Genomic DNA, 57,671 nt, shown 5'->3' with positions numbered 1-57,671 from the left:
GGCGATGGGCTCGATCGCCGCCGCCGGCCCGGCGATCCAGCCGAGGCGCAGCGCGGGCGCCACGATCTTGGAGAAGCTGCCGCACTGGATGACGCGCTCGTCGGTGTCGAGGCTGAGCAACGTCGGCAGTTCCTCGCCGGCAAAGCGCAGGTCGCCATAGACGTTGTCCTCGATGACGAGGAAGTCATGCTCCTTGGCGAGCTTCAAGAGCTGGTGGCGGCGCGGCACCGACATTTCGGTGCAGGTCGGCGTCTGGAAGGTCGGGATGGTGTAGACGACCTTGACCTTCTTGCCTTCGGCCTTGACCTTCCTGAGCAGGGCATCGAGCGCGTCGATGTCCATGCCGTGATCGTCGACCGGAACGGTGCGCAGGTCGCCGCCGGCCATCTGCATGAAACGCAGCGCATAGGGGAAGGACGCGGCCTCGGCGACGACGACATCGCCCGGATTGACGTAGCCATTGGCGGCAAGTGCGATGCCCTGCACCGAGCCCGAGGTCAGGATGACGCCGAGCGCGCCAAGCTTCTTGCCCTGGGTACGCTCGATGCGGTCGGCGATCTCCTTGCGCAGCCCCTTGAAGCCGAAGACCAGCTCCTCGTAGCCGGTGGCCGGGTCGAAATAGTCGAGCACCTTGGCGCCATGCTCGTCCAGCGCCTTGCGGGCGAGACGCACGAGATCCTCGGTCGGGAAGGTTTCGGGCGCGGCAAGGCCCTGGTCGAAGTTGAAGATCGCCGGAACTTCCGGGTCCGGGAAAAACAGGGCCGGGCCGGAACCGGAGAGCCTGGCGCGGAGATGGTCGACTGACATTGCTTCCTCCTGATGACTGTTTTCAGCTGATTGTCGTTGCGTCCGGGGCGAAGGTGCCGGACGTGACCGGGCTCTCGCGGTTGCGGCGCTTGAGCGACCGGACGAGCGTGCCGCGGAAGGCGGTCCAGCGCTCTCGCCAACCGGCGGCAAGGCCGGCCTGAACGACCCGGAGCGCGCCGTGGTCGGGAAACGGCTGGCCGGTCAGCGCGAGGCCGGCGAGCCGCCACAGGACGGAGCGCTTCTTGGTGCCATGGTCGTCGTGCATCGCCTCGAGCTCGGCGACGCTGAACGGCTCCTCGTGGATGTAGCCGGCGACCACCGCATCCTCGATCAGCTGCCTGCCGCGCTCGGTGCGGGCGATGTGCATGTTCCAGCCGTCGCCGGCCTCGCGGTGGCTCGGCTTGCCGTCCTCCATGACCCAGCAATCGCCGGCGACGACGTCGGCATGCTCGCCCACGCCGTCGGCGCAGATCTTGCAGCGGAACATCAGCTCGTAGGTGAGGTTCGAGAACCAGGTCTCGTCATAGGTCTGGCGGTGCTCCCTGCCCTGCCGCGTGCGCAGATAGGTGGGGCCCGGCCAGCCGTGGCCGCGATAGCGGAACTCGTCCACGTCGCGGTGGTCCTCGCCGAAGCGCCTGACGATGTTGTAGGTGGCGGCGATGCTGGGATTGCCGCCGCAGAACATCGCCAGCATGTAGGGGATCTGCCTGTCGACACGCGGATCGACGCGCGCGAGGTTGCGCAGCGTCGCCACATCGCAGGGCTTGCCGACGAAGGCGAAGCGCCGGCCGCCGTCGAGCGCCGCATGCACGTCCTTGAGCGGCGCGGTCGGACCGTAGCGCGAGCCGGCGCAAGCCACGATCCCGGCGCGGGTGGTGTTGAAGCGGACCTCGTTCTCCAGCGGGTTGCCGGCCGAGACGCCGACCTGGAGGACGGCGTCGACCTCGCCGCTTTCGAGAAGGTAGACCGCGAGCGCGGTCAGGATGCCGCCGGTGGCGCTTTTGAAGCGTATCTCCCGATCGGTCGCGTGGCCCTTGGCCAGATGCAGCATGGTGCCGAAGATGCGGTGGGGAGTTGCCTCGGACGGAGCCGGACCGGGCTGGCTGCGCCCCGCGCAGACCTGCATCACCGCCCGCTGTTCGGAGGCCTTCAAGGGACGCCGGCGGCGCGGGCGCATGAAGCCTTCGGGGGACAGCGCCATGCCGAGCACGTCCTTGCCCAGCAGGCTTTCGCAGGCGCCGCAGCCGGTGCAGAGCCCGCGCTCGACAATGTCCTCCACCCGCTCGGCAACACGCATGCGCCCTCCTCCAGGCGACGAGCCTTCCGGGCTCCGCCGCAGCGGGCCTGTTCCCGATGCGCGACGTTGGCCACAGTCTAGGGCGCGGGGATTTGCCGGGACAAATTGCCATTCGGAATGAACGACATCAGCCGCGGTGATCCTGCGCGCGGGCTGCCTCCTGCGGCGGGAAACAGCCTTCGAGCAGCTGCCTAACCCATTTGTGGGCGGGGCTGCTCTCGGAAGCCGGGTGCCAGTAGAGCCAGGTCTGCAGCGGCGGCATGCGGAACGGGCGTTCGACGACGGCGAAGCGCTCGGCCGGCAGGAAATGCCGGACGAAGGACGTCGGGATGGTGAGGCAGAGGTCGCTCTGCGCCAGGATCGCGCCGGCGGCCAGGCAATGCTCGACATGGACGGCGACATGCCGCTTGCGCCTGAGCCGCGCCAGGGCGCCGTCGACGAGGTTGGCAATGCGCGGGCGGTTGGAGATGTGCAGGTGCCTGAGGTCGAGATAGCGCTCGAAGCCGAAGGGTTCGGCCAGCGCCGGATGGCCCTTGCGCATGACGCAGACGAACTCGTCCCTGAACAGCAGCCGGTTGCCGAGGTCGGGATCGCCGAGGGGGTGCGACTCGACGGCGAAGTCGATCTCGCCGGAGGCCAGGCCCGAATAGAGATCGCGCTCGGCGACGAAATGGTTCCGCACCGTGACCTTCGAGCCCAGGCGGTTGATCTCGCCGATCAGCGGGGCGAGCACGACCGCCTCGGCGAAGTCGCTCATGCTGAAGCACAGGATGCGCTCGGAGGTGAGCGGATCGAAACGCTCGTGGGTGGCGAGCGTGCGGTCGAGCGCGACCAGCGCGCCCCTGATCGGCTCGATCAGGCTCCGGGCCAGCGGAGTGGGCGCGATGCCCTGGCCGGCGCGGACGAACAGCTGGTCGCCGAAGACGTCGCGCAGGCGCGACAGGCTGTTGGAGACCGCCGGCTGGGTAACGTTGAGCGTCTCGGCGGCACGGGTGAAGCTCGCCTCGCTGTAGACGGCCGCAAAGACGTGCAACAGGTTGAGGTCGAGCTTCGCCAGGTTGCGCAGGACCATCGCGTCACGCCTTTCGAGCTTCGACCGGCAACTCTTTCCTCCCCGCCCTGCAGCCCCGGTGCTCCGGGCCGGCGCGCAGCAGGCATTAGGTTTCTTCGCCGCCGGCTTGGCCTCGTCCGAAGGGACTAGAGGCTCGCGCCCGGCACGTCGGTGGTGATGAGCGTCCTGCGAAAACAAAGAGAGCGCCGAAACGGCGCCCTCTTCATGCAAGGCACGGGGAGATTCATGCCCTGCGGTAGGTCGGATAGCTCGACGAAAAGATCTCCTCGACCGGCGGGTGGCCGAAGGTGCGCAGCGGGTATTTGGCGATCACGCCCTCGAACTGCCGCTGCGCCCGCCTGCGGTATTCGCGGTCGTCGACGCCGGGGATGACGCCATCCTCCATGACGAAACGGCCGTTGATCATCACCGTCTTCACCGACTGCGCCGAGGCGTTCTGCATCAGCGTCTGGATCGGGTCGATGGTCTGGCCCATGAACGGATCGTCGAAGTCGACCACGATCAGGTCGGCCATGGCACCGGCCTGGAGGCGGCCGAGGTCGGGCCGGTTGAGCGCGTCGGCGCCGCCCAGGGTCGCGGCATCATAGAAGTCCTCGGAGCGGCAGCCGTCGGTGCCGCCTTCCTCGATGCGGCAGAGCATCATGCCGACCTGCATGTTGAGGAACATGTCCGGCGGATAGGTGTCGGTGCCGAGGCCGATGCGGATGCCCATGTCGCGATACTTGCGGAACGACTGGAGCGCATTGCCGTGGCGGGCCGAGACCAGCGGGCAGTGGGCGATGGTGCCGCCGCCGTCGCGCAGGATCTCGAGGTCCCGGCCCGGGCGGTCGATGCCGTTGCGGCCGCTGACATGGGTGCCGTGCGGCAGGATCGCGCGCGGCGACAGGAAGCCGAGGCTTTCGAGCCATTCGGCGGGGCTCATGCCGCGCAGCTTGAGCACGCTCTGGTACTCGAAGGGCGACTGGCAGCAATGCAGGCGGATCGGCACGTCGAGCTCTTCGGCGGCCGCGGCCGAACGCTTCAAGAGGTCGGGCGTGCAGGTCTCGATGCGGTCGGGCGCGAACATGGTGTGGATCAGGCCGCCGGCCTCGCCCTCGAACCTGTGGCAGAAGGCGATCGCGTCGGCGAGGCCCTTGAAGCCGCGTTCCTCGTCGAAATGGTAGTCGATGGTGCCGTCGTGGCGGACGAAGGAGTTGCCGGAGCGATAGGCCGGCCCGAGATAGACGCGCAGCCCGAGGTCGCGCGCGGCCTCGGCCGCCGCGGTGAACTCGCCCACCGTCTCGCCCCATTCGCGGTAGAACAGCGAGGCGATGGGCAGTGCCGTGGTGATGCCGGAGCGGATCAGGCGCGAGAAGGCGTAGCGCTTCTGGAAGGCCAGCTCCTCCTCCGAATACATCTCGAAGGGGCCGCTCTCCATGTAGGTCTCGGGCCAGATGCGGCCCTTCTTCCACGACGGCTGGTTGTCGTAGCCGAGCACGGTGGTGTCGAGATCGGAAAGCGCGTCGAGGTCGACGAAGCCGGGGCCGATCAGGGCGTTGCCGTAGTCGATGCGGCGCGCGACCGGCCCTTCGTAGCCGTGGCCGACGAAGACGACACGGTCGCCGGACACGACGATTTCGCCGTTCGGATAGAGGCAGTGGCGGCCGTCGACGTGGCCGACCACCCAGCGGGCGGTGAGAAGCAATGGTCCGGTCATTTCAAAATGCTCATTCGACGGTGAAAAGGGGCTGGCCGTAGCGCGCGACCGGCTTGCCGCGCTTGAGCACCAGCTTGCGCCTCGGGCGGGCGGCGACCGCCTCGGGGACGGTCTCGGCCTCGACCAGGACGATGTCGGCGAAGGCGCCCTCGCGCAGGCCGTAGTCCTTCAGCTCCATGACGTCGGCGCCGCCCTGGGTGCAGACTTGGAGGGCGTATTCGACGTCGGAATCGTTGCGGAAGTTGTTGCGCAGGCCGATGAACAGCGCGCGTTCCAGCATGTCGAGATTGCCGTAGGGACCCCAGGTGTCGCGGATGCCGTCGGAGCCGGCGCACAGCCGCACGCCAGCGCGGCGCAGCTCGGCCGCGGCCGGCACGGGACGCGAGGCGGGCGCTGTGGTGGCGATGGCGATGTCATGGCGGGCAAGCTGCTCGGTGAGGGCCGCGGCGCGGGCGCGGTCGGGCATGCCGAGGCAGAAGGCGTGGCTGACGGTGACCTTGCCGTGCATGCCGAGTGCTGCGGTGCGCTCGATGATCATCTCCAGCGAGAAGGCGCCGAGCTCGTCGGCCTCGTGAAGGTGGATATCGATCGGCTTGCCGTGCTTCTGGGCGAGACCGAAGATCGCGTCGAGCTGTCCCTTGGGGTCGCGGTCGATGCCGCAGGGGTCGAGGCCGCCGACGACGTCGGCGCCGTTGGCAAGGGCCGCGTCCATCAGCTCCAGCGTGCCGGGACGGATCATCAGGCCCGACTGCGGAAAGGCGACGATCTCGATGTCCACGACGTCGTGGAAACGCTCGCGCGTCGCGGCCACGCCCTCGAAGCACCAGAGCTTCTGGTCGGTGTCGACGTCGACATGGCTGCGGATGGCGGTGGTGCCGTGCGAGGCGGCGAGCGCCACCTGGCGCGCCGACTGGCGCCTCGGATCGATGTCGAGCTCGCGGCGCAGGCGGCGCTCGGTCGAGATCTTGTCCTCGAGCGAGGGGCCGGCCTGGTGGACGTGCCAGCCCATGCCCCACAGCGACTTGTCGAGATGGGCGTGCGCCTCGACCAGGCCGGGGATGGCGATCGCGCCGCAGCCTTCCTCGACCGCAGCCGCGCCCACCTCGCCCGCGCCGATGCGCGCGATGCGTCCGTCGCGGATGAGGATGTCGGTCGCGGCCCCACCGAAGGGCCTGACGTTCTTGAGGAGGAGTTCAGTCATTTCGGTACCGCTGCAGGTTCGGATTTCGGCTCGCCGGGCACGACGCCCGGCAAGTGGAGGGCGCTCAGCCGGGGACCTTCTCCGGCTTCGGCTCGGCGTAGCCCGCGGCTTCCTCGTGGTGGAGCAATTCTGCCGGCTTCTTCAGCACGAACTGGTTGTCGGCGACGATGTAGTTGTCGGCATGCAGCCGCGCGATCGGCTGGTAGACTTCGGGGCGGACATAGTGGCCACGCTCGTCGAGGCACTCGTCGCGGACATACATCTGCACGACCTCGCCGACGACGATGGTGCGACGGCCGTAGTCGAGGATTTGCGACACCCGGCATTCCATGGCGCAGGGCGATTCCTCGATGCGCGGCGCGGCGACCTTCTTCGACGGCGTGCTGGTGAGGCCGGCGAACTCGATCTCGTCGACATCACTGGGGAAGTTGATGCCGGTGACAATCATTTCCCTGGCGATCGCCATGTCGACCATGTGGACGACGAACTCGCCGGAGCGGCGGATGTTGGCGACGGTGTCCTTGGCGGTGCCGTCGGGCCTGGTCTGCATGCCAAGGATCAAGAGCGGCGGCTCGTGCGAGAACACGTTGAAGAAGCTCATCGGCGCGGCATTGTTGCAGCCATGCTCGTCGATGGTGGTGACGAGCGCGATCGGCCGCGGCCCGACGAAGCTGCACAGCAGCCGGTAGCGGTCCTTCTCGGGCAGTTCGGCGAAATCGAAATCCATGGTCTTTTCCCTCAGACTGCGGCCTGGAGCGGCCGGGCCGCCGGCACCTCGGCGGCAATGGCCGTCGCGTCGCGCCCCTCCTCCGCCGCGTGGCAGGAAGCGCGGGCGTTGCCATCATACACGCGAAGCGCGGGCGCCTCACGCCGGCAGCGATCGTTGGCGAGCGGGCAGCGCGGATGGAAGTGGCAGCCCGAGGGCGGATTGATCGGGTTCGGCACCTCGCCAGCGACCGGCTGGCGGTCGCGCTTGGACATGTCGAGGTCCGGGATCGTGTCGAGCAGCAGCCGGGTGTAAGGATGACGCGGGTTGGCGAACAGCTCGGCCGCCGGCGACACCTCGACCAGGCGGCCGAGATACATGACGCCGATCCAGTCGGACATGAAGTTGACCACCGCCAGGTCGTGGCTGATGAACAGGTAGGTCAGACCGAGTTCGCGCTGCATCTCGCGCATCAAATTGAGGATCTGCGCCTGGACCGAGACGTCGAGCGCCGAGGTCGGCTCGTCGCAGACGAGGAATTCCGGCCTGGTCGAGATGGCGCGCGCGATCGAGATGCGCTGGCGCTGACCACCGGAGAATTCGTGCGGAAACTTGTCGCCGTCCTTGGCGTTGAGCCCGACGAATTCGAGCAGGCGGTCGACCTCGCGGCGCTCGGCCTCGCGCGTTGCGCAGAGACCGTAGGTGCGCAGCGGCTCGGCGATGATGTCCTTGACGCGCCAGCGCGGATTGAGGCTGGCGTAGGGGTCCTGGAAGATCATCTGCATGCGGCGGCGGATGGCGGCCGGCTGGCCCGCCGGCGCCCGCGAAACATCCGTGCCATCGAACACGATGCTGCCGCCGGTCGGGTTCGACAGGCCCATGATGAGGCGGGCGACGGTCGACTTGCCGCAGCCGGATTCTCCGACCAGGCTCAGCGTCTTGCCGCGCGGGATCTCGAGGTCGAGGCCGTCGACGGCCTTGACCGTCTGCGTCTCCCCACCTTCGAGCAGGCGGTTGAGGAAGGGCTTCGACATGGCGAAGTGCTTCTTCAGGCCCTTGACCTGAAGCAGCGGCGCGCCGGTCGTGGCAATCGGTGCGTCGGTCATTGCGTCACTCCATCATAGAGCAGGCAGGCGGCGGCGCCATCGGCGACGGGGCGCAGCTCCGGCCGAACCCGGTGGCACTGAGCGAAGGCCTTGGGGCAGCGCGGGTTGAAGGCGCAGCCGCCGGGGATGTCGGTCAGGCGCGGCATCGAACCCTCGATCTGGATCAGCCGGTCGGGGCGCGGGCCGACGCGCGGGATCGAGCCCATGAGGCCGGCGGTGTAAGGATGGCTCGGGTTCTGCAGGACGCGGGCGACGGGGCCGATCTCGGCGAGGCGGCCGGCATACATGACGGCGACGCGGTCCGCCGTCTCGGCGATGACGCCCATGTCGTGGGTGACCAGGATCGCGGCCGCATTGCGCTCGCGGCAGATGCGCTTGAGCAGCCCGATGATCTGCGCCTGCACCGACACGTCGAGCGCAGTGGTCGGCTCGTCGGCGATGATCAGCCGCGGTTCGGCGCAGAGCGCGAGCGCGATGACGACGCGCTGGCGCATGCCGCCCGAGAACTGGTGCGGATACTGGTCGATGCGCCGGTCGGGCGCCGGGATGCCGACCTCGGCGAGCCATTCGATGGCCCGCTTGCGGGCCTCGGCGGCCGACATCGGCAGGTGGGTGCGGATGGTCTCGACCAGCTGTTCGCCGACGGTGAAGAGCGGATTGAGGCTGGTGAGCGGATCCTGGAAGACGGCGCCGATGTGACGGCCGCGGATCCGCCGCATCTCGTCGGGCGACAGATTGTCGATGCGCTTGCCGTCGAGGCGTATCTGGCCGCCGCCGATGCGGCCGGGCGGCTCGAGCAGGCCGATGACGGCGGCTCCGGTCATCGACTTGCCGGCGCCGGATTCGCCGACCACGCCGAGGATCTCGCCCTGTTCGACCGAGAAGGAGACGTTGTCGACGGCGGTGAGCACGCCGCGGCGGGTGGGGAATTCGACCTTGAGGTTTTCGACTTCGAGCAGGGCCATGGCCTTACCTCAGCTTCGGGTTGAGCGCGTCGCGCAGCCAGTCGCCGATCAGGTTTACGGCGAGCACGAGCACGGCGAGCGTGGCCGACGGGAAGATCACCACCCACCAGATGCCGGAGAACAGGTACTCGTTGCCGACGCGGATCAGCGTGCCGAGCGAGGGCTGGGTTGCCGGCATGCCGACGCCGAGGAAGGACAGCGTCGCCTCGGTAAGCACGGCCATGCCGAGGTTGATGGTGCCGATGACCAGAACCGGCCCGAGCACGTTGGGCAGGATATGGGTGAGCATGATGCGCAGGCGGCCGACGCCGATGGTGCGCGCGGCCTGGACATATTCGCGCTGGCGCTCGACCAGGGTCGAACCGCGCACGGTGCGGGCATACTGCACCCAATTGGTGAGCCCGATGGCCAGCACGAGAACGAGGATGGCCGCGCTCTCGTGCTGGTTGGCGGGGAGGATGCCACGCATGACACCGTTGATGAGCAGTGCGACGAGGATCGCCGGGAAGCTGAGCAGCACGTCGGCGACGCGCATGATGACGGCGTCGACGATGCCGCCGACGAAGCCGCCGAGCAGGCCGAGGAAGACGCCGAGCACGGCGGCCAGGATGACGCTGGCGAAGCCGACGAAAAGCGAGATGCGCAGGCCATAGAGGATCGACGACAGCACGTCGCGCGCCTGGGTGTCGGTGCCGAGCCAGTAGGCCGGGTTGCCGCCTTCGAGCCAGGACGGCGGCAGCTCGCTGTCGAGCAGGTTGAGGTTGGCGATGTCGAAGGGGTTGTGCGGGGCGATCAGCGGGGCGAAGACCGCGCCGATGAACAACAGCGCCAGCGCGACCGCGGCGATGACCGTCGTCCTGGAGCGGCGGAAGCTGTAGAACAGGTCGCTGTCTGCGAAGCTGCGCAGGCGCCCGGTGAAGGAAGTGTCGCTCATGACTTGGGCTCCCGTCAGGCGCCGCGGCCGGTCGCACGCGTGGGGTCGGTGCGAAGGCGCGGATCGATGACGTTGTAGAGAAGGTCTACGCTGGTGTTGATGATGACGAAGATCAGCGAGACCATGACGAGATAGGCGGCCATGACCGGCACGTCGGTGAAGTTGACGGCCTGGATGAACAGCGCGCCCATGCCCGGCCACTGGAACACCGTCTCGGTGATGATGGCGAAGGCGATGAGGCCGCCGAGCTGGAGCCCGAAGATGGTGACGACCGGGATCAGCGTGTTCTTGAGGGCATGGCGGAAGTGGATGGCGCGGTTCTTCAGGCCGCGGGCCTTGGCGAACTTGATGTAGTCGGCGCGCAGCACCTCCAGCATCTCGGCGCGCACCAGGCGCATGATCAGCGTGAGCTGGAACAGGCAGAGCATGAAGGACGGCAGGACCAGCGCCTTGAGACCCGAGGCGGTGAGGAAGCCGGTCGACCACCAGCCGATGTCGACGACGTCGCCGCGGCCGAAGGACGGCAGCCAGCCGAGCCAGACGGAAAAGACCAGGATCAGCAGGATGCCGGTGACGAAGGTGGGCAGCGAGATGCCGATGAGCGACATGATCTGCAGGCCCTGGCTGAGGACGCCGCGCGGCCTGAGCGCGGTGTAGATGCCGAGCGGAATGCCGAGGACCAGCGACAGCACGGCTGCGACGAGCACGAGTTCGGCGGTTGCCGGCAGGCGCTCGGCGAGCAGCGCGCTGACGGGGCGGCTGTTGCGGTAGGAGATACCGAAATCGCCCCTGGCGGCGTTGACGACGAAGCGGCCGTACTGGATCACCAGCGGGTCGTCGAGGCGCAGGCGCTGGCGCACTTCCTCGCGCTGGGCCTGGGTGGCATCCTGGCTGACGATGTTGTTCACCGGATCGCCGAGGAAACGGAACATCAGGAAGGCGATGAATGCGACCGCCAGCATGACCATGACGGCCTGCAGCAGGCGGCGTACGAGGAACACGAACATCGTCCCAACTCCCTAGAGGTAGGCCCGCGTCGAGGCGGCGGGCTTGCCGGCAGCGAAAGGCCCCCGCCCTCGCGGGACAGGGGCCCGGTTCGACTTACTTGACCTTGACGTACCAGAGGCGGAGCAGATCGTCGGCTGTCTGGACCACTTCGACGTTGTCGCGCACCGCCCACGACAGCGGCTGCTGGTGCAGCGGCAGCCAGGCGACCTCGTCCTTGGCGATGGCAAAGGCCTCGACCATCATCGCGCGGCGCTTGGTCTCGTCGAGCTCGACGTCGATCTTCTTGACCAGCTCGTCGACCTTGGCGTTCGAATAGCCACCGGGGTTCCAGGTGCCGAGCTTCTCCTCGGGCGAGTGCAGCATGGCCGACAGCACCGAGAAGCCGTCGAGCATCGGCAGCGTCGCCCAGCCGATCATGAACATGTCGGTCTGCTTTTCCTGCGCCTTCTTGAAGTGCAGCGTGCGGGCCTCGGTGACGAGCTTCGGGGTGAGGCCGACCTGGGCCAGCATCGCGGTGATCGCCTGGCAGACTTCCTCGTCGTTGACGTAGGCGTCGTTCGGGCAGTTCATGTTGAACTGGAAGCCGTTCGGATAGCCGGCTTCGGCGAGCAGGGCCTTGGCGGCCGCCGGATCATAGGGGAACCGCTCGTTGAGCTTGGCGTCGAAGCCGGGCACTTCCGGGGCGATCTGCAGGCCGGCGTTGCGTGACTTGCCGCGCATGATCTTGTCGCGCACCAGATCCATGTTGATGGCCTGGTAGACGGCCTTGCGGACACGCACGTCCTTGAACGGATTACCCTCGACGTTTCCGTCGACGAGCTTATCGCGCATGTTGAAGTTCATCATGATGGTGCGCAGGCCGGGGTTCTCCAGCACCTTGGTGCCCGGATTGCCGGCGATGCGCTTGGCGTCCTGCAGCGGCGACGGCGTGATGATGTCGACCTCGCCCGACAGAAGCGCCGCGACGCGGGTGGCGTCGGAGGCGATCGGCGTGAAGATGATCTTGGTCAGGTTGTGCTCGGGCTTGTCCCACCAGCCTTCGTTGACGACCAGCACGGTCTGGGCGTCGGGGCGGCGGCTCTCGAGCTTGAACGGGCCGGTGCCGTTGGCGTTGGTCGAGGTGTAGCCTTCCTGGCCGAGCTCGGCGTTGATCGGCTTGACGGCGTTGTTCTTCTCGAGCCAGCCGGAATCGAAGATCGCGATGTTGGTGAGATAGTTGTTGAGCAGCGGCGTCGGGCCGGTGAGGTGCAGGTCGACGGTGAAGTCGTCGATCTTCTCGACCGACTTGAGCGCCGGCAGGTTGCCCTTGATCGGCGAGTTCTCGTCGACGGCGCGCATCAAGGACATGACCACGTCGTCGGCGCCGAAGTCGGCGCCGTCATGGAACTTGACGCCCTGGCGCAGCTTGTAGCGGACGACGTCGGGCTTGACGAGTTCCCAGGACAGGGCCAGCGCCGGCTCGATCTTGAGCTCCTTGTTGTAGCGGACCAGCGGCTCGTAGATGTTCTGCAGGAAATTGTTGGAGAAGCTGTCGGTCATCGAATCCGGGTCGAGCCCGTAGATGTCGCCGGCAGCGGCGTAGCGCAACGTGTTGGCGCCAGCAGCACCCATCAGGCCAAGCTGGACCACGGCCGCGGCAGTGGCCGCGAGCAGGAATTTCCTCATCTCAATCCTCCCGTTTCAGGACACGAACCCGGGTCGTTCTCCTCGACCCACCGGGCTCTCCCGGATATTGCTGACATTGTCGTTTCAGATTGTCAACAATCTTTGTCGACAAATTTGTTGACTTGTGCGACGAATGGGATTGAATAGGTTGCAGGTCGTCATCTTGGCCTGCGGGAGGAGGATTGGATGGACGCTGAAGCCGCCAAGCGGCCGGTCACCGATCAGGAGATCTACGAGAAGATCTGGGACGCGATCGCCGAGCGGCAGATCGGACCGGGCACGCGCCTCAAGGAGGAGCAGCTCTCCGACATCTTCTCGGTCAGCCGGGCGCGCGTGCGCCAGGTGCTGCAGAACCTTGCCCGCGACGGGCTGATCACGCTGGTGCCGAATCGCGGCGCCTTCGTCGCCAAGCCCTCCATCGAGGAAGCGCGCGACGTGTTCTTCGCCCGCCGCACGATCGAGGAACGGCTGGTGGAGCGGCTGTGCTCGACCATCGGCGCCGCGGGCATCGAGCGGCTGCGCAGCCATGTCGACGACGAGCGCAAGGCGCATTCGGGCGGCGAGGTCGCCACCGCGATCCGCCTCTCGGGCGCTTTCCACCTGCTGATCGCGGACCTGGCGCAGTCGCAGATACTTGCGGGCCTGCTGCGCGACCTGATTTCGCGGACCTCGCTGATCATGGCGATGTACCAGCAGAAGGAGGTGCTCAGCTGCGGCCCCGACGAGCACGCGGCGATCGTCGAGAGCATCACCGCGCGCGACGCCAAGCAGGCGCTCGCCGTCATGCACCACCACCTCGCCCATATCGAGAACCAGCTCGACCTCGAAAGCGAGCGGGTGGTGGCGCGCGACCTCGAGGACATTCTCGGCCTCTAGGCGAACGACAGCCCGGAAGGCCCCATTTCGAAAGGCAAAGACCGACATGGCGCAGCCTGACATCCTCGTGCGCAACGTGACCGCCGTGACGGTCGATCCCGACCGGCGGGTGCTCGACCGCGCCTGGCTGGCGATCACCGGCGACCGCATCAGCGCCATCGGCAAGGAGAACGACCCCGAGCCGGCCGGTGCGAAGCAGGTGATCGACGGCGCCGGCATGGTGGCCATGCCCGGCCTGATCGACAACCATTCGCATGCCGGCCACGGGCTGGTGCGCAACGCGGGCGCCGGCGTCGACACCTGGTTCCAGGCCTGCGAGGAAATCTATGCGCGCGGCTCGACGCCGGCGTTCTGGCGCGCCGAGGCGCGCATGGTGCAGCTCGAAAGGCTGCGCGGCGGCGTGACCACGGCGATGACGCTGCTGGGCGGCGGCGCCGACATCTACCGCACCGACGACCCTGCCTCGGGCGACGCCCATTGCGCGGCGACGATCGAAGCGGGCCTGCGCACCTTCCTGGCCGTCGGACCTGGCCGACCGCCCTTCCCCCGCCGCTACCGCACGTTCGGCGGCGACGGCGCCTGGCACGACACGGAGGTATCGTTCGAAAGGCAGCTCGAGGTCAGCGAGACGCTGATCGACCGCTGGAACGACGTGCTCGGCCGCGGCACCGGCATCTGCCTGGTGATGCCGGTCTATTACGCCCATCACGTGGCCGAGGCGGAAGACCGCCGGCAGGTCGTGGCGATGGGCGAAGCGGTCATGGATATGCGCCGTCGCAAGGGCGTCCTGTTCACCCAGGACGGCCACCGCGACGGCTCGGTCGCGCTGGCGCGCGATCTCGGCGTCCTCGGTAAGTTCGCGCTGCTGGGTCATAGCGTCGACCTTACCGAGGACGATTTCGCCGCGCTGAAGGAGACCGGCGCGTCGATCATCCACAACCCCTCGGCGATCATGTCGGTCTATGCCCGCTGCCCGGTGCCGGAGCTGATCGAGGCCGGCGTCAATGTCTGCCTCGGCTCGGACGCCGCAGCCCCCGACCGCGGCTACGACATGTTCCGCCACATGGCGCAGTGCATGCACTATCACCGCCGCCACTTCCGCGACCCCGCCTACCTGCCGCCCGGAAAGACGCTGGAGATGGCGACGATCGACGCCGCCAAGGCGCTGGGCCTGGAGCATGAGATCGGCTCGCTGGAGGTCGGCAAGAAGGCCGACGTCGTGCTCGTCGACATGCGCAAGCCGCATCTCTATCCGCCGGTGATGCCGGTGACGCGCATCGCCCATTTCGCCAATGCCGCCGACGTCGACACCGTCATCGTCAACGGCCGGGTGCTGATGCGCGGCCGCAAGACCGACCATCTCGACGCCGGGGCGATCCTGGACGATGCAGCCGAACAGGCAGCGCTCGCCTTCGAGCGCACCGGGCTCGCGCATCTGCTCGAGGAGCCGCAGGAGTTCTGGCGGCTGGCGCGGCAGCCGCTGCCGGCAAGCTGAGCAACGCGGCGGCACTTGCGGACCGGCAGCACGCGCTGCCCGTTCTCGCATAGCTCGAACGAGCTACTACCCTGCCGCCACCGCTGTGGCAGATTAGCTGCGGCGGGTCTCCCTCAAAACCTGCCTGGCCGGCGCCCCACCGGCACTCGCGCAAGCGAGGGGCGCCGGCCTTTGCCCCTACTCGGCCGCGATGCGCAGCCGCTCGCTTCCTTCGGACAGCGCCGCGGCAAAGCGCGGACGCAACCGCTCGGACAGCACGCGGACATAGGGCTCCAGCACCATGCTGTCGTGGTCGCCCGCCACTTCCTGTACCTCGAGTTCGGCGACGTATGGCGTCCAGCCATTGTCGTCGAGCGCGACGTTGCGCCCCTCCTGGAGGCGGCGGCCGCCGCTCAACGTGTAGAGGATGTTGAGCCTGGGCCTGAGCAGCAGCAGCCTGCCGGGATAGGGCTTGAGGTCGTAGCGGAGCAGCGCCGCGCGGAACGCCGCCTCGATCCTGGCATTCTGGAACTGCCTGCCCGCGTTTTCCGCCTCCGCGGCTTCGCGCTTGTCGCGCATTTCGGCCTGCCAGCGCCTGCGGTCGCGGATCCAGCCGGTGACGAAGGACAGCTTGTGGCGGCGCAGGTCCTGCAGCTTCATCTGCAGCCGGTCGAAGGCGGTGAGCCGCGGCTGCGTCGGCAACGGCGTGTCGAGCATGGCGACCAGCGCCACGTCCTCGCCCTCGGCGCGGAGCTGCTGCGCCATCTCGTAGGCGGCCAGCCCGCCGCCCGAGAAGCCGGCCAGCAGATAGGGGCCGCGCGGCTGGACCTTGCGGACCTCGGCGAGGTAGTCGCGCGCCATCTCCTCGAAAGTCGCGTGCGGCTCCTGGTCGCCATAGAGGCCGCGCGCCTGGAGCCCATAGACCGGCCGGTCGACGCCGAGCCGCATGGCGAGCTGGCGCAGGTTGAGCACGTTGCCGAACATGCCGGCGCAGATGAAGACCGGTGCCGCAGACGGGTCCGTGCCCGCGCTCATCGCCACCAGATGCAGATGCTTTTCCGCAGGCGGCGCGGGTTGCGAAGGTCCGGTGCCGCTGTGCTCGCCGGCCGGCAGGTGGCTCGCGATCAGCTGGGCGCAGCCGGCGATGGTCGGCGCTTCGAACAGCACCGATATCGGCAGGTCTACGGCGTACTGCTTCCTGATCATGCGGAACAGGCGCACGGCGATCAGCGAATGGCCGCCGATGTCGAAGAAGCTGTCGTCGACGCCGATGCGGTCGACGCCCAGCAGTTCGCTCCAGAACCCGGCGAGCGTGCGCTCGATATCGTTGCGCGGGGCGACATAATCGCTGTCGAGCTCGGGCCGTTCGAACTGGTCGCCGCCCTGCGGCGCGGCCACGGCCGGCGCGGCAGCGCGCCTGCGCAAGGCTTCGAGATCCATGGAGCTTACGATCGGCTGCGGCTGGCCGGTCGCCAGCGCGCGCCGGAGCGCCTCGAAGCCCTCGCCGGGAAGAATGCCCTGGCTCACCTGGGCGGCGAGCTGCAGCGCGGCGGGCGACTGGCGGTGGTCGCTGTCGGCGCCGGCGTCCCTCGCCGCGCGCGGCGCCACGAGGCCGAGGTCGCTGTCGAGACGCTTCATTACGAAACGCTCGATGTCGACCAGCACCTGACCGGAGGCGTCGGCGATCGAAACGTCGAAGGCGACATAGCCCTTGCCGTAATCGAAGCCGCGGCACAGCCGCACCCAGCTCGAAACGCGGTCCGGCAGCGGCGCGTGGACGGCGATCCGGCCATAGGACATCGGCGCCCACAGCACCGAGCCGTCATATTCGGGGTCGAGCCGCATGGCGAAGCCGGTGGCGATGTCGAGGAGCGCCGGATGGAGCAAGGTGGCGTCGCCGCGATAGGCTTGCGGCAAGGCGAGCTCGGCAAAGGCTTCCGAGCGGCCGAAGGCGACGGAGCGGAGCACCTGCCAGCGTGGGCCGAAGCGCACATGCGGGGCCTGCACCGAGGGCAGCGCATCCGCCCCTTCGGCGCGTTCGGCGACGGCGCAGCGCCGGGCGGCTTCGGCCATCTCGGCACCGCCGCGAGCGGACTTCGGCCGCCCGCGCACGAAAGCCTCGGCGAATCTCTCGAAGGACGCATCGCCCGCCTGCGAAGCCGTGACCTCGATGCGATGGCCATCCGCATCGGGCGTCATGCGGACGCGGATGGTCCTGGTGGCGCCGTCCTTCACGACCAGCGGCCGCAGGAACACCAGGTCCTCGATCGACGCGCGCGCGTCCAGGCCGTATTCGCCGAACGCCTGGGCGATGAGCTCGACGTAGCCGGTTCCGGGCAGGACCGGCTCGCCCGAAACCATGCGGTGCTCGTCGAGCATCCAATGGGTGGCCGGACCGATCTCGGCCTCGAGCCAGGGCGTGCCCTCGGCATCCTCGACCCAGGACCGGAAGAACGGCCCGCGGGCCGGCTCCTCGGACGGCTCCCGGCCCGGGGACCGGTCGGTACGCCCGACCGCGCGGGCGGCGAGCCCGACCTCGTTCCAGATGCCCCAGTGGACGGCGACCGTCCTGCGGCCGGCATCCCCGGCGCGGCTCTCGGCGTAGGCGTTGAGATAGGCGTTGGCGGCGACATAGTCGACCTGGCCGGCGGGGGCGGTGTCGGTGCTGGTCGAGGAGAACAGCACGAACAGATCGAGCGGCACGTCGCGGAAGACGCGGTCGAGGACCGCCGTGCCGTGCAGCTTGGGCGCGAGCACCGCTTCCATGGCGTCGACCGACTTGAGCTGGATGAGGTCGTCGTCGACCACGCCTGCGGTGTGGATGACGCCGTTGATCTCACCGAATTCGGCGCGGGTCGCCGCAACCACCGCCGCCATCTGCTCGGGATTGCCGACGTCGGCGGCGGCGTAGGCGACCTTGTGGCCGGCAGCCTCGAGCGCGACGATGCGCTCCATGGCGCGCCGCATGCGGTCGGAGCGTGCACGGGTGCGCATGAACAGCGGCCACTGCCCGCGCGGCGGAAGCGCGCTGCGCCCAACCAACATGACACGGGCGTCGAACTCGTCGGCCAGGCCCTGCGCCATCACCTGTGCCAGATCGCCTAGGCCGCCGGTGACGATGTAGACGCCCTGGCGGCGGAAGCCCTGCCGGCCCTCGCCCGCAGGAGCAAGCGGGAGCCTGCCGTAGCCGCGTGTCCAGCGCCGGCCGTCACGATAGGCGACGACCTCGGATGCCGGGGCGGCGAACAGGTCGTCGCGAAGCTGGGCATGGAGCTGCGCCATCGCCGCCTGCCCTTGCGCGGTCTGGCGACTGAACAGGCCTCGCGAAGCTTCGACCCGGGGCAGCTGCAGGTCGATCAGGCGAACGCTCGTGCCCGGCATCTCCTTGGGGATGACGAGGCCGGGGCCGAGCACCGTAGCCTTCTCCGGATAGGGCAGAGGCTCGTCGCCGACGCGCTGCATGCCGTTGCCGACGACGGTCAGCTGCAGGTCGCTCGCACCGGCCTCGCCGAGCGCCTGGGCGAGATGGACGAGGCTGTAGAAGCCCTGCTCCTGGTTGCGGTTGAAGAAGCTCGAGCCCGGCCGGTGGCTCTCGTCGGCGGTGACGAGCCAGAGATGCAGGATGCGCTGCGGCAGCGCGCCCTCGGCGGCGATTGCTGCGAGCAGCGCATCGTAGCCGGCGCGGTTGTCCTCGGGGCAGAGCGCATAGGCCTCGGCAGACTTGCGCGCGAAGGCGTCGCCGACCTCGACGGTGAGCACCCGGTGGCCGCCGCCACGCAGGCTCTCGACCAGCGGCCGGCCGAAGCCTGCCCGGTCGAGGAAGACGAGGAAGGAGGTCGGCTCCGCGCCCGCGTCGATCTCGACGTCGGCGACCGACTGGCGCCAGGTCGGCCTGAAGCCCCAGTCGGTGATGTCGGGCAGCTTGCGCAGCACTTCCTCGGTCGCCTCAGCCGAGGCCGCGGCGGCGGGTTCGATGAAGTAGCGCTGGTGCTGGAAGGGATAGGTGGGCAGCGAAACGCGGCGGGCGCCGCTTCCCTCCCACAGGCGCTCGAGCGGCACGTCCAGCCCCACGCCCCAGGCACGGCCGAGCGCGGCGAGCAGGTGGACGCGGTCGTCGGTGTCGTCCTCCGCGTGCGGCAGGCTGTTGATCACCTGGTTGGCGGGAACCGAGGGCTGCAGCTTGGCCAGCGACGACAGCGCGCGGCCCGGCCCGACCTCGACGAAGACACGGCCCGGTTCGGCCGCGAGCACGGCGACACCCTTGCCGAACTGCACTGTGGAGCGCAGGTGGCGGACCCAGTAGAGCGGGTCGCGGGCCTCCGTTTCCGTCAGCCAGGTGCCTGTGAGGTTGGAGACGATGGGGATCGACGGCGCATTGAGCCGGATGCCGCGCAGGAAAGCCTCGAAGCGGCCGAGGATCGGTTCGAGCATACGCGAATGGGCGGCGATGTCGATGGCGACGCGCGAGGCGTCGATGCCCCGCTCCTGCAGCGCCGCCCGGAAGCCGTCGAGGTCCTCGTTGCGGCCCGAGACGACGCAGAGTTCGGGCGCGTTGACCGAGGCGAGGTCGAGTTCCGGCGGCATGATCTCGGCGAGCGCGGCGGCCGACAGCGGCACGCTCAGCATGCCGCCCGGCTCGACCGTGTCGAACAGCTCGCCGCGCAGGCGGACGAGGTTGACCGCGTCGCGCAGGCTGATGACCCCGGCGATGCAGGCGGCCGCGTTCTCGCCCATCGAGTGGCCGATGAGGGCCGTGGGCTTCACGCCGCGATCGATCCACCAGCGGGCGACGGCCACCTCGGTGATGAGGATCGCCGGCAATTGCACCGAAGGCCGCAGGAAGGCGGCCTCCGCATCGGCGCGATCGGTGCCGCTGTCGAGCCAGACGCGGCGGATCTCCGCCGCCGCGGCAGGATCGAGATAGGATATGCCCTCGTCGACGGTCGCGCGGAACCGCCGGTCGCCGTCATAGAGCGCGCGGGCCATGCCGACATGCTGGGCGCCGCCGCCGGGGAACAGGAAGACGGGGCCGGAGGCATCGTCGAGCGCCGAATGGGTGAAGCCGCGCTTGCTCTCGGGATCGGAGAGGACCGCGACAGCGTCGGCGCGGCCGCCCACGGCGACGACGCGGCGGTGCTCGAAATGCTTGCGGCCGGCAAAGAGCGTATAGGCGGCGTCGCCCAGGTCGAGATCGGGCCGACGTACCAGTTCGGCGCCGAGCCGCACGGTCGCCTGGTCGAGCGCCTTGCGGTTCCGTGCGGCGAAGACCAGCAGCCGCGGCGCGTCCTCGGCGGTAGAACGGCCGGCGGCCAGCGACGGCGCCTGCTCGATGATGGCGTGCGCATTGGTGCCGCCGACGCCGAGCGAATTGACGGCGGCGCGGCGCGGGCCTGGTGTTTGCGGCCATTGGGTCAGGCGGTCGTTGACGACGAAGGGGCTGCGCTCGAAGGCGATGGCAGGGTTCGGCTTCTCGAAACCCAGCGTCGGCGGGATTTCGCCGTGCTTCACGGCCAGCGAGGCCTTGATCAGGCTGACGACGCCGGCGGCGGTGTCGAGATGGCCGATGTTCGACTTGACCGAGCCGACGCGGCAGAAGCCTGTCCGGTCGGTGCCCTGGCGGAACGCCTGCGTCAGCGCCTCGATCTCGATCGGATCGCCGAGATAGGTGCCGGTGCCGTGGCACTCGACATACTGGATGCTGTCGGCGTCGACGCCGGCCAGGCCCTGCGCCTCGATGATCGCCTCGGCCTGGCCGTTGACGCTGGGCGCGAGATAGCCGGCCTTGCTGGCGCCGTCGTTGTTGACCGCCGTGCCCTTGATGACGGCGTGGACGATGTCCCCGTCGGCGATCGCGTCGGAGAGGCGACGCAGGACGACCACGCCGACGCCGCTGCCGAAGACGGTGCCGGCGGCCCTATGGTCGAAGGCACGGCAGCGGCCGTCGGGCGAAAGGATCTCGCCCTCCTGGTACATGTAGCCGCGGCGGTGCGGCAGGTCGATCGTGACGCCGCCGGCCAGCGCCATCTCGCACTCGCCGGCAAGCAGGCTCTGGCAGGCCGAATGCACCGCCACCAGCGAGGTGGAGCAGGCGGTCTGGATGTTGACGCTCGGCCCGCGCAGGTCGAAGGCGAAGGAGGCGCGGGTGGCGAGGAAGTCCTTGTCGTTGCCGGTGTGCCTGAGCAGGAACATGCCGACCTGGTCGACGAGCTGGCGGTTGCTGCAGACGTTGAAGTAGAAATAGCTGCCCATGCCGCAGCCGGCGAAGACGCCGACCGGGCCGCCGCTCGAATCGGGCGTGCGGCCGGCATCCTCCATCGCCTCCCAGGCGCATTCCAGGAACTGCCGGTGCTGCGGGTCCATGATCGCCGCCTCCTTCGGGCTCAGCCCGAAGAACTCGGCGTCGAACATCTCCATGGCGGGAAGCTCGGAGGTGCGGCGCACGTAATTGGGATGGTGGATGCGGCTCGGCTGCTCACCCGCCGCCAGCAGCTCTTCCTCCGTAAGATCGCGGATCGATTCGACCCCGTCGCGCAGATTGGCCCAGAACTGGCCGACGTCGCGCGCGCCAGGAACACGCAGCGCCATGCCAACGATGGCGATGTCGTTCGGGGAGAACTGGTCGGGACTATCGGTCATGGCTTGTACCTGCTGCAGGCACCATCCGTCGCGGTCCAGGAAACTTCGAGGCGCAGGACGCGCCCCGCAGCCTTACCACCCCACTTAGCGCCCCAAGTGCTTCGTATCGCCGGGAAAATTGAACATGCCGTTAAGCGGCGCGCACAAATCCCGTCCGATGGTGCAGAGCAAGGACTATGGGCAGGACCCAAAGCAACTGACTTAACCAGCTGTTACGATGCTGATGATAATTCCAGGCACCATCATAACGTTCATTTACGCTGGCCAGTATAAGAGCCACTGCATTCAGGGCAAGCACAGGGGCGGTCTCACGACATGGTTAACGGACACTTCGATTGCGTCTTGATCGGCGACGAGTCGCTTCTGGTGCAGTGCGCCGAGATGCTCAGGGGCCGCGGGCACCGCATCGCCGCGATCGTGACCGAGAGCGCCAGCATCCGCGGCTATGCCGAACGCAGCGGCATACATCCGACCGGCTGGGGAGAGGACCTTGCGCGCCAGCTCGACGGCATCGGCTACGACTGGCTGTTCAGCGCCGCAAACCTCAGGCTCATCCCCGAGGCCGTGTGGCGCAAGGCAAGGATGGGCGCGGCCAATTTCCACGACGGCCCCCTGCCCCGCTATGCCGGGCTGAACGCGCCGGCCTGGGCGATCCTCAACGGCGAGGACACGCACGGCGTGACCTGGCATGCGCTGGCCTCCGGCGTCGACCAGGGCACAATCTACGTGCAACGGATGTTCGACATCGCGCCGGACGAGACCGCGCTGATGCTCAACACCAAATGCTTCGAGGCGGGGATAGGCAGTTTCGCCGAACTGCTCGACGGCATCGAGCGCGGAACGCTCGCCGGACGTCTGCAGGACCTCGCCGAACGCAGCTATTTCGGCAGGAAACTGCGCCCCGAGGCGGCAGCGACGCTTCGCTTCGACCAGTCCGCGCCCAGCCTCGAACGGCTGGTGCGGGCGCTCGATTTCGGGGCCGGATACGCCAACCCGCTGGTCACGCCGAAACTGCGCGCCGAGAACGGCCTCTACGCCGTGACCAGGCTGACCGCCACCGGCGAGGCCCCGCACGGCGCGCCGGGCTCGGTGATGTCGGTCTCGCCGGAAGGCGTTTTGATCGCGGCGGCGGACGCGGCAGTACTCGTCGAGGCGTCGCGCATCGGCGACGGCGAGCCGCTGTGGACGGCATTGCGGCCAGGCACGGTTCTGCCCCGCATGGACGAAGCCTTTTCGCGCGGGCTGACCGAGGCAGTGGCCGAAGCGGCCGGACACGAGACCGAGATGCGCGCGGCGATCGCCGCGGCGCAGGACATCGACCTCATCGACATGAAACCGTGGACGGCGGGCCAGGCGGCGGACGTCGCGGCGATTCCGCTCGACCTGCCGCGCGGGCTCGACCGCGACGCGAGGGCGGCGGCGGTCGCTGCCTTCGTGCTCCGCCTCACCGGCCAGGCCGAGGCGTCGCTGGCGTTCTCCAGCCAGGCGGCCAGGGCGCGCGCCGCCACCTTCCCGGGCTATTTTTCCGATGTGTATCCCCTGAACCTCGCGGCCGCCGACGACGCGAGCCTGGGCGCGTTCAAGAGCCAGGTGACTGATGCCATCGCCGCCGCGCGTGACCGCGGCGCCTGGCTGTCGGACCTGACGCGCCGCGTCCCTGGCCTCAACGAACCGCGGCTGACGATCGGGCTGATCGAAGGCTCCGGCGAGCGAGACGCACTGCCGGCAGGCTGCGCGCTGGCCTTCGCCATCGGCGAGGACGCCACCGCCGATGCCCTGCATTTCGACCGCGCGCGGATGAGCGAGGCGCGAGCGCGCGACATCGCGCTGCGACTCTCGGTGCTTGCCAAGGCCTTCGCGGAAGGCGGCGGCACCTTCGCCGAGCTGCCGCTGATGACCAAGGACGAGCAGCATCGCGTCCTGCACGCATGGAACGACACGGCGCGCACCTACGACCGCAGCGCCCTGATGCACCGGCTGGTGGAGCGGCAGGTCGACCGAACGCCGGATGCGGTGGCGGTGGCCGCGGGCGAGGACCAGCTGACCTATCGCCAGCTCGACGAGCAGGCCAACGTGGTCGCCCATGCGCTGATCGCCCTTGGCGTCGGCCCGGATACGATGGTCGGCCTCAATCTGTCGCGCTCGGTCGAACTCGTCGTCGGCGCGCTCGCCATCCAGAAGGCGGGCGGCGCCTATGTGCCGCTCGATCCGATGTTCCCCGGCGACCGGCTGGCGCTGATGGTCGAGGACAGTGCCGCGCCGATCGTGCTGACCGAGCGCGCGCTCAAGGGCTCGCTGCCGCTCCACGCGGCCAGGCTAGTCTGCATCGAGGACCTGCTGGAGGCCGGCGGGCGCAGCGACCGGCCGGCAAGCAGGGCGGCATCCGACAACCTGGCCTACGTGATCTACACCTCGGGCTCCACCGGGCGCCCGAAAGGGGTGATGATCGAGCACCGCAACGTGGCGAACTTCTTCGCCGGCATGAACGAACGCGTCACCGTGCCGGAAAGCGGCCAGCCGGTGTGGCTGGCGGTGACCAGCCTGTCCTTCGACATCTCGGTGCTGGAGCTGTTCTGGACGCTGACGCGCGGCTTCAAGGTCGTGATCCATTCGAGCGAGGTCAAGGCCCACAAGGGGCGCGGGGCGGCTCGGGACAAGCAGCTCGACTTCAGCCTGTTCTACTGGGGCAACGACGACGGCGCCGGCCCCGCCAAGTACCGGCTGCTGCTCGAGGGCGCCAAGTTCGCCGACACGCACGGCTTCCAGGCGCTGTGGACGCCGGAACGCCACTTCCACGCCTTCGGCGGCCCCTATCCGAACCCTTCGGTGACCGGCGCGGCCGTCGCCGCGGTGACGCGCAACCTGTCGATCCGCGCCGGCAGCTGCGTGCTGCCGCTGCACCATCCGGCCCGCGTCGCCGAGGAATGGGCCGTGCTCGACAACATCAGCAACGGCCGCGTCGGGCTCGCCTTCGCCTCGGGCTGGATGCCGGAGGACTTCGTGCTGCGGCCGGAGAACGCGCCGCCGCACAACAAGTCGGCAATGCTGCGCGACATCGAGACGGTGCGGAAGCTGTGGCGCGGCGAGAGGGTCGAGTTCGACTTCGGCAGCGGCAAGGTCGGCGTCGTCACGCAGCCGCGGCCGGTGCAGAAGGAGCTGCCCGTGTGGGTGACCACGGCCGGAAATCCGGAAACCTACCGCGAGGCGGCACGGCTCGGCGCCAACGTGCTCACCCATCTGCTCGGCCAGTCGGTCGATGAGCTGGCGGACAAGATCCGCATCTACAGGCAGGCGCTGGTCGACGCCGGGCGCAACCCGGCCGACCACAAGGTGACGCTGATGCTGCACACGCTTGTCGGCGCCGATCGGGAGGAGGTGCGCAGGCAGGCGCGCGAGCCGATGAAGGACTATCTGCGCAGCGCCGCAGCCCTCATCAAGCAATATGCCTGGGCCTTCCCGGCGTTCAAGAAGCCGCAGGGCGTTGCGCAGCCGATGGACATCGACCTGCAGTCGCTGGCGGCCGACGAACTCGACGCGATCCTCGAATTCGCCTTCCTGCGCTATTTCGAGGACAGCGGCCTCTTCGGCACCGTCGAGGATGCGCTGCGGCGCATCGAGCAGGTGGCCGCGATCGGCGTCGACGAGGTGGCCTGCCTGATCGACTTCGGCGTGGCGAGCGACCTGGTGCTCGAGCGGCTGGTGCCGCTGGCGGACGTGGTGGCGCGGTCGCGGGCTACCGTTTCGCACGAGGCGGCCGATGGCGGCAGCCTTGCCGAGGAGATCGAACGCCACGGCGTGACGCACCTGCAGTGTACGCCCTCGATGGCGCGCATGTTCCTGATGAACGACGACGACCGGCGCGCGCTCTCCAGGGTGCGACACCTGTTCATCGGCGGCGAGGCGCTGCCGTCGTCGCTGCTCGTCGACCTGCGCAAAGCGACCGCGGCGAGCGTCGAGAACATGTACGGACCGACGGAGACGACGATCTGGTCGTCGACGACGCCTGCCGATGTGAGCGAAGGGTTGGTGCCGCTAGGCAAGCCCATCGCCAACACCCAGCTCTACGTCCTCGACGCCGCGCAACGCCCGGTTCCGCCCGGCATTCAGGGCGAGCTCTATATCGGCGGCGACGGGGTGGCGCGCGGCTACCACAACCGGCCGGATCTCACCGCCGAGCGCTTCCTGGCCAACCCCTTCGCCGACGGCCGGTTCTACCGGACAGGCGACCTGGCGCGCTTCACCACGGACGGGACGCTGCAGTTCCTCGGCCGCGCCGACCACCAGGTGAAGGTGCGCGGCTACCGCATCGAACTCGGCGAGATCGAGGAGCGCATCGCGGCCTTCCCCGGCATCGCCGAGGTCGCGGTGATGGCACGCGAGGACCGAAAGGACGACGTGCGCCTCGTCGCCTATCTGCGCCAGACGGGCGGCCGGATCGACGAGGATGCGCTGAGGCAGGCGCTTGCCAGGACGTTGCCGGACTACATGGTGCCGGTCCACTTCGTCACCCTGGAGGCGTTTCCGCTGACGCCCAATGCCAAGGTCGACCGCAAGGCGCTGCCGAAGCCGGACGCGATCACTGCGCCGGCGGCCGCTGCCGCCTATGTCGAGCCGACGGACACTGTCGAGCGCGCCATCGCCGACACTTTCCGCCGCATCCTCGGCGTCGAAAGGGTCGGACTGTCGGACAGCTTCTTCGCGCTAGGCGGGCATTCCCTGCTCGCGGTGCAGGCGCATCGGGAGCTTAAGGCGAGCATCGCGCCGGACATGCTCATCACCGACCTGTTCCGCTTCCCGACCGTGAAGGCGCTGTCGGAACACCTCTCGCAGCGCGGCAAGGCGGACGACCGGCTGAGCAAGGTCGCGGACCGCGCCGCCATGCGCCGGGCCGCACTCGGCGACAGGCGGGCCGCACTGGTGCGGACGCGCGGCGCGGGATGAGCGCGGCCCTCGCCCGGCTGTTCGAACCGGACGTCGCGGTCGCCCAGGGCGACCCACGCGGCGAATGGGGCGCGCCTTTGCCGGGCGAGGAGGCGGCGATCGCCAACGCATCGGCTTCGCGGCGGCGCGAATTCACGGCGGGACGCACCCTGGCGCGCACCGCCATGCGGGAACTCGGCCTCGCCCCGGCCGCCGTTCCGGCCGGCGCCGACCGCGCCCCCGCCTGGCCGGCGGGCATGACGGGCAGCATCAGCCATTGCGCCGACTGGTGCGTGGCGGCGATCGCCCGCGCCACCGACGGCTACCTGGCGGTCGGCCTCGACATCGAGCCGGCCCTGCCGCTCGACGCCGAACTGGTCGAGGACATCTGCACGGCCGACGAGCGCGCATGGCTGGCCGGCCAGCCCGCAAGGCGCCGCGGCCTCCTGGCGCGCGCCATCTTCAGCGCCAAGGAATGCGCCTACAAATGCCAGTACCCGCTCTCGGGCAAGCTGTTCGGGTTCGACGCCATGTCCGTGCGCCTCGATCCGGCCTCCGGGACATTCGTAGCCAGCTTCCAGGGGGATGCGGCGCCGTTTTCGAGAGGCGATCAGCTGGCCGGCCGCATGTCGCTCGGACGCGACCATATCGTCACGGCAATGACACTCAAGCGCGGCGGCACCGACCGGCATGCGCAAGCCAGCCTCGATGCGCTGCATGCGTGAGCGGTTGTTCGCCCGCCACGGTGCCACAGTCGCTCTGCTCGCGGCGCTCGGCCTCGGCATGACCGGAAAGGCGATCGCGCCGGCCCTCGGCACGACGCCTGCGGTGGCGGAGGATGCAAGACAGTTCTTCATCTCGGGGCACAGCCTCACCGACCGGCCCTTCCCCGACATGCTGGAGGCCATCGCGGCCGCGGGCGGCAGAAGCCTCGCCTGGGAACGGCAGCACATCGGCGGCTCGTCGATCCGGCAGCGGACAAGGGGGCCGGACGGCAGTCCGCCCGGCTCGGGCTATGGCGCAGGGGTCGATCGCGACGGCACGCCGGTCGACGTGATCGCGGCGTTCGCCGCGCGCCGCTACGACGTGCTCATCGTCACCGAATGGCACCGGGTGCTCGACGCGATGCTGAGCGAAGGCACAGCAGCCTACATGGGCGAGCTGCAGGACAGGTTCATAGCCAGCAATCCGCGCGGCATGAGCTATTTCCTCGCGTCCTGGGCGGACCTCTCCGACCTCGCCGCTCCCGGCGACTGGATCGACTACGAACGCGCCGCCTCGCCGATCTGGCAATGCCTGGTGGAAGGCATCAACCGCAAGCTGGCCGGGCAAGACCGGCAGGATCGCATCCGCTTCATCCCGGCGTCGCTGGCGCTCGCCGAACTGGTTGCGCGCCTCACCTCCGCCCAGCCGGTCGCGGGCTTCGAGGGGCTGGCCGCGGAGGGCGTGACGGCCGCATTGTTCACCGATCGCGTGCACCTGACCGAACTCGGCAACTACTTCGTCGCCGTGGTCGCCTATGCGACGGTTTTCGGCGACGAGGCGGCCACGGCGCCCGCGCCGGCTGCGCTCGACCAGACCCGCGCGGAAAGCCTGAGATCCATTGCGCTGGAGCTCGTCGCCCGGTGGCGGGTACGGCAAGGGTTCGGGCCTGACGGGGGATGCCAGGGCGTGCCCGCGCGCTTCGTCATCGCCTATGCCGGCTACATGGAACGTACCTACACCCGACCGGAGCGGGGATATGTCGTGGCCCGAGCGAAGCGCATCCGCGACACCGTCAGCCTGCTGTGGGCATTGCGGCGCGGAATGCCGGGCGTCGAGTTGGCGGACGGGAGCTGAGCGGCCGCAGAGATCAGTCCGGACGCCGCCGGTCGGTGCGGATCCAGGTGCCTACCCGCGAGCCGAGGGCCAGGCGAGGATAGAGGGCAAGCTTGCGCAGCACATAGGGAAACACCCGCAACAGCGACATCGGCGGCAGTACCTTTCGCCCGAACGCTGTCCAGGCGACCAGCGCCGAGATCCCGAACAGGGCGAGGCCGAGCGTCGAAACGGCCAGGGCGAACGGGGCGAGCGACAGGGCATAGGTCGCAACCGCTGTCACGACGAAGGCGGCGCCAAGCAGCAGCACAAGCAGGGTAATCGGTGGCACCAGCACGTCGAGCACGAGCGCTGCGGCGCCCGTGTTTCCGGACCGGACCGCGGCGGGCAGAGACCGCAGTGCCTGGGCGATCATGCCGAGATGCCCCTCCTCCCAGCGGCGGCGCTGCGACGACGCGCCGGCCTGCGAAAAGGGAAAATGGCTGTCGATGCGGGCGTCCTCGCAGAACTCCGCGCCCCTGCCGGCGAGCGCCAGGTCGAGCCCGAGCTTCATGTCCTCGACGAGGCTGGCATGGGCGAGGTGGGCGTCGCGGATGACCGCCCAGGGGAAGGCCATGCCCGAGCCGGTGAGATGGCAGGGGAAGCCGAGCCGGTGCAGGCCCGCCGCCCGGACCCTGTTCTTGACCAGGAAGGCGAACTCGGCGACCTGCAGGTTGAGGCCCGAGCCCGCCGGCGCCGACATCAGGTAGAGGCCCTGCGCGGGGCGCTGGGTCGCGGAGGCGCGCGCGACGAGACGGTCGATGCAGCCGGGCTCAAGCGTGCAGTCGGCGTCGACGATCACCACCACTTCGGGCGGCGCCGCGGCGAGGTCGCGGACGCCGAAATCGAGCGCGAAACCCTTGCCGCGCCGCGACGGGTCGTGACGCTCCATCACCTCGGCGCCGGCGTCGCGGGCGAGCCTCGCCGTGTCGTCGGTGCAGTTGTCGGCGACGACGAGCAGCCGGTCGCCCGGCCGCAGCTGTTCGCGCAGGCCGCGTATCGTCGCGGCGATGCCCTCGGCCTCGTCGTGAGCCGGCACGAGAATTGCGGCCAAGGGGCGGGCCGAGGGTAACGGCGCAGGTTGGCGCCGACCCCGGCTTACGGCCGAAAATATCTCCACGGCGAAGGCCAGAACCGGAATCAGCAACGCCAGATTGGCCAAGGACAGCAGGACAAGGATGATTTCGGTCATATTTGCTTTCACGTCGCGGGCGCTCAGCCCATACTTACGCGATGGAATTTAACGATCTTCTGTGATTTGGCGATCTTGGCGGCAACCCAGGCTTGACGTTGGTGGATCGCCAATGTTGTTAGAGGGTCAAGGCTGGAAGGCGGGAGGCGCAGGCGCCAGGCCAGGCGCACCTCGGGGGTTACATCTTGGCACTCGTGCAAAGCAACGGCATCGCGAAAGACCCCGTCATCCAACGCCAGCACTTTCTCAACGTCCCCTTCGACATCATCAAGTTCGACGACGCCGTCGAGCTGATTGCGGCGACGCGCAACGCCGACGGCTTCCGCTATGTCGTGACCCCCAATGTCGACCATGTCGTCCGCCTCTCCACCCATGCCGAGCTGAAGCCGCTCTACGAGGCGGCCTGGCTGACGCTCTGCGACAGCAAACCGCTGGTGCTGCTGGCGCGCGCCATGCCGCTGAAACTGCCGCGCGTGACCGGCGCCGACCTGACCGCCTGCCTGTTCGGCACCGTCGTCAAGGATGGCGACCACATCGCCCTGGTGGCGCCGAACGAGGCGGTCGTGGCGAAGATGCGGGCGAAATTTCCGCGCCTCAGCATCGCTGCGCACGTTCCGCCCTTCGGCGTCGGCAACAATCCGGCCGAACTCGCCAGGTGCGTCGACTTCGTGGTGCGCGAAAGGGCCGCCTTCACCTTCCTCGCCATCGGCTCGCCGCAGTCGGAGAAGATCGCCCATGCCATCGCGATGGATGGCCGGGCGGTCGGTACCGCGCTCTGCATCGGCGCTTCGCTCGAATTCATGACCGGGATGAAGCGGCGGGCGCCGCGCTGGATGAGCAGGGCCGGCATCGAGTGGGTGCACCGCCTGGCCACCGACCCGAAGCGGCTGTGGCGCCGCTACGTCTTCTCGGTGCTGCCACTGCTGCGGCTTACGCTGGCGGAGTTCCGGCAACGCAGGACCGCGCGGGTGCCCGCGTCGCGCTGAAGGCCGGTCACTGCCCGTCAAGATAGAGCGCGAGCCCCGCCATCGTGCCGATCGTCTGCTGGACGGTGTATTCCTGCTGCATCACAACGGCCGGATGTTCGACGAGATATTCGTAGAAGGGCAGCGAGAAACGCGGCGGCTCTATGCGCCGCTCGTCCGACCCCACTTCGGCCAGCGGCGACCACCGGGGACCGAACACCCAGCCCTGGGCGGTGGCTGCCTGGGATGCCCAGCCATAGACGGTGATGCCGATGGGGGCGGCGACGCCCATGGCGATGCTGTCCTCGTGCAGCGGATTGGCGACGGGGCGGACGCCGGCTCCCGTCATCAGGGAAAGCCCCAGCTGGTTGGCGCCGAGCAGGACGTGGTGGGCGCGCTGCATGGTCTTGAGGATGGCGGGGTCCCCGCCGAGGCGATGGGCGCGGATGAGCAGCATCAGCTGGCTGTAGTCGGGCGCACCGCCCTGCCCCCAGCCGGCGGGCGCGGCCGGGTGCTTCATCGCCGGATAGGCCAGGCGCTCCTGGGCGGACACGACGAGGCGGGCATCGGCCAGGAACGCCTCGCGGATCTGAGCTGCAATGCCCGGATCGGCAGCCGGGCCGTTCATATAGTCCCAGGCCGCGTCGCCCTTGTGCGCATAGAGGTCCCAGCCGTCACGCCAGCGCGCTTCGAAGAGCGCTGCGAAGGCAGGCTCGCCCGTCAGCCTGAACAGGGCCGCCGCGGCACCCGCACGGTATTCGCCGGCCTGGGCCTGCAAGCCGCTCTTGCGCTCGTCCCAGTCCACGCCGGCAAAGGCGCCTGAGGCTTCCGCGGACGCGATGGCGTCGGCATAGTAGCGGTCGGGATCGTCGAAGCCGCGCTCGGCCGCCTGCCAGGCAGCGAGCGCGCTGTCGCGGTAGACGGACGCCAGCCTGTCGCTGCCCAATCCGCTCAAGACGCGCGCCAGCTTCGCGGCGGCGGCGGCGTATCTGTAGCTCGACAGGTGGTCGGGAGCATAGGCGAAGACCTGGCGATGCTCGAGAAAGCTCGGCTCGCCCTTGAGCGGGTGCGCGGCACTTTCGATGCCGCCGCGGATGCTGCCGTCGGCCATCTGCAGGCGGCGGAAGAAATCCAGCCCCCAGATCGCCTCGTGGACGAGGTCCGGCAAGGCGTCGGTTCCGCGATAGAGTTCGGGGTCGAGCACCTCGGCAGACTTCGGCAGGCCGAGATCGACGCCGCGTTTTTCCGGCGGGATGCTCTCGAAGACCTCGAGCAGGAGCGACGACACCTCGACGTGCTGGATGCGCCGGTCCCAGTCGCCCGCGTCCATGTAGCCGCCCCAGTAGCTGTCCGGCGCGACCTTGTCCGTCAGCCAGGCGGGCCTGGCGCCCTCCTCGAACGGCACGAAGCCGGCGAATTCCGAAGACCAGGCGAGCGGCAGCCGGCTTTCGCGTATCGCCATGCCCTCGCCGGGGCGAAACGCCGCCGGGCGCTCGTAGCCGAAACGCCCGTCGAGGGCGATGCCGCTGCGCTGGTTGTAGAGGCCGGCGATCGACAGCCTGGCCGAACGCAGCCAGACGTCGTCGGCAATCACGATCGGATCGGAAATACCAAGGCCCGCAATCCGGAGCCGGTAGACACCGTCCCTCTCCGGCCGCCAGTCCGAATAGTCGAGTTCGAAGACATAGGTGCCGGCGCGGTTGGCGACATGCGCCGGCGTTACGTAGGCGCCGGGCGCCAGCGCCGCGGGCAGCGTGCCGTCGACATCGACGACGTCGAAGCCGGCCGCGGTGACCGTGCCGACGGTGGCGAAGACGGCTCCGGCATCCTCGTTACCCTGGAGGCGCTGGAGCGCCACGCGCTGACCGCGAGCCAGACCGTGAGGCCGCGCGGCGACGAACGAATTGCCGTCGATGCGCGACAGCGGCACGGGCTCGGCCGCCGCGTCGGCGTAGTCGACCAGCTCGCGCGGCAGCCCGTTGCCGGGCTCGGGGTCATCGGGACCGGCGCGCAGGCCGATGGCCGCGTCGAAGACCTCCCGTCCCCTGTCGTCGAGCACGCTGAAACGGTCGATGCCGTAGCGGCGGAAATCGACGGCGCCCCGATCCGGCCCTCCCGGCAGCCACAGCGCGAGGTAGGCAACCTTGGCGGTGTCGTTGCGACGATGGCCCAGCTGGGTCGCGCGGATCGCCACCGCCCGCGTCGCCCGGTCGTCGACCACGACGCGGGTCCCGTCCGGCAGCTGCCCGGGGCCGGCAATCGGATAGGTTCCGGCGGCGAGCGGTCCATCGAGCTGCAGGTAGAGATAGTGCTTGAAACTGGCCCCGGCCTGGGTGTCGCCGCCAGATCCGCGGAACAGGCCCGAATCGAAGGGCATGGACTTGCGATAGACCGCGACCACCTTGCGCCCGCCGATCGGCGCATAGGCGGAGGCCGCGTCGACGGCACCGCGATCGAGGACCACGCCGGGCGGCGTGTCGGCGATGCGCAGCCGGTCGCGATCAGGCCCGACGACCAGCCCCCAGGCGCCCTGGTGGCGCACCCATGTGCCGACGGGCTCGGCGCGCGGCCGGTCCAGGCGGACGATGCGACCGCGCTGGACGGCGGGTTCGCGCAGCTCGATCGAGACGATGTCGGGCGCCGCAATCGTGACTTCCGCCACCGTGATCTCCTGCGAACGGGCCACGGCGCTCATTGCGGCAACCAGAAAGACCGCAAGTATCCAGAGTCCTTGCCGAAGACGCTTGAGCATTTCTTCTTGTTAACCCTAAGACCCGATCGGACCGACCGTTAACTCGGAAGGTCGCCCCACCGTGATATGTGCCAGATATTAATACTCCGAGGCAATTTGCTTGAAATTCGTCGTCCTGCTCATGGCGCTGGCCAGCGCGTTTCCGCTCAGCCTGGGGCTGCGCGGCAATGCAATGTTCGCCCGCCTGTTCTGGACGCTGTTCGGCCTGCTGCCCTTCCTGGCGGCGGCGCTGCCGATCTTCGACATCGGCATCATCTCCTGGGCGGGCGAGTGGGTCGGCTTCGTCTACAGCCTCGAGATCACGATCGTCGACATCCTGGCGCTCGCGGCACTGCTCGCGGTGCCGGGCGGGCCGGTGCCGTGGGCATACAAGGTGCCGCTGCTTGTCTATATCGCGGTCGCGTCGCTTTCGATCTTCCAGGCCACGGAGCCGCTGGCCGCGACCTTCGGCATCTGGCAGTTCATGCGCATGTTCCTGGTGGTGGTGGCGGTGGCGCGGGCGACGCGCCACGACCCGAAGGTCGTCGTCGACATCCTGCGCGGCATGGCCATCGGCATGGGCATGAACGTCATCGCCGTGGTCTACCAGCGCTTCGGCCTCGACCTGACCCAGACGCGCGGGCTGTTCGTGCACCAGAACACGCTCGGCCTGACCACGCATTTCGTGCTGTTCCCGCATCTGGCGATGCTGCTCTACGGCTATGGGCGCCTGCGCTATCTCGTGCCGGCGATCCTGGCGACGGTGCTGGTGGTGATCTTCACGGCGTCGCGCGCGGCCGTCGGGCTCGCGGCAATCGGCATGGTCATCACATACTGCGCGCTGGCGCTCGCCGGGCTGACGCAGCGCAAGGTGATGCTGGCGCTGGCGGCGGCGGTGGCGCTGGCGGCGGTTGCGCCGGTGGCGATCTCGACCTTCCAGAACCGCTTCGAGGCGGTGCCGCTCACCGAGGAAGAATATGACGAGCGGGCAGCCTTCGAACTGGCGGCGTCCTACATCGTGGCCGACTATCCCGCCGGCGTGGGCGTCAACCACTATGTCTACATCGCCAAGAATTTCGGCTACTCGGAGCGGGCCAACGTTTCGCCCAGCGAAGGCAACCGCAACAACATCGTCCACAACGCCTACTGGCTGGCCGCGGTCGAGACCGGCTATCTCGGCCTGTTCGCTTTCGTCCTCATGCTTGCCGTACCCCTCTTAACCGCCCTGAAATGGGGCTGGCGCGAACGGATGACCGCCGAGGGCAACCTCCTGCTCGGCATGGGCGTGGCGATGCTGATCGCCTATGTACATTCGATGTACGAATGGGTGATCTTCGCGCGCGAGATCCAGTATCTGCTGTTCAGCACGATGGGCATGGCGTTCGGGCTGTCGCTGCGCGCCGCGGTCAAGTGGCGGACGGCACCAGCCGTGCGAGCCGCGACAAGGAGCGCCCATGCGGCGCCGGCCCGCCCGTCGGCGATGCCGGCGCGCTGGCAGGCAACACGATAGAAGCGAAGTCCGGCCGACCATGAAGATCGCCTATTTCCTGAACACCTACCCGGCGCCGAGCGCCACCTTCATCCGCGGCGAGATCGCCGCCCTGGAGGCACTCGGCGTGGAGGTCGTCCGGCTGGCGGTGCGCCGCTTCGACGGTCCGCTGGTCGACCCGGCGGACTGGCAGGAAGTGGACATGACGCGCTACCTGCTCGACGGCAACGTCAAGGGCCTTTTCAAGGCCGCGCTACGCGAATTGTTCGTCAATCCCGCGGGGCTGGCGCGGGCGCTGCCGGCCTGGTGGACGCTACTCTCCAATGCCAGGGGCGGAGCGATCCGCCACGTCGCCTACATGATGCAGGCGGCGGCGCTGCGGCAGCAGGCGAAGCGGCTCGGGATAGGCCATGTGCATTCGCACTACAGCAACAACGCCGCGGCGGTGGCCATGTTGGCCTCCATTCTCGGCGGCCCGAGCTACAGCTTCACCGCCCACGGCCCCGACGAATTCGTCGAGCCCGAACGGCTGAGCTTCGAGGAGAAGATCGCCCGCTCGGCCTTCGTGGTGGCGATCTCCAACTTTGGCCGCGGCCTGCTCGCTTCGCTGGCGCGGCCGCAGGATGCCGGCAAGATCCACGTCGTGCGCTGCGGCATAGACCTCGGCGACTTCGAACCCGCACCGGCGCCCGCGCCGGACAACCTGACGCTCGTCTGCGTCGGCCGGCTGTGCGCAGCCAAGGGGCAGGTGCACATCCCGGCCGCCGTCGCCGCGCTCAAGCGCGACTTTCCCGGGATCAGCGTGGTGCTGGTGGGCGACGGCGACAAGCGCCAGGAGATCGAGGCAGAGATCGCCCGGCACGGCGTGGCGCAGGAGGTCAGGCTGCATGGCTGGGCGAGCAATGGCGAGGTGCGCCGCATGATCGCCGGCGCGCGGGCGCTTCTGCTGCCGAGCTATGCCGAGGGGCTGCCGATCGTCATCATGGAGGCGTTCGCCCTGGGGCGGCCGGTGATCTCGACGACGGTGGCCGGCATTCCCGAACTCGTCGACGAAAGCTGCGGCTGGCTGGTGACGCCCGGCGACCACGACCAGCTGGTCGGCGCCATACGCGCGGCGCTCACGGCCGGTCCGGGCGAGCTGCAGCGGATGGGGAGCGTGGGACGCGGACGCGTCGAGCAGAGCCACGACCGCCGCCGGCTGGGGCGCGAACTGCTGCAACTGTTCGGCGGAGCGAATGGGGACGCCCGGCCATCCTCGCAGCCGCCGGCCGACCGCACCGCCGAGGCGGCCGAATAGATTACTTGTATTCGATGATGGCGGCCCGGCGCCTGAGCAACCGGTTGGCGTAGAAGCGGACCACGCCCTGCGCCTCGGGAAACTTGGCCAGCGTGACGAACAGGGCGTAGGTCCAGCCGGAGCGCCCGGCCACCCTTTCGCGAAGCGCGATCCGCGCCACCTGCAGCGGATAGAGCAGAAGCAGGGCGAGCAAGGCCGGGTGAAAGACAACCGCCGCGGCCAAGATCGCGGCCGGGAGCGCGAAACCCCACAGCAGTGCCCGGCGCACGTTGGCGCTCCATATGGCATGGGGCGAGCCGGCGTGCCGGGCCGCGACCTCGGCATAGGCATGGCCGGCGCGCGTGGCGCGGCGCCACCATTGGCCGAAGCGCATGATGTTGGCGTCGTGCAGCGTCATCTCGGCGTCGAGGCGCCAGATGCGCCAGGCGGCACCGCGCAGCCTTACGCACATTTCCGGCTCCTCGCCGGCGATCAGGTCGGGGGCGTAGCCGCCCACCTTTCGGAACGCCGCGGCCCGGACGAGGCAGTCGCCGCCGGTCTCGGTCGCCTCGCCGACGGGCGTGTCCCATTCGCGGTCGCACAGCGCGTTGTAGACCGATTGCCCGGGTGCCCGCTCGCGCCGCCGGCCGGCGACGACCGCGACGTCGTCATGCGCGGCGAGGAAGGCGTGGGCTCGCGTGATCCATTCGGGGGCGAGCGTGCAGTCGCCATCGACGAACTGCACGAACTCCAGCTCCGGCCGGACAGCCTCCAGCCGTGCGAAGCCGGCATTGCGGGCGCGGGCCGCCGTGAACGGCAAGGTCATATCCAGCTCGACGACCGCGGCGCCCAGGCGCCTCGCCGCTTCGGCGCTGCCGTCGGTCGAGCCGGAATCGACATAGACCGTGCTTGCCGCCAGCTCGCCGAGCGAGAGCAGGCAGGAGATCAGCCGCGCGCCTTCGTTCCTGCCGATGACGACGACGCCGACCTTTGCCCCAGCCGCCTTCATCTCAGCCCGCGGCTCCGTCGAAGGTGGTGCCGAAGCCCAGCTGCTGGCGCAGCAACGTCAGGCCGGCCAGGAGACCGAGCATGAGGATGCTGAGCAGAACGTCCTGGACGAAGAAGGAAACGCGCTCGCGATACTGGCCGAAGAGGATGATGAAGTAGCGGCAGAGGTCGCTGAGAGCGATGACGAGAATGGCGCCGAGCAGCCCCTGGAAATAGAGGCCGACAGGGATGCCGATCGCCAGCGACGCCAGCTTCACCATGTTGCCGGCGGCGCCGTAGAGCGGCTTGCCGACGCCCAGCAGGGCGTATTCGTTGATGCTGCAGAGGATGGCGCCCCAGACGCCGACCAGCAGGATCGGCAGCATCCAGGTGGCCTGGTGATAGCGGGCGTCGTAGATGATGCGCACGGCGACGTCCGCAAAGGCGATGCCAAGGGCCATGCAGACCGCACAGGCGAGCAGCAGCTTGAGCCGCAGCGGGATCAGGCGCTTGCGCAATTCGGCGCGCGGTTTGTCCTTTTCCCGGGAGATCAGCGGGAACACCACTGAATAGCCCAGGCGCGCGCTCAGCGCAGCCGGAAGGTCGGCGATGTTGCGGGCGATGCCGTAGATGCCCAGCATCGCCAGCGGGATGCTCTGGCCGAGGAACAGCTTGTCGAAGCTGGAACTCAGGAACGACAGCAGCGAGGCGATGTAGATCCACTTGCCGAAATGCAGGATCTGGTGGGCGTAGTTCGGCTGCCAGGCAAACCAGTTGCGCCCGTAGGGAAGCAGGTATGTCGAGCAGGCCCTGACCGCGGCCCCCAGCACACCGGCCAGGATCAGCGACCAGATCGTCGGGCTGTAGAGGGCGAGGCCCACGACCAGAAGCGCGCCGATGACATCCATCGACAGGTCGAAGAGGTTGAGGCGGATGAGCTGCATCCGCCGCTGCAGGATGTAGATCGAAACCGACGCCGCGCCCATGATCGCAAGGCTGAGCGACGCGAACTGGATGGCGGTGGTGGGCAGGGAATAGAGCCGGCCGAGCGGGGCGGCGGCGAGGAACATGATGCCGAACAGGATCATGCCGCGCAGGATCTGGATGGTCCAGGCCGTGTCGCGGAAGGATTTCTCCTCGCCATGGCTGTTGTGGATGATGTTCTGGCCGATACCGACGTCCGAGATCAGCTCGATGCCGCTGCGCAGCGTGTTGATGACCAGCATGATGCCGAAGACTTCAGGCACCACCAGCCGCGACAGGATGACGTTGGAACCGAAGCGGAGGACGACTGAAAGGCCGTAGGTGCCGATCGTCCAGACGGCGCCCCGCATCACCAGCTTTTCGGAAAGTTGCATCAGTCCTTACACGCAAGGCATTCGTCGTGGGCGGGCAGCTGCCCTTCAGGCACAGCGGCGAAATCGATGCATCAAACCACGAAGAGATTAGCGGATCCTTGCCTTGGAGGCCGGCCGGCATGCGCGGAGGGGGTCGGCGCGTCCCGTCGCGCAGCCCCACGCCAGCCCGAAAGCGGGATGCTCCTAGTGGGCGACCGCCGTCTCACGGACGGTGACGAACGGATCGCCGTCGGCCGCCGAGGGCGACAGGCCCGTGGCCACGACCGAAACCTTGAACTGCCCCGCCAGGGACTGGTCGAAGATGGCCCCGACGATGATGTCGGCATCGTCGCCGACCTCTTCGCGAATGCGGGTTGCCGCCTCGTCGACCTCGAACAGCGTCATGTCCATGCCGCCCGATATCGAGATCAGCACGCCGCGGGCACCCTTCATCGAGCGCTCGTCGAGCAGAGGATTGGCGATGGAGGCTTCCGCCGCCTTCATGGCGCGGTTGTCGCCGGTGCCGATGCCGGTGCCCATCATGGCGCGCCCCATGCCGCGCATCACCGTCTTGACGTCGGCGAAGTCGAGATTGATCAGACCTTCCTTGACGATGAGGTCGGTGATGCAGCCGACCCCGGAGAGAAGGACCTGATCGGCGATGCCGAACGCCATCTCGAAGGTCGTGCTGGCGTTGGCGACCCGGAACAGGTTCTGGTTGGGGATGACGATGACGGTGTCGGCGGCCTCGCGCAGGAGTTCGATGCCGCGCTCGGCCATCTGCATGCGGCGCTTGCCCTCGAAGGCGAAGGGTTTTGTCACCACCGCGACCGTGAGGATGCCCGCCTCGCGGGCCGCCCGGGCGATGACCGGGGCCGCGCCGGTGCCGGTGCCACCGCCCATGCCGGCGGTGACGAAGCACATATGGGTGTCCGACAGGTAGTCCATCACCTCGTCGATCGACTCCTCGGCCGCCGCCTGGCCGATCTCCGGCAAGGAGCCCGCGCCGAGCCCTTCGGTGACCAGCGCGCCGAGCTGGATCAGGCGCGGTGCCTTGGACATGGTGAGCGCCTGGGCGTCGGTGTTGGCGACGATGAAATCGGTGCCGGCCAAGCCCTGGGCGATCATGTTGTTGACGGCGTTGCCGCCACCGCCGCCGACCCCGATGACGGTCAGCTTCGGCCTCATTTCTGAAATCTCTGGCTTCCTGGAAGAGCTCATCTAGTCCGGTTCCTGCACGATGCCCCAGCCCGAATCGGATCATGTCTAGGGAATCAGATCGACGGCCACGCCGCAAGGCTGCCCTGCCCACGCTCAACCGGATTTCCGCCACGGCGAACCGTCGGCGAAAGCCGGAAGGACCGATGCGAATAGGCGGCGGGCAGAGAAAACCCGTGGAATCTCCCTGAGAATCAATCACATTGGGCCGTCGCTCGGGCAGGCGTCCGCAAACGGCGCGCGCCTCTTTTGTCGCTCGAACCAATCGAAGCCAGATGCCCATTCACGAACTTGCCGCACTTGGAGCCGCCGTCTGCTGGGCCATGACCGGGCTGATCTCGGCCGGCCCTGCCGGGCATCTCGGCGCGCCCGCCTTCAACCGCGTCCGCCAGGTGTTCGTGACGGTGATGCTGGCGCTCTACGTGCTCGCCACCGGCGCCTGGCGCGAGCTCGACGCCAGCAATGTCGGCCCCCTGCTGCTCTCCGGCTTCGTCGGCATCTTCATCGGCGACACGCTGCTGTTTGCGGCGCTCAACCGGCTCGGGCCGCGGCGCTCCGGCATCCTGTTCGCGCTCAACGCGCCGATCGCCGCCCTGCTCGGCTGGCTGGCGCTCGGCGAGGGCCTGTCGCAAACGGCGATCGCCGGCATCGGCCTGACGGTCGCGGGAGTGCTGCTCGCCATCCTCTTCGGCAAGCGGCGGGCGCAATTGCACGAATGGGAGGCGGTCAAGGGCCCGCTGTGGATCGGGGTCGCGCTCGGCCTCGGCGCCGCGACCGGCCAGGCGATCGGCTCGATCATCGCCCGCCCGGTGATGGCGACGGGCATCGACCCGTTCGCAGCCTCGATGCTCCGGGTGGGCATCGCCGCTCTCTGCCTGAGCGTGCTGATCCAGCTGCCGATCCCCGCCGTCAAGCCGAAGGGGCCGCTGACCTGGAAAGTGGCGGCGCTGACGGCGCTGACCGGCATCATCGCGCTCGCCATCGGCATGACGCTGTTGTTGTTCGCGCTGTCCGGAGGCAAGGTCGGCATCGTGTCGACGCTGTCGGCCACCTCCCCCGTGATCATCCTGCCGATGCTGTGGGCGAAGACGGGCGAACGCCCCGCCGGCGGCGCCTGGGCCGGAGCGGCGCTGGTGGTCGCCGGCATGGCGCTGATCTTCTTGCGCTGAGAAGGACGACGTCCTCGACGCGGCGTCCAGCAGCTCAGGCGGCCGCTTCGACCGGCAGGCCGGCGGCCTTCCATTCGGGATAGCCGTCTTCGAGCCGGCGGACGAGATAGCCCCGCGCCCTCAGCGCGGCGACGGCTTCGAAGGACATGACGCAGTAGGGCCCTCGGCAATAGGCGATGACCTCGCGGTCCGAGGGGAGTTCGCCCAGGCGGCGCTGGAGGTCCGAGACGGGAATGTTGAGGGCGCCGGGAAGATGGCCGGCCACGAACTCGTCCTCCGGCCGCACGTCCAGCACCGTGACCGACCCCTCGTCCAGCCTGGCGACGAGGTCCTTGCGCGACACCGGCTCCAGCGCGTCGCGGGCGCGAAAATAGTCGGCCATGACGCGATCGATCTCGGCCAGGTTGCGCTCGCCAAGCCGGCCGAGCGCGCCCATGACGTCGACCACCTCGGCCTCTCCGGCGAGGCGATAGTAGATGTGCTTGCCGCGGCGCTCGGTGTCGACGAGCCGCGCCCGGCGGAGGATCTGCAGGTGGCGCGAGGTGTTGGCGAAGGTCAGGCGCGCGCGGGCCGACAGCTCCTCGACGCTGCGCACGCCCTGGGCGAGATGCTCGAGCAGCTCAAGCCGGTGCGGGTGGCCGAGCGCCTGCGCAACCTCGGAAAGGCTGCCGTAGATCGCCTGCTTCGGTCCGACGCTTGACATGAGACCTCCTCAATGGAACATTCAGCAGAATGATTGAATGTTATCCGTTCATGGAATGGAGTTCAAGCCCATGATCCTGCGCCAGTTCCTTCATGCCGACCCCGTCGGCATTTCCTACCTTTTCGGCTGCGGCGGCAAGGCCACCGGCGCGGTGGTCGATCCCGTCGGCGACGTCGAGTTCTACCTGCGCGCGGCGAATGCCACGGGCATGCGCATCAATTTCGTCGTCGACACGCATGTCCATGCCGACCACATTTCCACGGGCCGTGCGCTCGCCGAGGCGGCCGGCGCGGAATACGTGCTCGCGGCGGACGCGGAGGTGGCATTCCCGTTCAGGGGGGCTGCCGACGGCGACGTGCTGCCGCTCGGCAATGTCACGGCCACAGTGATGCACACGCCGGGCCACACGCCCGAGCACATCTGCCTGCTGGTGAGCGACCACACTCGTGCCGACGAGACCTGGTTCGTCCTGACCGGCCATACGCTGATGGCGGGCGACCTCGGCCGCACCGAACTCGCGGTCAGTGCCGAGCAGGGAGCGAAGGATCTGTTCCGAAGCGTGCAGCGGCTGAAGGCGTTACCCGACCATGTCGAGGTGATGCCCGGCGCCTATGCCGGCTCGGTGTGCGGCCGGCGCCTGAGCGGCAAGCCCTGGTCGACCATCGGCTTCGAGAGGCGCCACAACCAGGCCTTCGGCATCGACGACGAGACGGCATTCATCCGCTTCATGCTGACCGACATCCCGCCGGCGCCGCCGGAGGCCGCCCGGATCAGGGCGGCGAATTCCGGCCTCTCGACCACGGCGGCCCGACCATGAACGAAACCGCATCGACTGCCCAGGACGCCAAGGCGCATATCAGGCTCGGGCTCAAGGAAAACTGGCGCCAGTTCGCGCTGCTGGTACTGATCAACGCCTTCGTGGGCGGCATGGTCGGCATCGAACGCACCGTCGTGCCGCTGATCGGCTCCGAGGAGTTCGGCATCGCCTCGACGACGCTGGTGGTCTCTTTCATCGTCAGCTTCGGCGTCGTCAAGGCGCTCGCCAACCTGGTCTCGGGGCAACTGGCCGACCACTGGGGCCGCAAGCGCGTGCTGGTTCTAGGATGGCTCGTCGGTCTGCCGGTTCCGTTCATGATCATCTGGGCGCCGAACTGGGAATGGGTGATCGCCGCCAACGCCCTGCTCGGCATCAACCAGGGGCTCGCCTGGTCGATGACCGTGATCATGAAGGTCGATCTCGTCGGACCGAAATCGCGTGGCCTGGCGGTAGGCCTCAACGAGTTCGCCGGCTACCTCACCGTCGGCGTGACGGCATTCCTCACCGGCTACATCGCCTCGCGCTACGGCCTGAGGCCGGCCCCAATCTATCTCGGCGTCGGCTACGCGGTGATCGGGGCGGCGCTGTCGATCCTGCTGGTCAAGGACACGCGCGACCACGTCCGGCTGGAAGCCGCCACGCACGCCAAGGAGGCCTCGCCGCTCGGCTTCCGCGAGGTGTTCGCACTCACCTCGTTCAAGGACCGCAACCTGTTCGCCGCGTCGCAGGCGGGGCTCGTCAACAACCTCAACGACGGCATGAGCTGGGGTATCCTGCCGCTGTTCTTCGCCTCCTTCGGGCTCGGGGTCGAGCGCATCGGCATACTCAAGGCGGTCTATCCGGCGGCCTGGGGAATCCTGCAGGTCGCCACCGGCCCGCTGAGCGACCGCTGGGGGCGCAAGGGGCTGATCGTGGCGGGCATGTGGGTGCAGGCCGGCGGCCTGTTCCTCACCGCGGCGACGCGATCCTTCGAGTGGTGGCTGCTCGGCAGCCTGCTGCTCGGACTGGGCACGGCGATGGTCTATCCGAGCCTGATCGCCGCCGTCTCCGACGCCTCGCACCCGAGCTGGCGGGCGCGGTCGCTGAGCGTCTACCGGTTCTGGCGCGACCTCGGCTACGCCATCGGCGCACTGTCCGCCGGGCTGATCGCCGACCGCTTCGGGCTGCCCTGGGCGATCGGATCGATCGCCGCGCTGACCTTCGTATCGGGCGTCGTGGTCGCGGTCTGCATGCGCGAGCGGGCAACCGGCCATGTCGCGGTCGCCTCCCCGATACGCGACGACGAGGCGGCCGACGAAAGCGCGGAGAATTCCAGGAAATAATTCCCGGGCCCGGGCACTCCGGTGCCACCATCAGCCGCAGGCCGCCTGCACGACCGTGACGGCGATCATGTGAAAGACGTCGTCGGCGCTGCAGCCGCGCGACAGGTCGTTGGCCGGCTTGGCGAGGCCCTGCAGGATCGGCCCGATGGCTTCCGCCCCGCCGATGCGCTGGGCGATCTTGTAGCCGATGTTGGCGGCGTCGAGATTGGGGAAGACGAAGACGTTGGCCTCGCCATGCAGCGCCGAGTTCGGCGCCTTGGCAGCGCTCACCGCCTCGACGAAGGCGGTGTCGAACTGCAGTTCGCCGTCGATGACGAGGTCGGGGTCGGCGCCATGTGCCAGGCGCGTCGCCTCGACGACCTTGGAGACGCGCTCATGGGCGGCGCTGCCATTGGTCGAGAACGACAGCATCGCCACCTTGGCAGGCGCACCGGCGAGAGCCTGGTAGGAACGCGCGGACATGCGGGCGATGTCGGCGAGGCCGGCAGCGTCGGGATCGACCACCAGGCCGCAGTCGGCAAAGACGAAGGCGCCCTTCTTCACGTGGTGCGGCTGGCACAGCATCATCAGGAAGAAGCTGGAGACGAGGCCGACGCCGGGCGCGCGGCCGATGCATTGCAGGGCGGCCCGCACCGTGTCGGCAGTGGTGGCGACCGCGCCGCCGACGGTGCCGTGGGCGTGGCCCTCGCGCACCATCATCGCGGCGAAGACGAGGGGAGCGCGCACGGCCTCGATGGCGGCGGCTTCGTCGACGCCCTTGCCCTTGCGCAGTTCGTGATAGGCCGCGGCGAGGCGTGGCGTCAGCGGAGAGGTGGCGGGGTCCTCGATGCGGATGTCCTCGCCGCACGATCCGGCAGATGCAAGGCGCTGCTCGACGATCTCGCGACGGCCGACGAGCGCGATCTCGGCGATGCCTTCGCGCACCGAACGAAGCGCCGCCTCGACGACTCGCGGGTCCTCTCCCTCGGGGAGAACGATGCGGCGGGGAGCTGCCTTGGCGGAAAAGAGGATGCGCTCGAGCGGTTTCATCAGGCGTGTCCCAGATAGTAGATGCCGGCGAGGATGAAGAGGCCGATGAAGACGGTCTCGGCGACGATGAGGGCAACGGCGTCGCCGCCGACGTCGAGCACGCGGCGCGGCGAGGTCTTCATCGGCTCATTCCCGGGTCACGAAGCTTTTGTCGTCCGCCCGCCCGGCGGCCCGGGCGGGCGGTTTGTCGCCAGATCATGCCCGCTGCTGCGGGCGCATGTCGGCGCGGTCGATGCCCGCCACCGGCACCGGCTTCTTCATCGCGTCGCGGCGGAAGGGTTCGCCGAGTTCCTGGTTGAGGATGACCTCGACGAAGGTGGTGATGCCCTTGGACTGGTCGTCGATGGCCTTGGCCAGCGCCTCGGTCAGCTTGGCGGTGGTGTCGACGACGACGCCCTTCAGGCCGCAGCCTTCGGCCACCTTGGCGTAGCTGAGGTTGGGGTTGAGCTCGGTGCCGACGAAGTTATTGGCGTACCAGAGCGTCGTGTTGCGCTTCTCCGCGCCCCACTGGTAGTTGCGGAAGATCACCATGGTGATCGCCGGCCAGCCCTCGCGGCCGATGGCGCCCATCTCGTTCATCGAGATGCCGAAGGCGCCGTCGCCGGCGAAGCCCACCACCGGCATGTCGGGGCAGCCGATCTTGGCGCCGACGATCGAGGGGAAGCCGTAGCCGCAGGGGCCGAACATGCCCGGAGCGAGATACTTCCGTCCCTGCTCGAAGCTCGGATAGGCGTTGCCGATGGCGCAGTTGTTGCCGATGTCGGTGGAGACGATCGCTTCCTTGGGCAGGGCCGCCTGGATCGCCCGCCAGGCCTGGCGCGGCGACATGCGGTCGGCCTCGCGCAGGCGGGCACTCGCGTTCCACTCGGTGCCGACGTCGTCTTCCTCATGGTCCATCGACGACAGCTGCTGCAGCCAGGCCGAACGCGTCCGGTGGATCGCCGCCTTGCGCTGCTCGCGGCCTTCGTTGCCGGCCGACGGGCTCAGCTGCTCGAGGATCTGGCGGGCCACCTGCCTGGCGTCGCCGCAGATGCCCACCGAGACCTTCTTGGTCAGGCCGATGCGGTCGGCGTTGATGTCGACCTGGATGATCGAGGCATTCCTGGGCCAGTAGTCGATGCCGTAGCCCGGCAGCGTCGAGAACGGGTTGAGGCGGGTGCCGAGCGCCAGCACCACGTCTGCCTTGGCGATCAGCTCCATCGCCGCCTTGGAGCCGTTGTAGCCGAGCGGGCCGGCGGCGAGCCGATGGCTGCCGGGGAAGGCGTCGTTGTGCTGGTAACCGCAGCAGACCGGTGCGTCGAGGCGCTCGGCCAATGCCATCGATTCCTGGATGGCGTTGCCGATGACGACGCCGGCGCCGTTGAGGATGACGGGGAACTTTGCCTCGGACAGCAGGCGTGCGGCCTCCGTGATCGCCTGCGGCCCGCCGGCCGGACGCTCGAAACGCACGATGGAAGGCAGGTCGACGTCGATGACGTGGGTCCAGAAGTCGCGCGGGATGTTGATCTGCGCCGGCGCGCAGCCGCGCCAGGCCTTCTCGATGACGCGGTTCAGCACCTCGGGAATGCGCGAGGGGTCGCGTACCTCTTCCTGGTAGCAGACCATCTCCTCGAACATCGCCATCTGGTCGACTTCCTGGAAACCGCCCTGGCCGATGGTCTTGTTGGCCGCCTGCGGCGTGACCATCAGCAGCGGCGTGTGGTTCCAGTAGGCGGTCTTCATGGCGGTGATGAAGCCGGTCACGCCGGGGCCGTTCTGGCCGATGGCCATGGACATGGTTCCGGTGGCGCGGCTGAAGCCGTCGGCCATCATGCCGGCGTTGGTCTCGTGGGCGCAGTCCCAGAACTTTATGCCGGCCTTGGGGAACAGGTCCGACACCGGCATCATGGCCGAGCCGATGATGCCGAAGGCGTGCTCGATGCCGTGCATCTGCAGGACTTTGACGAATGCTTCTTCGGTGGTCATTTTCATTTCTTGGTTCCTTTCGATTGGGCGGCGGTCCGGCTCGGGAGGGCTAGAGAATTTCGTCCTTGAGGTAATACCAGCGGTACATGCCCCACTGGCCGAGGCGCCTGAACGGCGTGAGCAGGCCGTGGCTGGGCAGGGGCGAGGTGAAGATCGGTAGGTCGAGCACTGTCCCCTTGCCCGCCACCATCTGGGCCATGCGGCGGCCGGCCTGGGCCGAATACATGACGCCGTTGCCGCCATAGCCCATGGCGTAGAACAGGCGCTGCTTCGGATCGGGCTGGAAGATGCGCGGCATCATGTCGTGGCTGACGTCGACCCAGCCCCACCAGGAGTAGTCGACCTCGATGCCGCGCAGGATCGGGAACTTGCGGTACAGCCCGGCCAGCAGCAGGTCGAGGTGCCTGGGGTTGACCGCGTCGCGGCCGGTAATCGCGCTGCGGCTGCCGATCTGCACGCGCCCGTCCGGCAACATGCGGTAATAGTGGCGTAGCGTGCGCGTGTCGGTGAGCGGGATCAGCGCCTTGAAGTTCAGTACCTCTCGCTCGCCCACGGACAGCGGCCGGGTGACGATCGAATTGGACAGGATCGGCATCAGCCGATGGCGGGTCAGTTCGTGCAGGCCGGGCGAGGTGTAGCCGGCGGTGGCGATGCACACCGCACGTGCCCTGACAGTGCCGCCCGGCGTGCGGAGATGATGGACGCCGCCCTTGAGTTCGCTGCCGAGCACCGGGCTCGACGTGTGCACCTTTGCGCCGAGCTTGCGGGCGAGCCTGAGGTAGCCGAAGGCGAGCTTGGCGGCGTGGATGCCGATGCCGTCGGGCTCGTACATGGCTCCCCTCGCCTCGGCATCGCGGACGAAGTCGCTGTGCACCTCGTCGCGGCCGACCATGCGGGCGCGGTAGCCGAAGACGTCGTTGAGCAGGCGCGTCTCCTTCTCCAGCGCCGGCAGCACCTTGTCGCGGTGGGCGATGTAGAGATGGCCGCCATCCTGCGGGTCGCAGTCGATCTCCGGTTCGCGGATCAGGCCACGGAACAGGTCGAAGGCCTCCGATATCTCGGCGTGCAGCTTCCTGGCCACGTCGACGCCCCAGCGCTCGATCCACTGCGAGCGCTTCAGCCGGCCCGAGGAAATCTGCGCCTGGCCGCCATTGCGGGTCGAGCAGCCCCAGGCGACGCCGTTGGCCTCGAGCACGGTCGCCTTGATGCCGTGCTCCCTGGCGAGATGGATGGCACAGGAGAGGCCGGTGTAGCCCGAGCCGACGATGGCGACGTCGACATCGATGTCCTGCGTGACCGGACCGTCGTCCTCCGGCTCGGCACCGGCGGTGGCGATCCAGTAGGTCGGCGCATAGTCCTTGCCGTCGCCGGGATTGGGCGCATGCACCGGGTCATAGGCCGGATCGAACGGCTTGCGCCGCGCCGACGGCCTGACGAGCTGATGTTCCATTTTCGCCGTTCCTCCCCTCACCGATCAGGCGCCCGCCGAAAGCAGCGGCCGGTTCTTGCGGAAGGCCTGCTTGCGCACGATCCTGCCGCCGGCGACCGTGAACAGGTCGCAACCCTCGGCCTCGATGCGGCTGCCGTCGGCGTTGGTGCCGGTGAACGTCCATTCCGAGACGGCGCGGTCGCCGTGGACGAAGTGGCCGTGATGGGCCCAGTGCGCATCGGGCATCGCCTTCCACACGCCGCTGAAGGCATTGGCGATGGCCGCGATGCCGTCGAAGCGGGCGCCGTAGACCTCCGGGCCGGCGACCGCGTTGAAGACGCAAGTCTCGGCGAAGAAGCTCATCACGCCGTCGATGTCGTGCCGGTTGAAGGCATCGAACAGCTGGGCAAGGTCGTCGGCGGTCAGCGCCATGGTGTGGTCCTCGTATTTCCGGGGCGGCGCCAGGCATGGCTCCGCCATTGCCGGGCAAGCCGGCCGATTGCTCTCGTTCGGTGGTTCGGGTTCTAGGCGGCGGCCTCAGCCGGGCGGCGACGTCGCCGGATGCATGAGCTCTGCCATCAGATCTTGCCCTTCCAGGGGATCAGCACCTTCTCCAGGTAGCGGAGCAAAAGGTCGAAGGCGAAGGCGAAGACACCGATGACGACGATGCCCATGATGACCGTGTCGCTGGCGAGGTATTCGGCAGCGTTGAGCACCATGAAGCCGAGGCCGCGGTGGGCTGCCACCATCTCGGCGGCGACCAGCGTGGTCCAGCCGACGCCGATGCCGATGCGCATGCCGGTGAAGATTTCGGGCAGCGCGGCCTTGAGGATGACCTGGCCGATGACCTGGGCGCGGGTGGCGCCCATCGCATAGGCGGCGTGGATCTGTTCGGTCGAGACCGAGCGTACGCCGGCGCGGGCGGCGATCGCCATCGGCGCGAAGATCGCGAGGTAGATCAGGAACACCTTCGGGAACTCGCCGATGCCGAGCCAGATGATGATCAGCGGCAGGTAGGCGAGCGGCGGCAGGGGACGGTAGAACTCGATGATCGGGTCGAACAGGCCGCGAATGGTGCGGTTGACGCCCATCAGGATGCCGACCGGCACTGCGGTGACCAGCGCCAGTGCGAAGGCGCCGAGCACGCGGCCGAGGCTCGCCAGCGTGTGCTGGAGAAGCGTCGAGTTGGACACGCCCTCGGTCATGGCGACCACGAACTTGTCCCATACCGCGAGCGGCGAAGGCAGGAACAGCGGCTTGACCCAGCCCATCTCGGTGACCAGCAGCCACAGGCCGAACAGCACGAGCGCGGTGATCAGGCTGATGTGGCCGCTCATGCCGTCGCCGGGCGCGCCGTAGATCTTGCCGGGACGGACCGGCCGTGCCCTCGATACGCGATCAAGCATGGAGGTGTTCCGGGCTGCCGGACTGGCGCTCGTCGCCATAGATGATGCCGAGGATCTGTTCGCGCATGTCGATGAAATCGCGGCTGGATTTGATTGCACGGGCGTTGCCCTCCTCGAGGAAGCGTCTATTGAAGTCGAGCTCGTAGGTGTGGGTGATGCGGCCGGGCCGCGGCGACATGACGATCAGCCGGGAGCCGAGGAAAAGCGCCTCCTCGACGCTGTGGGTGATGAAGAAGAACATCTTGTTGGTGAGCTGCCAGACCTTGAGCAGCAGCTCCTGGATGGTCTCGCGGGTCAGCGCGTCGAGCGCCGCCATCGGCTCGTCCATCAAAAGCATTGCCGGATCGCAGGTCAGCGCCCGGGCAATGCCGACACGCTGCTGCATGCCGCCGGACAGGTGGTAGATCATGTGGCGGTGGAAGTCCTGCAGGCCGACCAGCGCCAGGTTCTTCGTGGCGATCTCGCGGCGGGCCTGCTTGTCTATGCCGCGCAGCTTGAGGCCGAATTCGGTGTTGTCGATGACGTTGAGCCAGGGCAGCAGCGCGTGCTTCTGGAACACGACGCCGCGGTCGGCGCCGGGCCCGACGACCTGGCGGTCGCCGAGCGTGATGTCGCCGCCCGTCGGCGCCATGAAGCCGGCCATGAGGTTGAGCAACGTGGTCTTGCCGCAGCCCGAGGCGCCGAGGGCGACGACGAAATCGCCGCTCTTGATCTCGAGGTTCACACCCTTGAGGGCGATCACAGCCTGGTCGGAGTAGAGCCCCGGATAGGTCAGGCTGACATTGCTGACGTTGAGGGTTTCCATCGCGTCGAGCCTTTCGAAGAATTGCCGTCCAATGTGAATGCGGGAGTGGCCGCCGGCAGCCTGGTGTCCGCGCCGGCGGCCATCCGGATCAGTCGGCCGCCTGCTTCGCGTAGCTCGCGTTGACGTAGGGCGCGTAGTCGTCGAGCGCCTTGTCGATCTGCTTCTGGGCGACGAGGAACTTGGCGCTTTCGCTCAGCGCCTTGATGGCGCCGCCGCCCAGCCAGGTATCCGACGCCTGTTCCGCGGCCGTCGGGAAGGACAGCAGGCTGAGCGCCTCGACAGCGCCAGGGCCGTCGCCGCCGATCAGCTTGACGATACCCTGGACCTGCGGCGAGTCCGCCGTCCAGGCAGCCTTGTTCTCGTTGTAGTCGGCATAGGCCTCGGCCAGCACCTTGGTGAAGGCAGCCATGAACTTCGGATTGTCGGCAGCCCATTTCTTGTCGGCGACGAGGCCGTCGAAGGTGGGCACCGAGGCAGCGCCGATGGTCTCGGAATCGGCGATCGTCTTGCCGTTCTTGAGCAGTTCGGTCAGTGCCGGCGGCCAGACATAGGCGGCGTCGATGTCGCCGCGCTGCCAGGCGGCGATGATCTGCGGCGGCTTCATGTTGAGGATGTTGACCTCGCGCGGATCGACCTTCCACACCTGTTCGAGGCCGACCAGCAGATGGAAGTGCGAGGTCGAGACGAACGGCACGCCGACATTCTTGCCCTTGAGGTCCTCGGGCTTCTCGATGCCGGAGCCGTTGCGCACGACCAGCGCTTCCGACTTGCCGATGTTGTCGAGGATCCAGAACAGCTCGAGGTCGACGCCGCGCGTGGCCGCGGCGGTGGTGCCGGTCGAGCCGATGACGCCGATGGGCACGTTACCGGAGGCGAGTGCGGTCGAGATGTCGCCGCCCGAACTGAACTGGCGCCAGTCGATCTGGTAGCCCGCCTCCTTCGCCGCCGCATCGAAGCGGCCGTCGGCGATGGCCGTGACGAACGGACCGACAATCTGCTGGTAGCCGACGACGACCGTCGTCTGGGCATAGGCGAGGCCTGCGGCGAATATACCGGCCGTTAACGATACGGCGCCGGCCAAGTGCTTGAAATGCTTGAAATGTATCATCGTTACCCTCTTTGTTTTGTAGCTGCCGGTTGTTCCGGGAACTTGCCGGCTTTGGCGCCGGTCTTGGTTCTATATAAAATGGATAAATGACCCTGCCCGATTGCCTTATATCCAGTTTGGAAGTTGAATGATTCCAGTTGCAACTGTCGAGCGGCCATGGCGCATCCAACTGTTTCGGAGACGGTCTTCTTCCTCGACAACGCGAGCCGGGTCGGCCTGCAGGCGCAGATCCGCGAGACGGTGGTCTCGGCCGTGCTCGCCGGCCGCATCCAGCCGGGCGCGCATTTGCCGTCGACGCGCAAGCTCGCCGACTACCTCAACATTTCGCGGATCACGGTGACACTCGCCTACCAGGAGCTGGCGTCGCAGGGCTACGTCGAGGCGGCGAGCCGCAGCGCCTACCGCGTCGCCGGCAACCCGCCGACGAACGCGCTCGCGGCCAATGCCCCGCAAGCGGGCGGCGACGCCATCGACTGGTCGGCCAAGCTGCGGTCGAGCTTCATCGTCGCCAAGCAGATGCGCAAGCCGCTCGACTGGCGGCGCTATCCCTACCCGTTCCTCTACGGCCAGATGGACCCCTCGCTGTTCGACCTCACCGCCTGGCGCGACTGCGCCCGGCGAGCGCTGGCGCGCGAGGACTTCGAGCAGATGGCCGGCGACTTCGCCGCCGCCGACGACGTGCAGCTGGTCAACTACATCTGCTCGCGCACCCTGCCGAGCCGCGGCATCCGCGCCAATCCGGACGAGATCCTGGTGACAGTGGGCGCACAGAACGCGCTATGGATCGTCATCCAGCTCCTGCTGCGCCAGGACGCGCACGCCGTGTGCGAAAACCCGTGCCATCCCGACATGAGCGCCTCGCTGATGCTGAGCGGCGCGCAGGTCACGGCGATCGACGTCGACAAGGAGGGCCTGCCGCCGGAGACGCTGCCGAAGGACGTCGATGCCGTGTTCGTCACGCCCAGCCATCATTCGCCGACCGGGGCGACGATGCCGGTCGAGCGGCGAGCGCGCCTGCTCGAGGCCGCCGCCGAGCAGAATTTCATCATCGTCGAGGACGACTACGAGTTCGAGATGAGCTTTCTTGCGCCGCCGTCGCCGGCGCTCAAGGCCTTCGACCGCAGCGGCCGGGTGTTCTATATCGGCAGCTTCTCCAAGTCGCTTTTTCCGGGGTTGCGGCTCGGCTATCTGGTCGCGCCCGCGCCCGTCATTCGCGAGGCCCGCGCGCTGCGCGCCCTGATGCTGCGCCACCCGCCCGGTCACCTTCAGCGCACGGCCGCCTATTTCCTCGCGCTCGGCCACCACGACGCGGTGCTGCACCGCATGCGTGGCGAATATCACAAGCGCCATGTCGTCATGGCCGAGGCGCTGAAGCGCGAGGGCCTCACCATCGCCGGGTCGTCGGCCTTCGGCGGCACCTCGTTCTGGGTCGAGGGCCCCGAGAGGCTCGACGCCGACCGGCTGATGAACGAACTCCGGCAGGACGGAGTGCTGATCGAATCCGGCTCGCCCTTCTTCCCCGACGACGACGGTCCATGCCGGTTCTTCCGCATGGGCTATTCGTCGATCCCGCGCAACAACATCGACGAAGGCGTATCGCGCACGGCCGCGCGCATAGCGAAGCTGATGGGCCAGGCGGGCGGTTGAGGACAATCCGTCGACGCCCGCGATGGGCCGGCGTCAGGCGCGCTTGCGCGCTGCGAACGGCTCCTTGTTGAGCGCTTCGTATTCCGCCTCGTCCCAGACGCCGATGACGATGCCGCGCGGCTCGCGCCCCGACATGCTGTCGATGACATCCGGGGCCATGGTGATGCGGTTATGGTGCTGTCGCGCCCAGTGGAAAATTGCGTCGGCCAGGCGCTGGCGAACCTCTGCGAAGCGCTCATCCTCGCCGAGGTCCCGCAGTTCGTCCGGGTCGTTCTCCAGGTCGAACAGCATCGGGCGGAAGCCTTCCGCGTGAATGTATTTCCAGCGCTCGTCGCGGATCATGATCAGGCGCGCGTCCTTCTGGTCGTTGCCCAGGATCTGCCTGGCTTCCTGCAGGGCGTAGTCATATTCGGATATGGCGTAGCGCCGCCAGCCAGCCGGGCGGTGCGCATCGTGCAGCAGCGGCTCGATGTTGCGGCCCTCCATGACATGCGGCTTGGCCTTGCCGCCGAAACAGGACAGGAAGGTCGGCGCGAGGTCGATGCCCTCGACCAGTTCCTCGCGCACCAGGCCGCGCGTCGCGTCGGCCTCGCGGCGCGGGTCGTAGACGATCAGAGGCACCTTGACCGAAACGTCGTGGAACAGCTCCTTCTCGCCCATCCAGTGGTCGCCGAGATAGTCGCCGTGATCGGACGTCACGACGATCATGGTGTTGTCCATCAGCCCCTTGTTTTCCATGTAGGCGAACAGCCGGCCGAGCTGGTCGTCGATCTGCTTGATCAGGCCCATATAGGCCGGGATGACGCGCTCGCGTACATCGTCGCGCGCAAAGGTGCGGCAGATGCGCGACTTGATGTAGGCACCGTAGACCGGATGCGTGGTCGCCTTTTCGGCCTCCGAGCGCACCGGCGCGATGACGTGTTCGGGCCCGTACATGTCATGGTAGGGCGCCGGCACAATGTAGGGCCAGTGCGGCTTGATGAAGGAAAGGTGGCAAAGCCACGGCTTGTCGCCGGCCTGTTCCATGAAGTCGATGGCACGGCCCGTCATGTAGGGCGTTTCGGAGAGTTCTTCGGGGATGTTCGCCGGCAGGTTGGAATATTTCAGCAGCCAGCCCGACAGGAGCTCGCCATCGTCGCCCTTTCCGGAATTGGCGAAGTCCTCCCAGGGGTTTTCCGAGTCCAGGCCATTGGCGCGCAGATGTTTGTCGTAGTCCGGGTCCGGATCGTAGGCTCCATACGGATGCAGGCCGTCGTCGCGCTCGAACGGCTCGAACCCGCATTCGGAGATCGACACCCCGATGGTCGAACCCGGGTCGATGCCCAGCCATTCCATGCCGCGGGTGTCGACCTTCATATGCGTCTTGCCGACGATCACGGGGCGCACGCCGATCTCGCGCAGGTGGTCGCCCAGCGTCGGCTCGCCCACGCGCAGCGGAAATCCGTTCCAGGTCGAGCCGTGCGAACGGCAGTAGCGCCCGGTATAGGAGCTCATGCGCGACGGGCCGCAGATCGGCGACTGGACATAGGCGTTGGTGAAGCGCACGCCGCGCCCGGCCAGCCTGTCGATGTTCGGCGTCTCGAGGTGCGGATGGCCATAGCAGGACAGATAGTCCCAGCGCAGTTGGTCGGCCATGATCCACAAGACATTCATCGGCTTGGTCATATCGATGCCTTCTCAGTAAGAAGCGGTTCGGCTCACGCGGCGTTGCCGCCACCGGCCAGCGCCAGCCGCTCGTGGTGCCATGCCAGCAGCCGCCGCTCGACGAGAGCGTAGATCCTGCCGATGGCCAGCCCGAGCGCCGCGATGACGACCAGCGCGGCCAGGCCGTCGGCGATCCTGAACAGCTGCTGGGCGCGCATGATGTAGGCGCCCAGTCCGTTGCTGGACAAAAGCAGCTCGGTCGAGACCGCGATCAGCAGGCACAGCGCCAGGCTGATGCGCACGCCGGTCATCATGCGCGGCAGTTCGGAGGGGAAATCGACCAGCCACATGATCTCGAGGCGGTTCATGCCGAGCGCCCGCGCCGACTGGACCAACTGGGGCTGCGTCGTACGCACCGCATCGAACGTGGTGATCAGGATCGGAAACAGGCAGCCATAGGCGATGACGGCGACCTTGGCTGCCGTGCCCGTGCCGGCGAAGATCATGGCGACCGGCGCGATGGCGATCGGCGGCAGCGGTCGCAGCAGGTCGAAGGCCGGCATGGCGAGATCGCCGAGCAGCCTGATCCGGCCGAAGGCGATGCCGAGCGGGATGCCCGCCAGCAGCGCGATGGCCAGGCCTGCCAGCGCACGCCCGAGCGTATAGGACGCCTCGGTCGCAAGCAGCCCGGCATCGTGCCAGAGCGAGCCGATGACGGCGCCGATGGTGGGCATGTTTGGCGTGCCGTTCAGGCGGGCAAGGACTTCCCAGGCCAGGGTCAACGCGACCAGGAACAATACGCCGGACGCGTTGATGGAGCTGTTCTTGCTTGTGGTCATGACGATTTCAGCTCGGTCTGCAGGGTGTGCCAGCTCACCAGCGGCTGCTTGAGCAGGTGAAGCGCCGCGTTGAACAGGACGCCGAGGAAGCCGGCTGCCAGAAGCGTGGCGTACATTTCGGGAATGCGCAGCGAGAACGCCGTGTCGAAGAGCAGGAAGCCCAGACCGCTGGAACCTGCGATCATTTCGGTCGCGATGGTCGCCATCAGCGACAGGCCGAGGCCGACCCGGATTCCGGTGAAGATGGAGGGCAAGGCCGAAGGCAGCCGGACGTTGAAGAGCTGCCACCGGTCGCTTGCCCCGAAGCTGCGGGCGGTCATGAGCGGCAAGGGTTCGGTGCCGCCGAAGCCGGCGACGCAGGCCACATAGATCGGCCAGATCGCCGCGAACACGATGACTGTCAGGAACATCCGCTCGTTGAGGCCCAAAGCGAAGATCAGCAGCGGCGCCAGGGCCGGCGGCGGCAAGGTGCGGCATATGTCGACGAAAGGCGCCAGGGCCTGGCGGATTTTCCGGGACATCGTCGCGGCAAGCCCGAGCAGGACCGCCAGCACCGAGGCGATGGCCAGTCCCAACGCCGCCCGCGCGAGCGTTGCGCCGGCGGCGGCCCACAATTCGCCCGATCGGGACAGCTCGACCAGCGCCCGACCGATCTGCCCGACGGTCGGGAACAGGTTCTGCGGCGCAAGTCCGGTGCGCGCGACCGCCTCCCATACGAGGGCGAAGATCGCTACGCCGAGAATGAACCGAAAGACTGGCCTGAGCGCTGACACGTCCGCAATCCCCAATGGCGCTGGCGTCAGTAGTTGACCGGAAAGACGAGGTCCGACGCCTTGACCGGACCGGCCAGCATGCCGGCCGCCGTCATCAGATCGATGAGATTCTGAAAGTCCTTCTCGGCGACGGGACCGGGGCGGGTGTCGAGATTGATCCTGGCAGCGGCCGCGATCTCCGGCTTCACGCCGAGCTGCTTTTCCATCAACGCGGCCATGATGGACGGGTCCTTCATGATGTCGCTGTTCGACCTGGCGACGGCCTTGGCGAACCTGGTAGCGGAATCGGTGTTCGCCTTCAGCCATTCGTCGGTGGCGAAGAAGCCGTCCATCAACCCGAAATAGTCGTCCTTCATGTCCGGCATGGTGCCGGGCACGAGCACCTGGGCCTTGATCTCGGGCGACAGGCGCGAAGCCGAGTAGAAGGGTTCGAGCACGCAGCCGGCATCGGCATTGCCAAGCTGCAGGGCAGCCGGAATCTGCGGGAACGGCAGCACCAGTGGCTTGACGTCCTCCCAGGCGAGACCGACCGCCTTGAGGTTGGTGCGCACGACGAGCTCGCACTGGCCGCCCGCGGCATTGATCGCGATCGTCTTGCCCTTGAGATCGGCGACCTTGATGTTGCCCGCCCGCTCCGGTGCAATCAGCCAGATGCTGTTGCCGGTCTTGGTTTCGAGCGCGAGATTGGAGAAGAACCTGACCGGCTGGTTGTTCGCCCGCGCGCTGACCACGGCAACCGCCGCCGCAAAGCCGATGTCGGCCGATCCGCTGACGACCGCCGAGGCCACCGCCGGCCCGTTGTTGAGGGTCGAGACCTCGACGTTGAGGCCCTCGTCCCTGAAGTAGCCTGCGTCGACGGCGTGCTGCAGGGAAAGCACATTGGCCGTCTTGAGCACCGCGACCTTCAGGTCTGCGGCGGCCGTGGCGCCCGCCGCACCCAGCAATGCAAGGCAGGACACGATCGCCGCCTTCGAAACCGTACCGAACTTCATGCTTTCCTCCCTCTTTGGTCCATCAGGACTTATTGTGTGCGTCGCGCATCAGCGTCATGACGTGATGGCGTATCTTCAGGAACTCCCGCATTTCGCGCGTTTCGATCTGGTCGCGCGGTTTCGGGAGACCGAGGACGATCTCCTCGCGCACCCGGGTGGGGCGCTTGGTGAGGACGACCAGCTTGTCGGCCATGTAGATCGCCTCTTCGACGTCATGGGTGACGAGCAGGCAGGCCTGCTGGCGTTCGCGCGCCAGCGACAGGATCAGGTCCTGGATCTCCGAGCGGGTCTGGGCATCGACTGCAGCGAGCGGTTCATCGAGCAGGAGAAGGCGGGGATTGGCCGCGAGCGCCCGGGCGATCGCCACACGCTGCTGCATGCCGCCGGAGAGCTGCCAGGGATAACGCTGCTCGAAACCGGCCAGGCCGACCTTGGCCAGCAGGGCGGCGGCGGATTCACGCTTGGCGGTGGCGGAACTCACCCGGTCGCGGTGCATGCCGAGAACGACATTGTTGAGAACGGCGGTGGAAAACTAGACCACGGTAGCGGCGGGATTGTCCGGCTGCGGGCGGCGTAAAAGTCGTCCACTTTTTCCCTTTTCTGCGTGG

42 protein-coding genes and 1 pseudogene (1 of these 43 running past the window's edge) are annotated in these 57,671 nt (G+C 68.1%); 12 read left to right on the top strand and 31 right to left on the bottom strand.

Annotation, left to right across the window (positions count from 1 at the left end; all coding sequences use genetic code 11):
- The 11 genes from J2X50_RS20280 to J2X50_RS20230 all read right to left on the bottom strand — a co-directional run.
- Positions 1-807: the 5' portion of a PLP-dependent aminotransferase family protein gene (locus J2X50_RS20280; protein ID WP_429097721.1), read on the bottom strand. It extends 414 nt beyond the left edge of the window; the window shows 807 of its 1,221 coding nt (coding positions 1-807); it begins with the start codon at positions 805-807; its stop codon lies off the left edge, out of view.
- A gap of 22 nt (positions 808-829) precedes the next feature.
- Entirely contained in the window at positions 830-2,104 is a 1,275-nt protein-coding gene (locus tag J2X50_RS20275) for a Coenzyme F420 hydrogenase/dehydrogenase, beta subunit C-terminal domain (RefSeq protein WP_429097720.1), read from the bottom strand.
- Positions 2,105-2,231: 127 nt separating this feature from the next.
- A complete protein-coding gene (locus J2X50_RS20270; protein ID WP_429097719.1) occupies positions 2,232-3,176 on the bottom strand; it encodes a LysR family transcriptional regulator in 945 nt (314 codons plus the stop codon).
- A 223-nt stretch (positions 3,177-3,399) separates the two neighbouring features.
- Positions 3,400-4,872, bottom strand: coding sequence for an amidohydrolase family protein (locus J2X50_RS20265; RefSeq protein WP_429097718.1), 1,473 nt, complete (start codon positions 4,870-4,872; stop codon positions 3,400-3,402).
- A gap of 10 nt (positions 4,873-4,882) precedes the next feature.
- Positions 4,883-6,073, bottom strand: coding sequence for an amidohydrolase family protein (locus J2X50_RS20260; protein WP_429097717.1), 1,191 nt, complete (start codon positions 6,071-6,073; stop codon positions 4,883-4,885).
- A gap of 64 nt (positions 6,074-6,137) precedes the next feature.
- Positions 6,138-6,800, bottom strand: coding sequence for a flavin reductase family protein (locus J2X50_RS20255; RefSeq protein ID WP_429097716.1), 663 nt, complete (start codon positions 6,798-6,800; stop codon positions 6,138-6,140).
- An 11-nt stretch (positions 6,801-6,811) separates the two neighbouring features.
- Positions 6,812-7,885 (bottom strand): ABC transporter ATP-binding protein, encoded by a 1,074-nt coding sequence (locus J2X50_RS20250; protein WP_429097715.1) that lies wholly within the window; start codon positions 7,883-7,885, stop codon positions 6,812-6,814.
- The gene (locus J2X50_RS20245; RefSeq protein WP_429097714.1) at positions 7,882-8,850 is read right to left on the bottom strand and encodes an ABC transporter ATP-binding protein; all 969 of its coding nucleotides are present in this window, start codon (positions 8,848-8,850) and stop codon (positions 7,882-7,884) included. The genes J2X50_RS20250 and J2X50_RS20245 overlap by 4 nt, the downstream gene beginning before the upstream one ends.
- A gap of 4 nt (positions 8,851-8,854) precedes the next feature.
- Entirely contained in the window at positions 8,855-9,784 is a 930-nt protein-coding gene (locus J2X50_RS20240) for an ABC transporter permease (RefSeq protein WP_429097713.1), read from the bottom strand.
- A 14-nt stretch (positions 9,785-9,798) separates the two neighbouring features.
- A complete protein-coding gene (locus tag J2X50_RS20235) occupies positions 9,799-10,791 on the bottom strand; it encodes an ABC transporter permease (protein ID WP_429097712.1) in 993 nt (330 codons plus the stop codon).
- 94 nt (positions 10,792-10,885) lie between these two features.
- Positions 10,886-12,457 (bottom strand): ABC transporter substrate-binding protein, encoded by a 1,572-nt coding sequence (locus J2X50_RS20230; RefSeq protein WP_429097711.1) that lies wholly within the window; start codon positions 12,455-12,457, stop codon positions 10,886-10,888.
- A 186-nt stretch (positions 12,458-12,643) separates the two neighbouring features.
- Between J2X50_RS20230 and J2X50_RS20225 the strand changes: the two genes are divergently transcribed.
- Both J2X50_RS20225 and J2X50_RS20220 read left to right on the top strand, forming a co-directional pair.
- Positions 12,644-13,333, top strand: a complete 690-nt coding sequence (locus J2X50_RS20225) for a GntR family transcriptional regulator (protein ID WP_429097710.1) — start codon at positions 12,644-12,646, stop codon at positions 13,331-13,333.
- Between the two features lie 46 nt (positions 13,334-13,379).
- Positions 13,380-14,828 (top strand): amidohydrolase family protein, encoded by a 1,449-nt coding sequence (locus J2X50_RS20220; RefSeq protein WP_429097709.1) that lies wholly within the window; start codon positions 13,380-13,382, stop codon positions 14,826-14,828.
- Positions 14,829-15,005: 177 nt separating this feature from the next.
- Here J2X50_RS20220 and J2X50_RS20215 read toward each other — a convergent pair whose 3' ends face one another.
- Positions 15,006-21,443: a type I polyketide synthase gene (locus J2X50_RS20215; RefSeq protein ID WP_429097708.1), complete on the bottom strand. Its 6,438-nt coding sequence runs from the start codon at positions 21,441-21,443 to the stop codon at positions 15,006-15,008.
- 315 nt (positions 21,444-21,758) lie between these two features.
- Between J2X50_RS20215 and J2X50_RS20210 the strand changes: the two genes are divergently transcribed.
- From J2X50_RS20210 to J2X50_RS20200, 3 genes are read left to right on the top strand one after another with little or no spacing between them, the layout of a single operon-like run.
- Positions 21,759-26,384, top strand: coding sequence for a MupA/Atu3671 family FMN-dependent luciferase-like monooxygenase (locus J2X50_RS20210; RefSeq protein ID WP_429097707.1), 4,626 nt, complete (start codon positions 21,759-21,761; stop codon positions 26,382-26,384).
- A complete protein-coding gene (locus J2X50_RS20205; protein ID WP_429097706.1) occupies positions 26,381-27,088 on the top strand; it encodes a 4'-phosphopantetheinyl transferase family protein in 708 nt (235 codons plus the stop codon). The genes J2X50_RS20210 and J2X50_RS20205 overlap by 4 nt, the downstream gene beginning before the upstream one ends.
- Complete coding sequence (locus J2X50_RS20200; protein WP_429097705.1) at positions 27,081-28,202, top strand: hypothetical protein; 1,122 nt, start codon at positions 27,081-27,083, stop codon at positions 28,200-28,202. The genes J2X50_RS20205 and J2X50_RS20200 overlap by 8 nt, the downstream gene beginning before the upstream one ends.
- Positions 28,203-28,215: 13 nt before the next feature.
- Here J2X50_RS20200 and J2X50_RS20195 read toward each other — a convergent pair whose 3' ends face one another.
- Entirely contained in the window at positions 28,216-29,274 is a 1,059-nt protein-coding gene (locus tag J2X50_RS20195) for a glycosyltransferase family 2 protein (RefSeq protein ID WP_429097704.1), read from the bottom strand.
- Between the two features lie 332 nt (positions 29,275-29,606).
- Here J2X50_RS20195 and J2X50_RS20190 point away from each other — a divergent pair, with 332 nt between their 5' ends.
- A complete protein-coding gene (locus J2X50_RS20190; RefSeq protein WP_429097757.1) occupies positions 29,607-30,398 on the top strand; it encodes a WecB/TagA/CpsF family glycosyltransferase in 792 nt (263 codons plus the stop codon).
- A gap of 7 nt (positions 30,399-30,405) precedes the next feature.
- Here the strand turns inward: J2X50_RS20190 and J2X50_RS20185 are convergent, their stop codons facing one another.
- The gene (locus tag J2X50_RS20185) at positions 30,406-33,072 is read right to left on the bottom strand and encodes a glycoside hydrolase family 9 protein (protein ID WP_429097703.1); all 2,667 of its coding nucleotides are present in this window, start codon (positions 33,070-33,072) and stop codon (positions 30,406-30,408) included.
- A 157-nt stretch (positions 33,073-33,229) separates the two neighbouring features.
- Here J2X50_RS20185 and J2X50_RS20180 point away from each other — a divergent pair, with 157 nt between their 5' ends.
- Positions 33,230-34,618, top strand: coding sequence for an O-antigen ligase family protein (locus J2X50_RS20180; protein ID WP_429097702.1), 1,389 nt, complete (start codon positions 33,230-33,232; stop codon positions 34,616-34,618).
- A gap of 19 nt (positions 34,619-34,637) precedes the next feature.
- Complete coding sequence (locus J2X50_RS20175) at positions 34,638-35,894, top strand: glycosyltransferase family 4 protein (protein WP_429097701.1); 1,257 nt, start codon at positions 34,638-34,640, stop codon at positions 35,892-35,894.
- 1 nt (position 35,895) lies between these two features.
- Here J2X50_RS20175 and J2X50_RS20170 read toward each other — a convergent pair whose 3' ends face one another.
- From J2X50_RS20170 to ftsZ, 3 genes are all read right to left on the bottom strand, one after another.
- On the bottom strand, positions 35,896-36,882 hold the full coding sequence (locus tag J2X50_RS20170) for a glycosyltransferase family 2 protein (protein ID WP_429097700.1): 987 nt from the start codon (positions 36,880-36,882) through the stop codon (positions 35,896-35,898).
- Between the two features lies 1 nt (position 36,883).
- Positions 36,884-38,218, bottom strand: a complete 1,335-nt coding sequence (locus J2X50_RS20165) for an oligosaccharide flippase family protein (protein WP_429097699.1) — start codon at positions 38,216-38,218, stop codon at positions 36,884-36,886.
- Positions 38,219-38,401: 183 nt separating this feature from the next.
- Positions 38,402-39,418 (bottom strand): cell division protein FtsZ, encoded by a 1,017-nt coding sequence (gene ftsZ, locus J2X50_RS20160; RefSeq protein WP_429097698.1) that lies wholly within the window; start codon positions 39,416-39,418, stop codon positions 38,402-38,404.
- 272 nt (positions 39,419-39,690) lie between these two features.
- Between ftsZ and J2X50_RS20155 the strand changes: the two genes are divergently transcribed.
- Entirely contained in the window at positions 39,691-40,584 is an 894-nt protein-coding gene (locus tag J2X50_RS20155) for a DMT family transporter (protein WP_429097697.1), read from the top strand.
- Between the two features lie 34 nt (positions 40,585-40,618).
- Here the strand turns inward: J2X50_RS20155 and J2X50_RS20150 are convergent, their stop codons facing one another.
- A complete protein-coding gene (locus J2X50_RS20150; protein ID WP_429097696.1) occupies positions 40,619-41,287 on the bottom strand; it encodes an ArsR/SmtB family transcription factor in 669 nt (222 codons plus the stop codon).
- A gap of 37 nt (positions 41,288-41,324) precedes the next feature.
- Between J2X50_RS20150 and J2X50_RS20145 the strand changes: the two genes are divergently transcribed.
- Together J2X50_RS20145 and J2X50_RS20140 are read left to right on the top strand one after the other, a co-directional pair.
- A complete protein-coding gene (locus J2X50_RS20145; RefSeq protein WP_429097695.1) occupies positions 41,325-42,104 on the top strand; it encodes an MBL fold metallo-hydrolase in 780 nt (259 codons plus the stop codon).
- On the top strand, positions 42,101-43,426 hold the full coding sequence (locus J2X50_RS20140; protein WP_429097694.1) for an MFS transporter: 1,326 nt from the start codon (positions 42,101-42,103) through the stop codon (positions 43,424-43,426). The genes J2X50_RS20145 and J2X50_RS20140 overlap by 4 nt, the downstream gene beginning before the upstream one ends.
- 30 nt (positions 43,427-43,456) lie before the next feature.
- Here J2X50_RS20140 and pta read toward each other — a convergent pair whose 3' ends face one another.
- The 8 genes and pseudogenes from pta to tauA form a co-directional block, all read right to left on the bottom strand.
- Positions 43,457-44,455, bottom strand: coding sequence for a phosphate acetyltransferase (pta, locus tag J2X50_RS20135; RefSeq protein ID WP_429097693.1), 999 nt, complete (start codon positions 44,453-44,455; stop codon positions 43,457-43,459).
- Positions 44,455-44,577: pseudogene (locus J2X50_RS20130) on the bottom strand (putative sulfate exporter family transporter); the annotation flags it as partial. The pseudogene J2X50_RS20130 and the gene pta, both read right to left, overlap by 1 nt.
- A 73-nt stretch (positions 44,578-44,650) precedes the next feature.
- Positions 44,651-46,426, bottom strand: coding sequence for a sulfoacetaldehyde acetyltransferase (gene xsc, locus J2X50_RS20125; RefSeq protein WP_429097692.1), 1,776 nt, complete (start codon positions 46,424-46,426; stop codon positions 44,651-44,653).
- 43 nt (positions 46,427-46,469) lie between these two features.
- The gene (locus J2X50_RS20120) at positions 46,470-47,870 is read right to left on the bottom strand and encodes an NAD(P)/FAD-dependent oxidoreductase (RefSeq protein ID WP_429097691.1); all 1,401 of its coding nucleotides are present in this window, start codon (positions 47,868-47,870) and stop codon (positions 46,470-46,472) included.
- 24 nt (positions 47,871-47,894) lie between these two features.
- The gene (locus J2X50_RS20115) at positions 47,895-48,275 is read right to left on the bottom strand and encodes a nuclear transport factor 2 family protein (protein WP_429097756.1); all 381 of its coding nucleotides are present in this window, start codon (positions 48,273-48,275) and stop codon (positions 47,895-47,897) included.
- A 152-nt stretch (positions 48,276-48,427) separates the two neighbouring features.
- Complete coding sequence (locus J2X50_RS20110; RefSeq protein WP_429097690.1) at positions 48,428-49,255, bottom strand: ABC transporter permease subunit; 828 nt, start codon at positions 49,253-49,255, stop codon at positions 48,428-48,430.
- Complete coding sequence (locus J2X50_RS20105; RefSeq protein ID WP_429097689.1) at positions 49,248-50,060, bottom strand: taurine ABC transporter ATP-binding protein; 813 nt, start codon at positions 50,058-50,060, stop codon at positions 49,248-49,250. Before J2X50_RS20105 ends, J2X50_RS20110 begins: the two co-directional genes overlap by 8 nt.
- Positions 50,061-50,148: 88 nt before the next feature.
- On the bottom strand, positions 50,149-51,168 hold the full coding sequence (gene tauA / locus J2X50_RS20100; RefSeq protein WP_429097688.1) for a taurine ABC transporter substrate-binding protein: 1,020 nt from the start codon (positions 51,166-51,168) through the stop codon (positions 50,149-50,151).
- A gap of 156 nt (positions 51,169-51,324) precedes the next feature.
- Here tauA and J2X50_RS20095 point away from each other — a divergent pair, with 156 nt between their 5' ends.
- Positions 51,325-52,815, top strand: a complete 1,491-nt coding sequence (locus J2X50_RS20095; RefSeq protein ID WP_429097687.1) for a PLP-dependent aminotransferase family protein — start codon at positions 51,325-51,327, stop codon at positions 52,813-52,815.
- Between the two features lie 33 nt (positions 52,816-52,848).
- Here J2X50_RS20095 and J2X50_RS20090 read toward each other — a convergent pair whose 3' ends face one another.
- The 5 genes from J2X50_RS20090 to J2X50_RS20070 are packed head-to-tail and all read right to left on the bottom strand — an operon-like array spanning position 52,849 to position 57,544.
- Positions 52,849-54,480 carry an alkaline phosphatase family protein gene (locus J2X50_RS20090; protein WP_429097686.1) on the bottom strand — a complete coding sequence of 544 codons (1,632 nt, stop codon included), beginning with the start codon at positions 54,478-54,480 and terminating at the stop codon, positions 52,849-52,851.
- Positions 54,481-54,512: 32 nt separating this feature from the next.
- Positions 54,513-55,298, bottom strand: a complete 786-nt coding sequence (locus J2X50_RS20085) for an ABC transporter permease (protein ID WP_429097685.1) — start codon at positions 55,296-55,298, stop codon at positions 54,513-54,515.
- On the bottom strand, positions 55,295-56,071 hold the full coding sequence (locus tag J2X50_RS20080; protein WP_429097684.1) for an ABC transporter permease: 777 nt from the start codon (positions 56,069-56,071) through the stop codon (positions 55,295-55,297). The genes J2X50_RS20085 and J2X50_RS20080 overlap by 4 nt, the downstream gene beginning before the upstream one ends.
- 26 nt (positions 56,072-56,097) lie before the next feature.
- Positions 56,098-57,063, bottom strand: a complete 966-nt coding sequence (locus tag J2X50_RS20075) for an ABC transporter substrate-binding protein (RefSeq protein WP_429097683.1) — start codon at positions 57,061-57,063, stop codon at positions 56,098-56,100.
- Between the two features lie 22 nt (positions 57,064-57,085).
- The gene (locus J2X50_RS20070; protein WP_429097682.1) at positions 57,086-57,544 is read right to left on the bottom strand and encodes an ABC transporter ATP-binding protein; all 459 of its coding nucleotides are present in this window, start codon (positions 57,542-57,544) and stop codon (positions 57,086-57,088) included.
- Positions 57,545-57,671: the final 127 nt, after the last annotated feature.

Source organism: Aminobacter sp. BE322, from assembly GCF_050433525.1.
Lineage (GTDB): Bacteria > Pseudomonadota > Alphaproteobacteria > Rhizobiales > Rhizobiaceae > Aminobacter.
Note: the sequence above shows the minus strand (reverse complement) of the source record. Positions and strands in the feature narration are given on the sequence as shown.

What these genes read in the sequence shown, in the direction of transcription:
- J2X50_RS20275 (WP_429097720.1), bottom strand. Translation starts at nt 2,104, where the DNA reads ATGCGTGTTGCCGAGCGGGTGGAGGACATTGTCGAGCGCGGGCTCTGC.
- J2X50_RS20270 (WP_429097719.1), bottom strand. Translation starts at nt 3,176, where the DNA reads ATGGTCCTGCGCAACCTGGCGAAGCTCGACCTCAACCTGTTGCACGTC.
- J2X50_RS20265 (WP_429097718.1), bottom strand. Translation starts at nt 4,872, where the DNA reads ATGACCGGACCATTGCTTCTCACCGCCCGCTGGGTGGTCGGCCACGTC.
- J2X50_RS20260 (WP_429097717.1), bottom strand. Translation starts at nt 6,073, where the DNA reads ATGACTGAACTCCTCCTCAAGAACGTCAGGCCCTTCGGTGGGGCCGCG.
- J2X50_RS20255 (WP_429097716.1), bottom strand. Translation starts at nt 6,800, where the DNA reads ATGGATTTCGATTTCGCCGAACTGCCCGAGAAGGACCGCTACCGGCTG.
- J2X50_RS20250 (WP_429097715.1), bottom strand. Translation starts at nt 7,885, where the DNA reads ATGACCGACGCACCGATTGCCACGACCGGCGCGCCGCTGCTTCAGGTC.
- J2X50_RS20245 (WP_429097714.1), bottom strand. Translation starts at nt 8,850, where the DNA reads ATGGCCCTGCTCGAAGTCGAAAACCTCAAGGTCGAATTCCCCACCCGC.
- J2X50_RS20240 (WP_429097713.1), bottom strand. Translation starts at nt 9,784, where the DNA reads ATGAGCGACACTTCCTTCACCGGGCGCCTGCGCAGCTTCGCAGACAGC.
- J2X50_RS20235 (WP_429097712.1), bottom strand. Translation starts at nt 10,791, where the DNA reads ATGTTCGTGTTCCTCGTACGCCGCCTGCTGCAGGCCGTCATGGTCATG.
- J2X50_RS20230 (WP_429097711.1), bottom strand. Translation starts at nt 12,457, where the DNA reads ATGAGGAAATTCCTGCTCGCGGCCACTGCCGCGGCCGTGGTCCAGCTT.
- J2X50_RS20225 (WP_429097710.1), top strand. Translation starts at nt 12,644, where the DNA reads ATGGACGCTGAAGCCGCCAAGCGGCCGGTCACCGATCAGGAGATCTAC.
- J2X50_RS20220 (WP_429097709.1), top strand. Translation starts at nt 13,380, where the DNA reads ATGGCGCAGCCTGACATCCTCGTGCGCAACGTGACCGCCGTGACGGTC.
- J2X50_RS20215 (WP_429097708.1), bottom strand. Translation starts at nt 21,443, where the DNA reads ATGACCGATAGTCCCGACCAGTTCTCCCCGAACGACATCGCCATCGTT.
- J2X50_RS20210 (WP_429097707.1), top strand. Translation starts at nt 21,759, where the DNA reads ATGGTTAACGGACACTTCGATTGCGTCTTGATCGGCGACGAGTCGCTT.
- J2X50_RS20205 (WP_429097706.1), top strand. Translation starts at nt 26,381, where the DNA reads ATGAGCGCGGCCCTCGCCCGGCTGTTCGAACCGGACGTCGCGGTCGCC.
- J2X50_RS20200 (WP_429097705.1), top strand. Translation starts at nt 27,081, where the DNA reads ATGCGTGAGCGGTTGTTCGCCCGCCACGGTGCCACAGTCGCTCTGCTC.
- J2X50_RS20185 (WP_429097703.1), bottom strand. Translation starts at nt 33,072, where the DNA reads ATGAGCGCCGTGGCCCGTTCGCAGGAGATCACGGTGGCGGAAGTCACG.
- J2X50_RS20175 (WP_429097701.1), top strand. Translation starts at nt 34,638, where the DNA reads ATGAAGATCGCCTATTTCCTGAACACCTACCCGGCGCCGAGCGCCACC.
- J2X50_RS20170 (WP_429097700.1), bottom strand. Translation starts at nt 36,882, where the DNA reads ATGAAGGCGGCTGGGGCAAAGGTCGGCGTCGTCGTCATCGGCAGGAAC.
- J2X50_RS20165 (WP_429097699.1), bottom strand. Translation starts at nt 38,218, where the DNA reads ATGCAACTTTCCGAAAAGCTGGTGATGCGGGGCGCCGTCTGGACGATC.
- ftsZ (WP_429097698.1), bottom strand. Translation starts at nt 39,418, where the DNA reads ATGAGCTCTTCCAGGAAGCCAGAGATTTCAGAAATGAGGCCGAAGCTG.
- J2X50_RS20155 (WP_429097697.1), top strand. Translation starts at nt 39,691, where the DNA reads ATGCCCATTCACGAACTTGCCGCACTTGGAGCCGCCGTCTGCTGGGCC.
- J2X50_RS20150 (WP_429097696.1), bottom strand. Translation starts at nt 41,287, where the DNA reads ATGTCAAGCGTCGGACCGAAGCAGGCGATCTACGGCAGCCTTTCCGAG.
- J2X50_RS20145 (WP_429097695.1), top strand. Translation starts at nt 41,325, where the DNA reads ATGTTATCCGTTCATGGAATGGAGTTCAAGCCCATGATCCTGCGCCAG.
- J2X50_RS20140 (WP_429097694.1), top strand. Translation starts at nt 42,101, where the DNA reads ATGAACGAAACCGCATCGACTGCCCAGGACGCCAAGGCGCATATCAGG.
- pta (WP_429097693.1), bottom strand. Translation starts at nt 44,455, where the DNA reads ATGAAACCGCTCGAGCGCATCCTCTTTTCCGCCAAGGCAGCTCCCCGC.
- xsc (WP_429097692.1), bottom strand. Translation starts at nt 46,426, where the DNA reads ATGAAAATGACCACCGAAGAAGCATTCGTCAAAGTCCTGCAGATGCAC.
- J2X50_RS20120 (WP_429097691.1), bottom strand. Translation starts at nt 47,870, where the DNA reads ATGGAACATCAGCTCGTCAGGCCGTCGGCGCGGCGCAAGCCGTTCGAT.
- J2X50_RS20110 (WP_429097690.1), bottom strand. Translation starts at nt 49,255, where the DNA reads ATGCTTGATCGCGTATCGAGGGCACGGCCGGTCCGTCCCGGCAAGATC.
- J2X50_RS20105 (WP_429097689.1), bottom strand. Translation starts at nt 50,060, where the DNA reads ATGGAAACCCTCAACGTCAGCAATGTCAGCCTGACCTATCCGGGGCTC.
- tauA (WP_429097688.1), bottom strand. Translation starts at nt 51,168, where the DNA reads ATGATACATTTCAAGCATTTCAAGCACTTGGCCGGCGCCGTATCGTTA.
- J2X50_RS20095 (WP_429097687.1), top strand. Translation starts at nt 51,325, where the DNA reads ATGGCGCATCCAACTGTTTCGGAGACGGTCTTCTTCCTCGACAACGCG.
- J2X50_RS20090 (WP_429097686.1), bottom strand. Translation starts at nt 54,480, where the DNA reads ATGACCAAGCCGATGAATGTCTTGTGGATCATGGCCGACCAACTGCGC.
- J2X50_RS20085 (WP_429097685.1), bottom strand. Translation starts at nt 55,298, where the DNA reads ATGACCACAAGCAAGAACAGCTCCATCAACGCGTCCGGCGTATTGTTC.
- J2X50_RS20075 (WP_429097683.1), bottom strand. Translation starts at nt 57,063, where the DNA reads ATGAAGTTCGGTACGGTTTCGAAGGCGGCGATCGTGTCCTGCCTTGCA.